Source organism: Hyphomonas sp. ske169 (assembly GCF_056850855.1).
Genome location: NZ_CP096146.1, coordinates 682,926 through 739,040, shown reverse-complemented (window position 1 = coordinate 739,040; position 56,115 = coordinate 682,926). Strand labels below are relative to the sequence as shown.

The 56,115-nt window shown below is 57.1% G+C and carries 56 protein-coding genes and 1 riboswitch (2 of these 57 running past the window's edge); of the genes, 15 read left to right on the top strand and 41 right to left on the bottom strand.

The window, feature by feature from the left end; all coding sequences use genetic code 11:
* Positions 1 to 653, top strand: partial view of an aminomethyl-transferring glycine dehydrogenase subunit GcvPB gene (gene gcvPB / locus MY069_RS03500; RefSeq protein WP_482795690.1) — the final stretch only. Its footprint begins 916 nt before the window's first position; only the last 653 of its 1,569 coding nucleotides appear in the window; its start codon lies off the left edge, out of view; the stop codon is at positions 651 to 653.
* Position 654: 1 nt separating this feature from the next.
* On the opposite strand, the gene MY069_RS03495 is transcribed toward gcvPB, so the two are convergent.
* Positions 655 to 1,815, bottom strand: a complete 1,161-nt coding sequence (locus MY069_RS03495) for an acyltransferase family protein (protein ID WP_482795689.1) — start codon at positions 1,813 to 1,815, stop codon at positions 655 to 657.
* A 192-nt stretch (positions 1,816 to 2,007) separates the two neighbouring features.
* Between MY069_RS03495 and MY069_RS03490 the strand changes: the two genes are divergently transcribed.
* Positions 2,008 to 2,358: a hypothetical protein gene (locus tag MY069_RS03490; RefSeq protein WP_482795688.1), complete on the top strand. Its 351-nt coding sequence runs from the start codon at positions 2,008 to 2,010 to the stop codon at positions 2,356 to 2,358.
* Positions 2,359 to 2,420: 62 nt separating this feature from the next.
* Here MY069_RS03490 and MY069_RS03485 read toward each other — a convergent pair whose 3' ends face one another.
* From MY069_RS03485 to MY069_RS03445, 9 genes are all read right to left on the bottom strand, one after another.
* Positions 2,421 to 2,972 (bottom strand): F0F1 ATP synthase subunit B family protein, encoded by a 552-nt coding sequence (locus MY069_RS03485; RefSeq protein WP_482795687.1) that lies wholly within the window; start codon positions 2,970 to 2,972, stop codon positions 2,421 to 2,423.
* Positions 2,973 to 2,977: 5 nt separating this feature from the next.
* Positions 2,978 to 3,517 carry a F0F1 ATP synthase subunit B family protein gene (locus MY069_RS03480; RefSeq protein ID WP_482795686.1) on the bottom strand — a complete coding sequence of 180 codons (540 nt, stop codon included), beginning with the start codon at positions 3,515 to 3,517 and terminating at the stop codon, positions 2,978 to 2,980.
* A 43-nt stretch (positions 3,518 to 3,560) separates the two neighbouring features.
* Positions 3,561 to 3,797, bottom strand: coding sequence for a F0F1 ATP synthase subunit C (locus MY069_RS03475; RefSeq protein WP_482795685.1), 237 nt, complete (start codon positions 3,795 to 3,797; stop codon positions 3,561 to 3,563).
* A gap of 112 nt (positions 3,798 to 3,909) precedes the next feature.
* Positions 3,910 to 4,698, bottom strand: coding sequence for a F0F1 ATP synthase subunit A (locus MY069_RS03470; protein WP_482795684.1), 789 nt, complete (start codon positions 4,696 to 4,698; stop codon positions 3,910 to 3,912).
* 8 nt (positions 4,699 to 4,706) lie between these two features.
* The gene (locus MY069_RS03465; RefSeq protein WP_482795683.1) at positions 4,707 to 5,054 is read right to left on the bottom strand and encodes an AtpZ/AtpI family protein; all 348 of its coding nucleotides are present in this window, start codon (positions 5,052 to 5,054) and stop codon (positions 4,707 to 4,709) included.
* An 18-nt stretch (positions 5,055 to 5,072) separates the two neighbouring features.
* A complete protein-coding gene (gene smc, locus MY069_RS03460; protein ID WP_482795682.1) occupies positions 5,073 to 8,534 on the bottom strand; it encodes a chromosome segregation protein SMC in 3,462 nt (1,153 codons plus the stop codon).
* Positions 8,535 to 8,552: 18 nt separating this feature from the next.
* Complete coding sequence (locus tag MY069_RS03455) at positions 8,553 to 9,239, bottom strand: thioredoxin domain-containing protein (RefSeq protein WP_482795681.1); 687 nt, start codon at positions 9,237 to 9,239, stop codon at positions 8,553 to 8,555.
* Positions 9,240 to 9,309: 70 nt separating this feature from the next.
* Positions 9,310 to 9,981, bottom strand: coding sequence for a thioredoxin domain-containing protein (locus tag MY069_RS03450; RefSeq protein ID WP_482795680.1), 672 nt, complete (start codon positions 9,979 to 9,981; stop codon positions 9,310 to 9,312).
* Between the two features lie 21 nt (positions 9,982 to 10,002).
* A complete protein-coding gene (locus MY069_RS03445) occupies positions 10,003 to 10,575 on the bottom strand; it encodes a DUF721 domain-containing protein (protein ID WP_482795679.1) in 573 nt (190 codons plus the stop codon).
* 25 nt (positions 10,576 to 10,600) lie between these two features.
* Here MY069_RS03445 and MY069_RS03440 point away from each other — a divergent pair, with 25 nt between their 5' ends.
* Positions 10,601 to 11,623, top strand: coding sequence for an A/G-specific adenine glycosylase (locus MY069_RS03440; protein ID WP_482795678.1), 1,023 nt, complete (start codon positions 10,601 to 10,603; stop codon positions 11,621 to 11,623).
* Between the two features lie 79 nt (positions 11,624 to 11,702).
* Positions 11,703 to 12,836, top strand: coding sequence for a PA0069 family radical SAM protein (locus MY069_RS03435; RefSeq protein ID WP_482795677.1), 1,134 nt, complete (start codon positions 11,703 to 11,705; stop codon positions 12,834 to 12,836).
* On the opposite strand, the gene MY069_RS03430 is transcribed toward MY069_RS03435, so the two are convergent.
* Positions 12,833 to 14,191 carry an MFS transporter gene (locus MY069_RS03430; protein ID WP_482795676.1) on the bottom strand — a complete coding sequence of 453 codons (1,359 nt, stop codon included), beginning with the start codon at positions 14,189 to 14,191 and terminating at the stop codon, positions 12,833 to 12,835. The genes MY069_RS03435 and MY069_RS03430 overlap by 4 nt on opposite strands.
* Before the next feature lie 237 nt (positions 14,192 to 14,428).
* On the opposite strand from MY069_RS03430, the gene MY069_RS03425 reads away from it, so the two are divergent.
* Both MY069_RS03425 and MY069_RS03420 read left to right on the top strand, forming a co-directional pair.
* Positions 14,429 to 15,517 (top strand): DNA methyltransferase, encoded by a 1,089-nt coding sequence (locus tag MY069_RS03425; RefSeq protein WP_482795675.1) that lies wholly within the window; start codon positions 14,429 to 14,431, stop codon positions 15,515 to 15,517.
* A gap of 91 nt (positions 15,518 to 15,608) precedes the next feature.
* Positions 15,609 to 17,582 carry a M3 family oligoendopeptidase gene (locus MY069_RS03420; protein ID WP_482795674.1) on the top strand — a complete coding sequence of 658 codons (1,974 nt, stop codon included), beginning with the start codon at positions 15,609 to 15,611 and terminating at the stop codon, positions 17,580 to 17,582.
* Positions 17,583 to 17,591: 9 nt separating this feature from the next.
* Here MY069_RS03420 and MY069_RS03415 read toward each other — a convergent pair whose 3' ends face one another.
* From MY069_RS03415 to phaC, 13 genes are all read right to left on the bottom strand, one after another.
* Positions 17,592 to 20,021: a TcfC E-set like domain-containing protein gene (locus MY069_RS03415; RefSeq protein WP_482795673.1), complete on the bottom strand. Its 2,430-nt coding sequence runs from the start codon at positions 20,019 to 20,021 to the stop codon at positions 17,592 to 17,594.
* Positions 20,022 to 20,033: 12 nt separating this feature from the next.
* Positions 20,034 to 20,564 carry a hypothetical protein gene (locus tag MY069_RS03410; RefSeq protein WP_482795672.1) on the bottom strand — a complete coding sequence of 177 codons (531 nt, stop codon included), beginning with the start codon at positions 20,562 to 20,564 and terminating at the stop codon, positions 20,034 to 20,036.
* A gap of 43 nt (positions 20,565 to 20,607) precedes the next feature.
* Positions 20,608 to 21,147 carry a hypothetical protein gene (locus MY069_RS03405; protein ID WP_482795671.1) on the bottom strand — a complete coding sequence of 180 codons (540 nt, stop codon included), beginning with the start codon at positions 21,145 to 21,147 and terminating at the stop codon, positions 20,608 to 20,610.
* A 47-nt stretch (positions 21,148 to 21,194) separates the two neighbouring features.
* On the bottom strand, positions 21,195 to 21,773 hold the full coding sequence (locus MY069_RS03400) for a hypothetical protein (RefSeq protein WP_482795670.1): 579 nt from the start codon (positions 21,771 to 21,773) through the stop codon (positions 21,195 to 21,197).
* Between the two features lie 47 nt (positions 21,774 to 21,820).
* Positions 21,821 to 22,432 carry a hypothetical protein gene (locus tag MY069_RS03395; protein WP_482795669.1) on the bottom strand — a complete coding sequence of 204 codons (612 nt, stop codon included), beginning with the start codon at positions 22,430 to 22,432 and terminating at the stop codon, positions 21,821 to 21,823.
* 47 nt (positions 22,433 to 22,479) lie between these two features.
* Positions 22,480 to 23,100 carry a hypothetical protein gene (locus tag MY069_RS03390; RefSeq protein ID WP_482795668.1) on the bottom strand — a complete coding sequence of 207 codons (621 nt, stop codon included), beginning with the start codon at positions 23,098 to 23,100 and terminating at the stop codon, positions 22,480 to 22,482.
* Between the two features lie 47 nt (positions 23,101 to 23,147).
* Complete coding sequence (locus MY069_RS03385; RefSeq protein ID WP_482795667.1) at positions 23,148 to 23,750, bottom strand: hypothetical protein; 603 nt, start codon at positions 23,748 to 23,750, stop codon at positions 23,148 to 23,150.
* Between the two features lie 57 nt (positions 23,751 to 23,807).
* Positions 23,808 to 24,338, bottom strand: coding sequence for a hypothetical protein (locus MY069_RS03380; RefSeq protein WP_482795666.1), 531 nt, complete (start codon positions 24,336 to 24,338; stop codon positions 23,808 to 23,810).
* A 51-nt stretch (positions 24,339 to 24,389) separates the two neighbouring features.
* Positions 24,390 to 24,938, bottom strand: coding sequence for a hypothetical protein (locus MY069_RS03375; RefSeq protein WP_482795665.1), 549 nt, complete (start codon positions 24,936 to 24,938; stop codon positions 24,390 to 24,392).
* Positions 24,939 to 24,996: 58 nt separating this feature from the next.
* Positions 24,997 to 25,623: a hypothetical protein gene (locus MY069_RS03370; RefSeq protein WP_482795664.1), complete on the bottom strand. Its 627-nt coding sequence runs from the start codon at positions 25,621 to 25,623 to the stop codon at positions 24,997 to 24,999.
* 52 nt (positions 25,624 to 25,675) lie between these two features.
* Entirely contained in the window at positions 25,676 to 26,212 is a 537-nt protein-coding gene (locus tag MY069_RS03365; RefSeq protein ID WP_482795663.1) for a hypothetical protein, read from the bottom strand.
* Positions 26,213 to 26,227: 15 nt separating this feature from the next.
* Positions 26,228 to 26,902 (bottom strand): hypothetical protein, encoded by a 675-nt coding sequence (locus tag MY069_RS03360; RefSeq protein WP_482795662.1) that lies wholly within the window; start codon positions 26,900 to 26,902, stop codon positions 26,228 to 26,230.
* A 234-nt stretch (positions 26,903 to 27,136) separates the two neighbouring features.
* Entirely contained in the window at positions 27,137 to 29,062 is a 1,926-nt protein-coding gene (phaC, locus tag MY069_RS03355; protein WP_482795661.1) for a class I poly(R)-hydroxyalkanoic acid synthase, read from the bottom strand.
* Between the two features lie 83 nt (positions 29,063 to 29,145).
* On the opposite strand from phaC, the gene MY069_RS03350 reads away from it, so the two are divergent.
* Genes MY069_RS03350 through recJ form a run of 6 tightly spaced genes read left to right on the top strand, consistent with a single transcriptional unit; the run spans position 29,146 to position 35,472 of the window.
* On the top strand, positions 29,146 to 29,550 hold the full coding sequence (locus MY069_RS03350; RefSeq protein ID WP_482795660.1) for a hypothetical protein: 405 nt from the start codon (positions 29,146 to 29,148) through the stop codon (positions 29,548 to 29,550).
* Positions 29,551 to 29,582: 32 nt separating this feature from the next.
* Positions 29,583 to 30,800 (top strand): LL-diaminopimelate aminotransferase, encoded by a 1,218-nt coding sequence (locus MY069_RS03345; RefSeq protein ID WP_482795659.1) that lies wholly within the window; start codon positions 29,583 to 29,585, stop codon positions 30,798 to 30,800.
* Positions 30,797 to 32,080 carry a homoserine dehydrogenase gene (locus MY069_RS03340; protein ID WP_482795658.1) on the top strand — a complete coding sequence of 428 codons (1,284 nt, stop codon included), beginning with the start codon at positions 30,797 to 30,799 and terminating at the stop codon, positions 32,078 to 32,080. Before MY069_RS03345 ends, MY069_RS03340 begins: the two co-directional genes overlap by 4 nt.
* Before the next feature lie 41 nt (positions 32,081 to 32,121).
* Entirely contained in the window at positions 32,122 to 33,075 is a 954-nt protein-coding gene (glpX, locus tag MY069_RS03335; RefSeq protein WP_482795657.1) for a class II fructose-bisphosphatase, read from the top strand.
* Positions 33,060 to 33,665 carry a COG3904 family protein gene (locus MY069_RS03330; RefSeq protein WP_482796746.1) on the top strand — a complete coding sequence of 202 codons (606 nt, stop codon included), beginning with the start codon at positions 33,060 to 33,062 and terminating at the stop codon, positions 33,663 to 33,665. Before glpX ends, MY069_RS03330 begins: the two co-directional genes overlap by 16 nt.
* Before the next feature lie 34 nt (positions 33,666 to 33,699).
* Positions 33,700 to 35,472, top strand: coding sequence for a single-stranded-DNA-specific exonuclease RecJ (gene recJ, locus MY069_RS03325; protein WP_482795656.1), 1,773 nt, complete (start codon positions 33,700 to 33,702; stop codon positions 35,470 to 35,472).
* Here the strand turns inward: recJ and MY069_RS03320 are convergent.
* Positions 35,469 to 36,392, bottom strand: coding sequence for a DUF2785 domain-containing protein (locus tag MY069_RS03320; protein WP_482795655.1), 924 nt, complete (start codon positions 36,390 to 36,392; stop codon positions 35,469 to 35,471). The genes recJ and MY069_RS03320 overlap by 4 nt on opposite strands.
* A 180-nt stretch (positions 36,393 to 36,572) precedes the next feature.
* On the opposite strand from MY069_RS03320, the gene glpK reads away from it, so the two are divergent.
* Positions 36,573 to 38,078 carry a glycerol kinase GlpK gene (glpK, locus tag MY069_RS03315; RefSeq protein ID WP_482795654.1) on the top strand — a complete coding sequence of 502 codons (1,506 nt, stop codon included), beginning with the start codon at positions 36,573 to 36,575 and terminating at the stop codon, positions 38,076 to 38,078.
* Between the two features lie 10 nt (positions 38,079 to 38,088).
* Positions 38,089 to 38,601 carry a bifunctional adenosylcobinamide kinase/adenosylcobinamide-phosphate guanylyltransferase gene (gene cobU / locus MY069_RS03310; RefSeq protein WP_482795653.1) on the top strand — a complete coding sequence of 171 codons (513 nt, stop codon included), beginning with the start codon at positions 38,089 to 38,091 and terminating at the stop codon, positions 38,599 to 38,601.
* Here cobU and cobD read toward each other — a convergent pair.
* The 12 genes from cobD to MY069_RS03250 form a co-directional block, all read right to left on the bottom strand.
* Entirely contained in the window at positions 38,585 to 39,583 is a 999-nt protein-coding gene (cobD, locus tag MY069_RS03305) for a threonine-phosphate decarboxylase CobD (protein WP_482795652.1), read from the bottom strand. The genes cobU and cobD overlap by 17 nt on opposite strands.
* Complete coding sequence (gene cbiB, locus MY069_RS03300; RefSeq protein WP_482795651.1) at positions 39,580 to 40,527, bottom strand: adenosylcobinamide-phosphate synthase CbiB; 948 nt, start codon at positions 40,525 to 40,527, stop codon at positions 39,580 to 39,582. The genes cobD and cbiB overlap by 4 nt, the downstream gene beginning before the upstream one ends.
* A 28-nt stretch (positions 40,528 to 40,555) precedes the next feature.
* Positions 40,556 to 41,317 carry an ABC transporter ATP-binding protein gene (locus tag MY069_RS03295; RefSeq protein ID WP_482795650.1) on the bottom strand — a complete coding sequence of 254 codons (762 nt, stop codon included), beginning with the start codon at positions 41,315 to 41,317 and terminating at the stop codon, positions 40,556 to 40,558.
* Positions 41,310 to 42,302 (bottom strand): FecCD family ABC transporter permease, encoded by a 993-nt coding sequence (locus MY069_RS03290; RefSeq protein WP_482795649.1) that lies wholly within the window; start codon positions 42,300 to 42,302, stop codon positions 41,310 to 41,312. The genes MY069_RS03295 and MY069_RS03290 overlap by 8 nt, the downstream gene beginning before the upstream one ends.
* Entirely contained in the window at positions 42,299 to 43,051 is a 753-nt protein-coding gene (locus MY069_RS03285) for an ABC transporter substrate-binding protein (protein ID WP_482795648.1), read from the bottom strand. Before MY069_RS03285 ends, MY069_RS03290 begins: the two co-directional genes overlap by 4 nt.
* A gap of 94 nt (positions 43,052 to 43,145) precedes the next feature.
* Complete coding sequence (locus MY069_RS03280) at positions 43,146 to 44,987, bottom strand: TonB-dependent receptor plug domain-containing protein (protein WP_482795647.1); 1,842 nt, start codon at positions 44,985 to 44,987, stop codon at positions 43,146 to 43,148.
* A gap of 157 nt (positions 44,988 to 45,144) precedes the next feature.
* Positions 45,145 to 45,334: riboswitch (cobalamin riboswitch) on the bottom strand.
* Positions 45,335 to 45,395: 61 nt separating this feature from the next.
* A complete protein-coding gene (gene cobC, locus MY069_RS03275; protein ID WP_482795646.1) occupies positions 45,396 to 45,911 on the bottom strand; it encodes an alpha-ribazole phosphatase in 516 nt (171 codons plus the stop codon).
* Positions 45,902 to 46,660 (bottom strand): adenosylcobinamide-GDP ribazoletransferase, encoded by a 759-nt coding sequence (gene cobS / locus MY069_RS03270; protein ID WP_482795645.1) that lies wholly within the window; start codon positions 46,658 to 46,660, stop codon positions 45,902 to 45,904. The genes cobC and cobS overlap by 10 nt, the downstream gene beginning before the upstream one ends.
* Positions 46,657 to 47,670, bottom strand: coding sequence for a nicotinate-nucleotide--dimethylbenzimidazole phosphoribosyltransferase (gene cobT, locus MY069_RS03265; protein ID WP_482795644.1), 1,014 nt, complete (start codon positions 47,668 to 47,670; stop codon positions 46,657 to 46,659). Before cobT ends, cobS begins: the two co-directional genes overlap by 4 nt.
* Positions 47,671 to 47,716: 46 nt before the next feature.
* On the bottom strand, positions 47,717 to 49,399 hold the full coding sequence (gene betA / locus MY069_RS03260; RefSeq protein ID WP_482795643.1) for a choline dehydrogenase: 1,683 nt from the start codon (positions 49,397 to 49,399) through the stop codon (positions 47,717 to 47,719).
* A complete protein-coding gene (locus tag MY069_RS03255) occupies positions 49,392 to 50,543 on the bottom strand; it encodes a BCCT family transporter (RefSeq protein ID WP_482795642.1) in 1,152 nt (383 codons plus the stop codon). Before MY069_RS03255 ends, betA begins: the two co-directional genes overlap by 8 nt.
* Positions 50,544 to 50,820: 277 nt before the next feature.
* Positions 50,821 to 51,633, bottom strand: coding sequence for a PhoH family protein (locus MY069_RS03250; protein ID WP_482795641.1), 813 nt, complete (start codon positions 51,631 to 51,633; stop codon positions 50,821 to 50,823).
* A 258-nt stretch (positions 51,634 to 51,891) separates the two neighbouring features.
* Here MY069_RS03250 and MY069_RS03245 point away from each other — a divergent pair, with 258 nt between their 5' ends.
* Positions 51,892 to 52,425: a gamma carbonic anhydrase family protein gene (locus MY069_RS03245; protein WP_482795640.1), complete on the top strand. Its 534-nt coding sequence runs from the start codon at positions 51,892 to 51,894 to the stop codon at positions 52,423 to 52,425.
* A gap of 15 nt (positions 52,426 to 52,440) precedes the next feature.
* Here MY069_RS03245 and MY069_RS03240 read toward each other — a convergent pair whose 3' ends face one another.
* The 4 genes from MY069_RS03240 to MY069_RS03225 form a co-directional block, all read right to left on the bottom strand.
* Positions 52,441 to 52,815, bottom strand: a complete 375-nt coding sequence (locus tag MY069_RS03240; RefSeq protein WP_482795639.1) for a septal ring lytic transglycosylase RlpA family protein — start codon at positions 52,813 to 52,815, stop codon at positions 52,441 to 52,443.
* Positions 52,816 to 52,963: 148 nt separating this feature from the next.
* The gene (locus tag MY069_RS03235; protein WP_482795638.1) at positions 52,964 to 54,949 is read right to left on the bottom strand and encodes a S9 family peptidase; all 1,986 of its coding nucleotides are present in this window, start codon (positions 54,947 to 54,949) and stop codon (positions 52,964 to 52,966) included.
* Positions 54,950 to 55,053: 104 nt separating this feature from the next.
* Positions 55,054 to 55,425, bottom strand: coding sequence for a YbaN family protein (locus tag MY069_RS03230; RefSeq protein WP_482795637.1), 372 nt, complete (start codon positions 55,423 to 55,425; stop codon positions 55,054 to 55,056).
* Positions 55,422 to 56,115, bottom strand: the 3' portion of a protein-coding gene (locus tag MY069_RS03225) for a BaiN/RdsA family NAD(P)/FAD-dependent oxidoreductase (RefSeq protein WP_482795636.1). The gene runs 494 nt beyond the window's last position; the window shows 694 of its 1,188 coding nt (coding positions 495-1,188); its start codon lies beyond the right edge, outside the window; its stop codon occupies positions 55,422 to 55,424. The genes MY069_RS03230 and MY069_RS03225 overlap by 4 nt, the downstream gene beginning before the upstream one ends.

Genomic DNA, 56,115 nt, shown 5'->3' with positions numbered 1-56,115 from the left:
GCGGCGGCCCGGGCTCTGGCCCGACTGTGCTCTCAGACGCGCTCGCGCCGTACGCACCGGTGCCCTATGTGGTCAAAGACGAAGACGGCCTCCATCTGGTCGAAGCGGCCGAAGGCGAGGCCTCAGAAGCGTTTGGCCGGATGGTCGCCTTCCATGGCCAAATGGGCATGTTTGTGCGGGCGCTGACTTATATGCTCAGCCACGGTGCGGACGGCCTGAAACAAGTCGCTGAAGACGCTGTGCTCAACGCCAACTATGTCCAAGCGCGCCTCAAGGGCGTGATGACTCCCGCCTTTGACGGTTATTGCATGCATGAGGCTCTGTTCTCAGACGCGTTCACCGCCGACGGCATTGAGACGATCGACATCGCCAAAGCGCTGATCGATGAGGGCTATCACCCGATGACCATGTATTTCCCACTCGTGGTGCACGGGGCGATGCTAATCGAACCGACAGAGACCGAAAGCAAGCAAGAGCTCGACCGGTTCTGTGATGCGCTGGCTGATGTTGCAAGGCGTGCGGCAGAAGGCGATGAGACCATGAAGGGCGCGCCGTATCTGGCCCCCATGAAACGGCTGGATGAAACGCAAGCGGCGCGGAAACCGGTGCTGAAATGGACCCCGCCCGCGCCCGAAGCGATCGCCGCGGAATAGTCTATTCGGCCGGGGCGTTCGCCGACTCGGCCGAGTAAGCTGCTGGTTTCGCGCGCCAGCGCCGGAAGTACCGGATCAGCGGACGTTCAAAATAATGATAGGCCAGCGCCGCGACGATAAAGGTCGCGGCAATCACAGTGATGAAATAGATCAGGGTCGCAAACAGGGTTTGCGGTTCGATGACGCCATATACAACGCGTCCAACCGCGCTGATGGTCAGGGTGTGGGAGAGATAGAGCGCATAGCTCCAATCGCCGACCCGAACCAAACGCTTCGACATGTAGCGGCTAAGCTTGCCTTGCACATCCAAGGCGACCAGGCCGTAGAGCAGGAGCGCGGCGGGTAGGCCAAAGATAATCACCCGACCCCACATCATCAGGCCATAGACAGGATCCTCAAGTCCAAACGGTGCCAGCAAGAGGCCGCCGGTAGCGTTGTCGACCAGGACAAATCCGATCAACAGGCCGACACAGCCCAAAATCGCGGTGGCGCGGGCATAATCCTTCCATCCGGCTTTGATCATGTATCCAACCAATGAGCCCATCACGAATTCCAGGGTTAGCGGGCTGAAGACGAGCTCGACCAAGTTGCGCCCAAACGCTGTGCCCAAACCTGCCATTGCGCCGATCAAGACGATCGCGCCCCACCCTAAAATGGCTCGCAGGCGCCAGCGGACGGGGACGCATAAAAGCAGGAGCGCAAACCCGACATAGAAATACATCTCGTGCACGAGCGTCCAGCCGACCCCGAGCACAGGGTGAGCGGGCTGCGGCCACAGGAATAGGGATTTGATCAGATGAACCGTGCCATCTAGCCCCTTTGGATCTAACCGGTCCGGATCCCATGGTACGCCTTTGAAATACAGTAAGAACAGCGCCATCGTGCCGGCAAACAGCCACCAGAGCGGATAAATCCGGGTCACGCGGGCAATCACAAAATCGCGTGCACTCGCTAGCCCGCGCGGCAAATCAGCAGCGACCCAAACCATGATAAAGCCTGAAATGACGAAAAACAGGTCGACGCCATAGGCGCCATTTTCGAACCATTGGGTCAGCGGGGCGGCTCTGCCTGCATGTCCCGCTTCAATCGCAAACAGATGGCACGCAAAGACAACCAAAGCGGCAATTGCGCGGAGCGCTTGAACCGAATCCAGTCTCATCATACCCGATCTTGTATCCGATCCAGGACGACCATCAATAAATATTACGGGTCGATGTGTGTTCTTCGGGAAACTTCGTGATGAAATTCACGACACTTCAACGGAATTTGAGTATGCAAACCGCCTCACTCTTGCCAGAGTCAGCGATCAGAAAAATCCCTTGGAACCGAAGGCATAAGGACCATATTATAACGCATGGCAGACGGATCATCCCCATTCGGTAAGGAGCGGCTCAAGCAAAACGCAGCGACCGCCCCGCTCGGCTTTGTCGGTTCGAGCGTCCGAACCCTGGTGCGTCAGGCCTTTGCGCTCTTGGGATTGGTCCTGATTGCTGTCGCGATACCGATTGCCTTTGTTACCCCGCTTCTGCCGATCGGCTTGCCGATCGCGATTCTTGGTGTGGTGCTTCTTGGACGGAACTCGCTCTGGGGCCGGCGCTGGATGGAAGGTGTTTTAGAACGACATCCCCGCGTCGAACGCTTCGCTCCTAATTGGCTGATGAAAGCCGTGTTTGCGCGCGAGAAACGATCTCACGACCAAAAATAAAGCCCGCTTCGTTGGAAGCAGGCTTCGTGATTGTTCAGATTTAGAACTTGAGCCGACAGGCCTTAATTGAGGCGTTTGTCGATTTCCCCGAGCGCATTGTCGAACAGGTCCGTTGCTTCGCCTGAGCCTGACAGGATCGAACGTGCGGCGTCTGTGGCGGCGTCTGCGGCGACCCGGCGAACTTCTGCAGCCGCATCGGCTTCAGCGCGTGCGATACGGGCTTCGGCTTGCGCTTCGCGGCGAGCGACTTTCGCTTTCAGATCTGCCTTGGCTTGTTTCATCATCGCATCGGCGTCAGCTTTGGCGCGTTTGATGATGTCATCGGCAGCGGCATCGGCTTCTTTGGCTTTTTTCTTAGCATCCGCCATCAGCTTCGACGCTTCTTCGCGCAGGGCGCGGGCTTCGTCGATTTGGTTTTGGATACCTTCTGCGCGCTCATCCAGCTTCGAGAAGATCAGCTTAAAGCCGCCCACACTGAACACGATGAACAAGAACACGACGAGGGCGGCAAAGGCTGTCGCCGTGGTTGGGTCAGCATACCACGCTACTTTGTCGTCGGCAGCGTAAGCAGCGGGGGCAAGCGCGAGGAAGGGGGTGAGGAGGGCGAACCGCATGAGCCTTATCCTTTTCCAAGCGCGGTTTTGACCGCTGAGGTGACGTCAGCCTTACCGGCTTTGCTGCCAAACTTGCCGATGACGCTTTGTGCAGCGTCGCTGGCAATTGATTCGACATTTTTCATCGCATCTGCACGTAAGGCAGAGATACGCGTTTCAGCTTCGGCCAGTTTCTTATCGACCTCAGCATCAACTTTCGCGGTTTCGGTCGCGATTTCTTTGTCGATCTTAGAGCGGGCTTTATCCGCTGTTTCACGGGCCTTGGCGTGTGCCTTGGCGATGGAGACTTCGACCGCTTTCTGCGCGTCGAGGGCCTCATCATTTAGCCGCGCGGCTTCATCCAAGTCGCTTGCAATCGAGCTTTCGCGTCGCTCAAGCGTATTGCCGATACTCGGTAGGATGAAGCGGGACAGGATGAAGTATAGGCTGCCGAACAGCACCACCAGAGAAAGAATCTGGGAAGGGAAGTGCCACGGGTCAAAAGGCGGGAATGCCGCTTTTTCAGCGCCTGCAGCAGCTTCTGCAGCGAGGATGATCGGATGCATAGCCTATACCGTCCTTATAAGTCTCGAAAACAAATGTTGTGGTTTAGACCACGAACAGAATGAGGATCGAGACGAGGAAGGCCAGAATGCCGAGCGCTTCTGAAAGCGCCATACCGATGAAGAGGTTACCGGTTTGCTGTGGAGCAGCAGATGGGTTGCGCATCGCGGCATCAAGGAATGAGCCGAAGATGTTACCCACACCAATCGCCGCACCGATCATGCCGAGTGTCGCCAGGCCAGCACCGACATATTTCAGACCGTCTGTGATGTTACCTTCCATGAGAATCTCCTTTGGGAAGTCCGTTTGTTCGATTTGCGCCCCGTGAAGCCTTTTCGTAAGGGCGCGTCAAGTTGAAACCGCACGGCTAAATAGCCGCAGTGAATAAGGTCCCTTAGTGCGACGGGTGAAGCGCATCGTTAAGGTAGACGCAGGTTAGGATCGCAAACACATAAGCTTGCAGACCTGCAACGAGAAATTCGAGAGCGTTCAGCGCCACACCCATGCCGAAGGCAAGCGGGGCGACCAGAAGGCCAATACCGCCTGCGGTAATGCCGGTTACGGCAAATCCAGCAAACAGTTTTAGCAGGATGTGACCAGCCAGCATGTTCGCGAAGAGACGCAGCGCCAGGGTCAGCGGGCGGGCAATGAATGAGATAATTTCAATCGGGATAAGGATCGTATAGATCACCGCTTTCCCGAGAATGTGCATATCGCCCAAGGATGGCGCGAACAGGCCGAAGAATTTCAGGCCGTTTTTCCACAGACCAAACACAATTACGATCGAGATCACCAACATAGCGAGCAATCCAGTGACCACTAGGTGGCTGGTTGTCGTAAACGCGTAAGGTGACATGCCAATCAGGTTGGCGAACAAGATGAAGAAGAAGAGCGTGAACACAAATGGGAAGAAGCGAAGGCCTTCTTCACCAGCCGTGCTGCGAATCATGTCGGCGACGAACCCGTAGCCAATCTCGCCCATGGATTGCAGACGGTTTGGAACGATTTTACCGCGCGACGCAGCATAGCCAAAAAAGGCGATACACAGCACCACGCCCATCAGCATAAAGCCTGCGGCATTGGTGAAGTAGAGATCGTATCCAAAAATCTGCGGCAGTTCGAACCATTTCTGGACTTCGAACTGCTTCATTGGATCGGCGGCGCCGTGGAAAAAGAGGTTCATAATCGCGTCTATTCTTCAGGTTTGGTGCCCGTTTTGTCGGCGCTCATGACCGGATTAGCGGCGTCAGTCAACTGTTTGTAGGCGCGAATAACACCCAGCACGCCTGCGGCGAGCCCAAACGTCATCATGATCAGAATGCCCCAGGGCGCGGTTCCGAAGACATGATCGATGCCGAGACCGATCATAATCCCAACAAATACGGCTGCTCCGAACTCTGCGCCGTATCGTAAAGCGAGGGCACCGGCTGAGACTCCAGCGGAGGCATCGGCTTGGCGCTGCTTTTTTTCGGTCTGCTCCTGCGCGCTTTTGGCGCGGGCAATGCGCGCCGCTAAATCGTCGTTTTCGGGCGTGGTCATGTTGAGTCGATTGCCTATCTATTCGGCCGCAACCAGCTCTTCTGCGGCGTCCAAATCCACTGATACCAGCTTAGAAACGCCTTTTTCGCGCATTGTCACGCCATACAGGCGGTCCATTCGGCTCATCGTCACCGGATTGTGGGTGATGACGATGAAGCGTGTGTCGGTGCGTTGCCGCATTTCATCAAGCATCCGGCAATAGCGATCGACGTTCGCATCATCGAGCGGCGCATCGACCTCATCGAGCACACAAATTGGCGATGGACGGGACAAGAAGACCGCAAAAATCAGCGCGGTCGCTGTCAGCGCTTGCTCGCCGCCAGACATCAGCGACAGTGTCCCAAGGCGCTTGCCGGGGGGCTGCGCAAAGATCTCGAGGCCAGCGGCGAGCGGGTCGTCCGCGTCAACAAGACGCAGCTCTGCTTCGCCGCCTCGGAACAGGGTGGTGAACAGCGTTTTGAAATGCTCATTCACCTGATCAAAGGCGCCAAGTAGGCGGCTACGGCCTTCATCATTCAGAGCAGCCACGCCTTCACGGAGTTTCGCAATCGCGGCGGTCAGATCGGCTTTTTCTTCGGCTTGCGAGCCGAGACGGGATGAAATCTCTTCGACTTCGGCCTCAGCTTCCATATTCACGCCGCCAAGATTCTCGCGATCACGGCGCAGGAAGTCGAGCTGACGCTCCGCTTCTTTCACATCGATCGCGTCCATTTCTTCTTCATCCATGCCGGCTTTGGCGATGGTTAGAAGCCCTTCAGGGGCGCGTTGGAACTGGCTTTGGGCGATCTCAGACGCTTCAGCCAAGCGTTCTGTCGCGTTTTCGAGTTTGGCATTGGCGATGGCGAGGGTTTCGCGGGCGCTCATTGCGAGATTGTTCGTAGACCGCGCAGCTTCTTCGACGGCGCGAATCTCGGACTCGCGCTGCGCCAATGTATCGGCTGCGGTTTGGCGTTCGGTTTCGAGTGTTTCGACCCGTGCTGCCAGCGTATCGAGTTGTGTCTGCAATGCCTCTGGGCGCGCTTTTGCAGCTGCGGCCTCGCTTGCGGCCTCGCTGCGGCGGGTCAGCAGGGCTTGGACGCGCGCGGCGGAGGTTTCCAGACGGCCCGCCCAACGTTCGACGTCTTTTTCAAGCGCTTCACGGCGTGCCATGGCTTGCTGGCGGTTGCGGGTGAGGTCGGTCAGACGGCCGCGGCATTCAGTTTCCCGTTCGCGCGCCACTGTCAGTTGATCCCGCGCCTTGGTGACCGCTTCCTGGAGCTGGATCAGAACTTCCGTATTTTCTGGTTTCGCTGCAGTGCGATAGGCTTCGGCGGCGATTGAGAGATCAGACTCGACGCGGGCCAAGTTCTCCTTCGCCGAGTCAGCTTGCAGGCTGGCCCGATCCGACTGCTGCTTCGCGCTGGCATGGGTCCGGCGGGCATTGTCGAGGCGTTGTGAAGCGTCTTGGACGCTTCGGCGGAGCTGTTTCAGGTCTTCTTCCGCGCCAATGCGGGCGCCGCGCGCCTCAGCATGAGCGGCTTGCAGGTCAGACACCGATTGGCGCTGCGGGCCAAGCGCGGCTTGCGCTTCTTCCAGCCGGGTCTGTTGCTCAAGTCGTTCCGCGGCTGCGACCGGCGCAGCTGGCGTGCGTGTGAAGCCGTCCCAGCGCCATAGATGACCATCTAGGGTCACTAAACGCTGGCCGGGTTTTAGCTCCTCTGCCAGCTCCAAGCCTTCAGAGCGCGAAACGACACCACATTGTGAGAGGCGTGCGGCGAGCTCGCCGGGCGCTTCGACAAAATCAGTTAGCGGTTTCGCATATCCCGGCAGAGCTTGGGTTTTGACGGCACTGCCGCCCCAATAGATTGAGGCGGATCGGTCGGTTGGCGCTTGCAAATCATCGCCCAGAGCGGCGGCAACGGCTTTTTCATAGCCATCGCGGGTGCGCATCTGCTCGACGACAGGTGGGCTTTCTGTGCGCTCTGCCTTCCGCAGCAGCCGGGTCAGACCGGCAATCTCTGTTTCAAGTGTCCGCAGAGCGTCTTGAGCCTCATCAGCCGGCGATTTCGCAGCGAGTTCGGCTTCTTGCCTGTCGAGAACGGTCTGTTCGGCCGCTTCGAGCGTGTCTTGCGCGGCTTTCAATGCGGTTTCAGCCTCGGCTTCTGCCAGCCGGGCGGTTTCGAGCTCTGAAGTGAGCGTATCGCTGGCCGGCAAAGCTGCAACAGCGGCGCGAAGGTGCTCCACCTCTTGCTCTAGGCTTTCAACGCGGCGGCGGTGGGCGACGGCATTGGCTTCTAAGGCCTGGATTTCCGCACGCTTTTGCGAAAGCGCGTCGGTTTTGCTGTCGGCTTCGGCCTGCGCCAATTCGAGCGACTGCTTGGCTTCGGTGAGGGCGCGTTCGGCCTCAATTTCTTTTTCTTTATTGGTCGTATCGCTAGCCACAGGCAGGGCGGCGAGCGAGTCTTTGGCATCGGCGAGTGTTCGCTCTGCTTCTTCGCGTTGCGCCTGTTCGCGCTGAATGTCTTCCGCCAGACGCGCGGCCTCACGCTCGAGTCCCGCCAGCATGTCGGCAGCATTTTTGCGCTCGGTTTCGATGCGAGCGAGTTCGATTTTGGCTTGGCCAAGCTTCCCAGACGCCGTGGCCTCTGCCATGCGGAGCGGCCCGATGCCATTACTGGCTTCCAGGCGTTTGGTTTCAGCGACAGCCGCTTCGCGGGTGAGGCGCTCGACTTCGGTTTTGGCGCGAGCGAGCGAGACCGCAGCGGTCTCTTGGTCTTCTTTCGCAGTGAACCATTTCAAATGTGCGAGATAGGCTTCAAGCGCTGAAATCTTGGCGCTGAGTTCTTTATACTTACGGGCTTTGCGGGCCTGGCGTTTCAGACTCTCTAGTTGACGTTCAACTTCCGCGGACACTTCTGTCAGGCGCTCAAGATTGGTCTCGGCGCCGCGCAGTTTTAGCTCTGCCTCATGGCGGCGGGTGTTGAGGCCCGAAATACCGGCAGCTTCTTCAAGGATGCGGCGGCGGTTTTGCGGTTTGGAGCCGATCAGTTCACTGATTTGGCCTTGGCGCACCAAAGACGGCGAGTTCGCGCCAGTGGAGGCATCCGCAAACAAAAGTTTGATGTCTTTGCCGCGAACCGTTCGGCCATTGAGCTTATAACTCGATCCAGCTCCGCGTTTCAGGCGACGCATCACTTCGAGCGTGTCTGAGGCGTTAAACTCCGGCGGCGCCGTGCGGGCACTATTGTCGAGCACCAGCGTGACTTCGGCGAGTTCACGGGCCGGTCGGCCAGCAGCGCCTGAGAAGATCAGGTCATCCATCTCGCCGCCGCGCATGGCTTTGGCTGAATTGGCGCCCATCGCCCAGCGCATGGCTTCGAGCAGATTGGATTTGCCGCACCCATTCGGCCCGACAATGCCGGTCAGGCCGGGACGGATCGGAACCGATTCGGGGTCAACGAAGGATTTGAAGCCTGCAATGCGGAGTTCTTTTAACTGCATTCAGCCCCCATTCCCTTCCTATTCGCTCGCAGGCTCGCCAAGCGCGGCATCAAGCGCTGCGGTGAAAGTCACGGGTGAGACACGGACATTGCCGTCCATCTCTGCGCCATTCAGGTAGAAGGTGGGTGTTGCATCGACGCCTTTGGCGCGGGCCGCGGCGATCGACGCTCGGATCGCATCGCGATTGGATTGATCATCAAGGCAAGCTTGGAACGCGTCGTCCCCTTCAATCCCGTGATTGACCCCAACTTGCTTCAGCGCTTCGACCACCGGACCGCCTTGGCGCGCCAAGGTCAGGATCGCGTCCTGACGCATGAATAACTCGTCGAGAATGTCGTAATATTGGCTGTCATCGGTGCAGCGCGCGAGCGCAAACCCAGCCACGGCGATATTCGCTGGCGCGGTTGGAAACTCGCGGAAGACCAGTTTGACTTTGCCTGTATCGACATAGTCGGCTTTCACGGTCGGCATGATCCGCATGTGGAAATCGAGACAGGCCGGGCAGGTCCAACTGGCATATTCAACCAGTGTCACAGGTGCATCAGGATCGCCAAAGACAATGTCTTGCAGAACAACGCCTTCGCCCTGATTGCTGCCAGTATCTGATGATCCAGAATCGTCATTGCTTGCGCCACCACAAGCCGCGAGGGCCAGGGCGCTAAGGGCAAATACAGTGCCGCGACGGGTGAATCTGAGCATGCTCATAACCTTTCCTTAACAGTCTGAGTCGGATTGGTTGCCAAGAAGTTAACAGCGCGCCCGCTGTCAAGAGCGCTTACTCTGCTGGGGCTTCGGCCCCGAGCTTTTCGTCGAGCAGCGCTTTCATGCCGTCGGCAGTGCGCCAGTCATAGCCTTGCAGTTTCTCACCGTTCAAGAACACAGTTGGGGTCGAGTTCACGCCCTGGCTGTCGCCTTTCATGACCGATTCACTGATCGCATAGGTGACGTCTTTATTGCTCAAACAGTCGGTGAAACCGTCCCCTTCGATGCCGTAGGAGGTGGCGAGGGCCCGCAAAGCGCCTTCAATGTCTCCACCAGACCGCGCGAGGTTGAGGATATTGGTTTGCGCCAAGAAGAGATCATCAATCGCCTCATAATAACGATCTTCCCCAGCGCAGCGGGCGAGCAGAAACCCGGCGACGGAGATGTTTGCAGGCGGGGTTGGGTATTCCCGAAACACAAATTTCACTTTCCCAGTTTCGACATAATCGGCCTTCAGCATCGGGATGACATCATTGTGGAATTGCAAACAGGCTGGGCAGGTCCAGCTGGCATATTCAACAATCGTAATCGGTGCGTCAGCATCGCCCAGCGTGATATCGGTTAGGGCGAGTTCGCTTGTCCCAGACGTCCCCTCCTGGGCATTGCTTGAATCTGCGGCACCGCAAGCTGTCAGCGCGATAATAGAGAAAGCGGCAACGGCAGCACGGCGGGTGAATTGGATCATAGGGGACGACCTTTCAGGCAGTTAGAAGGGGAGCGACGAAGGCGATTCGGGCTCTTGTGGTTCAGGTTCAGCGGTTAGCACGGCTTCGCCAAGCGCAACAATTGCAGCCCGCAGCTTATCGTCTTCAATTGATTGTGCGCTTGAAAGCAGTGCTTCTTTTTGCTCGGGCGTGAGGGGGATGGGTTTCGACAAGGCGTGTTTGGGCGCGGTTCCGATATGGCCTTGCAGGATCTTGATCGCTGTAATGTCGCCGCCAGCCGCGACCGACACCCTTTGCCGAATAATCTCGCTCTGATGCTGCACCAAACCTGCGGCCGCGGGAACAACCATTAAAGTGAGGCGTCGGCCACCTTTTGCTGGGGTTAGTTTTTCGGGGCGGCACAGACGGGCGAGTTGCTCGCCGACAATATCTTTCCAGTTCACTTTTAGACGGCTGAGAGTCGCGGCTTTCTTGGGCAGCTTCTTACGCGCCAGTCGCATCGCCGCCGTGCCAATCGTGTTCGGACCAGGATGCACCGGTTTCGCCTTCGCATAACGAAGTTTGACGCGGGCGCGGGCTTCCTCCAGAGGATCGAGGCTTGAACGTTTGACCATTCGCGCCACTCTGCCTGTCATGAACATGGATGAAAAGTTACACTTTGCAGACCTTTCGGACCGGCTGCTCGATTGGTATGCGGGCGCGGCCCGTGATCTGCCTTGGCGGATTGGGCCAATAAAGCGCGCGCGCGGGGTGAAACCGGATCCCTATCGGGTGTGGCTCGCCGAGATCATGTTGCAGCAAACAACGGTCCCGCACGCGACGCGATATTATCTTGCGTTCACCAAACGCTGGCCAACGGTTGAGGATCTCGCTGCTGCGAAAGACGAAGACGTGATGGCCGCTTGGGCGGGGCTTGGCTATTATGCCCGAGCTCGAAATCTGCTTAAATGCGCGCGCGAGGTGACCGCCCTTGGTGCTTGGCCAGATACCGTCAGTGCGCTCGGGAAATTGCCCGGGATTGGACCATGTACGGCCGGCGCGGTGGCGGCGCTGGCCTTTGGCCGACAAGCTGCGGCGGTCGATGGCAATGTCGATCGTGTGTTCGCGCGCTTGATGGCGATGAAGGGCGAGTGGAAGCTCGAAAAAGCCCGGCTCAAATCAGTCGTTGAGAGCTTGGTGCCGGCGGACCGGCCGGCCGAGTTTGCTGAAGCGCTAATGGATCTCGGAGCAACGATCTGCACGCCTAAATCGCCCAATTGTCTGCTTTGCCCTTTGCGGCAGATGTGCGCTGCGACGGCTGAGGGCGATCCTGACCGCTATCCGATCAAACCAAAGAAGACGCCAAAGCCAACCCGGTTGGGGCATGTCTATGTCCTGTTTGGCAAAGACCAATCCGTGATGACAGAACGACGTGTCGATAAAGGCCTGCTTGGCGGCATGCTCGGCCTGCCGACCTCGCACTGGGCGGGTGAGTTAGCGCCCCCAAAATTCCCCTCAGAGGCGAATTGGCAAGAGATTGGCGAGGTCCGCCACGTCTTCACCCACTTCGCGCTGACTTTAACGGTTTGGCGCGCCGAAGCAGCGGAACAATTCACGCCAGTATCCTCCGCAGCCGACGGCTTGCCGAGTGTGTTTTCGAAAGCGCTGAAGCTGGCGCTCTAGAGCGTTGGACTTCGGATCAGGTTGTGGATAAGGCTCATTAGTTCTTGTTTTGTTCCGTTTCTTGTGCTCCACAAGACACATGCGAACGGATCAAAAACTGACGACAAAAGGCCGGGTGGGACGAGCCGCGGTGGCGGAGGTGCGCGAGCGCTTTCACCATCGCGGCCGCGGTGCGGTTTCGAACCAGACCGGGCGGTTTGAACCTGAAACACGTGAGGCTTTGGATGATGGTTGGGGCACAATCGAAGAAGAGGCGCCGCGTTTAAAGACGACGCTGACCAAAGAAACCCCGCGCACGATTATCACTTTCAATAAGTCGCCGGACATCCATTTCGATCGCTCGATCAATCCGTATCGCGGATGTGAGCATGGCTGCGTCTATTGTTTTGCCCGGCCGACCCATGCCTATCATGGGCTATCGGCGGGCTTAGATTTTGAAAGCAAGCTTTTCTACAAACCGGACGGACCGGATTTGCTGTTAAAAGAGCTGTCCCGCCCGGGCTATGTGCCGCGCCCGATTGCGCTTGGGGTCAACACAGATGCCTATCAGCCGGTCGAACGCGAGCAGAAATTAACCCGCCGATTTTTGCAAATCCTAAGCGACCATAATCATCCTGTGTCTCTGCTTACCAAGTCAGCCCTGATCCAACGGGATCTCGATCTCATTGCCCCAATGGCCGAGCGTCAGCTCTGCCGTGTGGGCGTGTCGATCACCACGCTAGATTCAAAACTCGCGCGCGCGATGGAGCCGCGAGCAGCCGCGCCGCGCAAACGATACCAAACCGTGCAGGCGCTTAGCGATGCGGGTGTGCCGGTCACTGTCATGGCGGCGCCAATTATTCCAACGCTGAACGAGCCGGAGCTCGAGAAATTGCTCGAAACAGCGAAAGCGCATGGCGCGATTGGGGCGGGCTATGTGCTGCTGCGTCTTCCGCATGAGCTGAAAGACATTTTCCATGAATGGCTGGTCCAGCATTATCCAGACCGTGCGGCGCGCGTGATCAATTTGCTGCGCGAAATGCGCGGCGGAAAGGATTATGACGCCGATTGGTTCGCGCGTGGAACGGGGCAGGGCGCGCATGCGAAACTCATCGCTCAAAGGTTCGTCCGCACGGTGCGGCGTCTGGGTCTCGCGCCCCAGCGCACGCCGCTGCGGACGGATCTTTTCAGGCCGCCAATTTTAAAAGGAGGTCAGTACCGGATGGATATTTAAGGTTCGCCCGCGGTTTGCGCGGCGAGCTGGTCCGCATTTGCTTTTTGTTCTGCGCGTGTCAGGCGGTAATTGCGTAAGATGAGCGCGGCGAGGGTATAGGAGACGACCGGCACTCCGACAAAAACGAGCATCAAGCCGCGCACCACTTCTGGACTATTTTCGCCAGAAGGATCGAACCCGACCCATGCGCCCAGCAGGATGTATGGGATGCCAATCGCGAAGCTCGCGCCGGTTTTGTAGGAGCCCGACATCAGCGAATAATACATGCCGGACCGGTTCTCTCCGGTTTTTACTTGCTCGGCTTCAATAATATCGGCGACCATCGAGCGAGCAAGGATGAAAGGCGTGCCGTAACCGAGACCAGAGACAATCGCGGCGATCAAGAGCGGGATCGCGCCGCCGCCCATCGCGCTGAGCGGGAGATAGACCATATAAGTGACAATCGACCAGATCGCCGTCGCTATGAAAATCAGATGTTTCTCAGTGCGCTTTGAGAGGGCGATCCAAACCGGCATGGCTGCGAACCCGGCGATAAAGAATGCCATCAAGATGACTGGTGCGAGCGCAGTGACGCCAAACCCCCATTGCGCGGCAAACAGGAATGTGCCGCCGGTGCCAGCAATCGCAATCCCGACCAATACTTCGACCATTAAGATGCGCACCATATTCGGGTTTTTGAAAGCGACTTTGATGGCGTCCCAACTGAACTCCATTTTTTGCGCGTCTTTAGCGGGCGGCGGGTCGGGTACGAATAAGACGGCAAGAGCGACTGTAGTCGGCAGCACAATCATCAGAATTACGCCCATGACCATGACCTGGCCGCGCCGGTCGATTCCGTAATTGATGGCCAATAATGTTGGCACGATAAGCAAGGTTAAAAGCGTGATCGTTGAGATAATCTCGCGCCACATGAACAGCCGCGAACGCTCATCATAAACGGTCGTGATCATCGGCACCCAGGACTGATGCGGGGTTTGCAGCATTGTGTAGCCAAGCCAAAGCACGATCAGCCATATCACCAAATAGGCGGGCGAAACGGTCTCCCCCATCGGCATGAACATGAAAAACCCGCCCAGCATCAGAACCGGAACGCTAGCCACCAGCCAATGTTTGATCCGACCGCGTTTGGTCGGGCGAGTATCGACGAGCCATCCCATGACCGGGTCTGTGCCGAGATCCCAGAACCTCAGAATCATGAAGACCAAGCCGACCATCGTCGTGCCAAGCCCCAATTGTTCCGCATACATTGGCGCAACGAAGACGGCCATGGGCAGTCCGATTGCTGATAGAGGCATCCCAACACTGGCGAAAGCAAGCACCCGCGGCAGCGGAAGACGATCAGACTTAGCACGCATGATTCGAAGATGACGCATGCGTCACGAAAGGCAAGAGATATCGCAGCTGACGTCGCGCGCAGTCTTGGGTGAAGGCAAAATATCCACAGACTTGTCCACAGCCCTGAATCCGTGCAGTTTCGCATTCGAAATGAATTCTTGCGGGGGCGTTTCGGCGCTTAACGAATCAGCAACCCGAACCGGTTGATTTGGGATGCTTCTGATTCGCAACTGATTCGACGATGGGAAGCACGGGGCATGGAGCTCAACAAAAACACAATTATAGAAGGCGAGTGCGTCGACGTTCTGTCGCGCCTGCCAGACAATTCAGTCGACCTGGTATTCGCTGACCCGCCTTACAATTTGCAGCTTGGCGGCGGTTTGACCCGGCCTGACCAATCTGTCGTCGATGGCGTCACCGACGCTTGGGACCAGTTTGATAGTTTCGATGCTTATGATCTGTTCACTCATCAATGGCTTGCTGAGTGTCGCCGCGTTTTAAAAGATGACGGCGCAATCTGGGTGATCGGATCTTATCACAATATTTTCCGGGTCGGGACGGTGCTTCAGGATGCCGGTTTCTGGATTCAGAATGATGTCATCTGGCGCAAATCAAACCCAATGCCGAACTTTAAAGGCACGCGGTTCCAAAATGCGCATGAGACGATGATTTGGGCTGGCAAGTCGGAGAAGTCGAAAGTCACGTTTAATTATGACGCACTGAAGACCTTCAATGAAGACAAGCAAATGCGTTCAGATTGGCTGATTCCGATTTGCGCCGGCGGCGAGCGGTTGAAGGGCGATGATGGCAAGAAAGCGCATCCAACCCAAAAGCCAGAAGCGCTGCTGCAGAGAATCCTGCTCGCCACATCTAAACCTGGCGACGTGGTCGTAGATCCATTTTCCGGCACCGGCACAACGGCCGCGGTCGCCAAGAAACTTGGTCGCGCCTATGTCGGGATCGAACAGGACCCGGCCTATGTGCGCCTGGCTCGGGCGCGCCTGAAAGCGATCACCCCCATCGAAGGCGACATGCTTGAGATTGAGAAGGGCAAGAAATCCTTGCCGCGCGTACCGTTTGGCGCACTGATCGAGAATGGCTGGCTGAAACCCGGCGACCGACTCTGGTCGCCAAAGAAACGCTTCAATGCGCGTATTCGCATCGATGGCAGTTTGACCACTGGCGAAGCCTCGGGTTCGATCCACCGGGTCGGCGCTTTCGTTCAACAGGCACCCGCCTGCAATGGGTGGACCTATTGGCATTATGAAGAAGCCAAGAGCGGCGAGCTTGCGCCGATCGATCTTTTGCGCCGCCGATATCGCCATGAAATGGGACTTGTGAACTAGGCTGAGTGCCTTGGATTCTATTTTAGGTCTTTCCGTTTACCGATAAGAATGCTGTTATGAGGCGATCCACGATTTAAGGAGCGTCTCCCAGATGAAACAGCAATTACTTTCCTGTGCCGCCCTCGCGCTTGCGCTTGTTGGGCCTGTCGCCATTGCCGATCCGATGCCGGGCCCGATGTGGGATGATCATGCTGATTCTGGCGCAGAATCCGAGCGCGAGCCGGTGGAATGGGATTTGACGCGCCTGTATGCTGATGTCGAAGCTTGGGATGCCGCCCGGCTCAGTGTTCTAGAACGTCTCGGCCCAATTGAAGCCATGGCGGAAACGTTTGAGCCGAGTGCTGCGTCGATTGCCGACCTGTCAGAGCAGACATCTGACATCGCCCGCGAAGCGTTACGGGTTTCTTCTTACGCCTTCATGGATTCCGACACGGATTTGCGTGACGGCGATAAGCTCGCCCGCCGCGGACAGGCGCAAGCCATGTTCGCTGCCTATGGCGAAGCGACGGCTTGGATTAGCCCGATGGTTCAGGCGCAAGGCGAAAAGCGCGTGGAGACCTGGATCGCAGAAGAGCCGCGCCTCGCCGAACACGCATTTGGGCTGCGGGAGACTTTGCGGTCGGCGCCGCATACGCTGTCTCCTGAAGGGGAGAGCCTGATGGCCGCGGCGAGCGTTGCCCTTGGCGGCGCGCAGCGAATTTATACCCAGCTAAAGAATTCAGACATTCCATGGCCGACCATCACCTTGAGCACCGGCGAGGAGCTCCGCCTTGATGCTGCAGGCTATGTGAAAGGCCGGGCCGCGGAAAACCGCGAAGACCGTATTGCTGTTTTCAACGCCTATTTCGAGACCTATCAGCAATTTGAAAGCTCCCTCGGCGAAGCCCTGGGTAGCCATGTTCAGCGTCAGGTCTTCAATGCCTCACAACGCAATTATGGCTCTGCGCTCGAAGCCGCTTTAGCGGACGATAATATTCCGCGCGAAGTCTATGACACCTTGCTGAGTGAAGTGAACGCAGCGCTGCCAACCCTGCATCGCTATTTCGAATTGCGCGCGCGCATTCTCGGGATCGAGGAGTTTGCGTTCCACGATATCTATCCAAACTTGGTGGAAACGGACCAAGTCTTTGATCTTGAAAAATCAGCGCAAATTGCCGCCGCAGCGTCGGAGCCATTTGGCCAAGACTATGTGCAGAGTCTTTGCCTCGCCATGACAGGCGGTTGGAGCCATGCCTATCCAAGCCAAGGCAAGCGCAGCGGCGCTTATATGTCGGGCAGCGTTTACGACGTTGGGCCTTATGTATTGCTCAACCACCAGGACACATATGACAGCGCGTCGACGTTCATCCATGAATGGGGTCATGCGATGCACACCATTCTGGCGAATGAGGCTCAGCCATTTGAAACCGCGCGTTACTCGATCTTCATCGCTGAAACGGCCGCGATCACCAAAGAAGTGCTCGCGCAAGAAAAGATGTTGGAGATTGCCGCGACGGATGAAGAGCGTCTCTTCTTCTTAGGCTACGCGCTAGAGCAGATGCGCGGGACCTATTTCCGCCAGACCCAATTTGCCGAGTTCGAAGCCGCCATTCACGCCGCCGTTGAGGATGGAGAAAGCCTCACCGGCCAGCGCATGACCGAGATCTATACAGACATTTTCAATCGCTATTATGGCGTTGAAGAGGGCGTGACGCTTGTGCCTGAGAGCTACAATCTCGAATGGGCTTATATCCCGCATTTCTTCTATGATTTCTATGTCTATCAATATTCAACCTCGCTCGCAGCGGCGGTGTATTATGCCGACAAGATCCGCGAGGGGGATGAAGAGACGACTGAGGCGTATCTCAAAATGTTAGAGGCTGGCGGATCGGGGCATCCCTATGACTTAAAGCTTGCCACCGGACTCGATATGGCAAGCCCAGCCCCGTATCAGGCCGTCGAAGCGCGGATGAACCGGATCATGGATGAGATTGAAGAGATCTTAGACCGACGCGAGTCGGGTCGGCACGGGCCGGCTTGGGTGAAGCCGCCGCTCAGCAATCCATGTGCGGCGGGCGATAGCTAACCGGTTCGTCTAAGAGCAGGTCAGCGTACCGGCATCGAAATAGGCATCTGATGGATCAGAGTTTTCGGGGATCACCACCTCGCAGCTTTGATCCACTGTAATCCGTACACGGATTTGATCGCCTGGGCTGGCATCAATCTGGAAATAGCCGCCTTCGTCAGTGGTGCCGATCGTCTTGTCTTCATATTCGAGGAAGGCTTCTTGCAGCGGCGCGCCCGCTTCATCGACAAGCTGAGCATAGATGATGGTGATCGGCCGCACTTCGCGGGCAAGTTGAACCACATTGCCAGGATAAGCCACGAGCCGATCTGTGTACGGATCATATTCAATATTGCGGGTCCGCTCGGGCTGAATGCCGACATCATAGATCGAGAATCCATCCAGCGGCAGGAAGGCATGTCCGCCACTCTGCGCGACGGTTCGGGTTTGCCGATCGACTTGCACCGCAACCGGATTTCCGGGCGGCCCATCTACGTGCATTTGCACACCCGCTTCGCGCCGCGTCGACGCCCAAGAAACGCCATGCCCGCCAAACACCAGTCCGGACCGAATATCGAACAGCGCCGTGTTTTGGTTTTGATAATTGTGACGACCATTTAGCCGTGCTTCCAGCCAAGGGGACGAATAATCGAGCCCCGCGCGGGTTCCGAGTTTGTCATCAAAGCGGACGCCGCCGAACACCGATGCGCGTGTGACGCTTGAACGGGTCAACTCAGCGCGAATATCTGCGTCGGCGACAGTGATATCGTCCATTTCGCCGGTCGCCGTGTTTTCGGTCATCGTCGTGTCATAACGCGCATTGAGATATATACGCGGGGCGATCTTGTTTGGTCGGTTAAACGTCTTTGCCAGTCTTACGCCGAAATAACTGGTCTCGCGGTCAGAGCCCCATTCCTGGCGCAGCTGCATATTGAGCCGCCATTGCCGCTGGTTTAGGAGCGTGTAGTCAAGCGATGGGCCGGCAAACCAACTGTCCTGACCTGTAGAGCCTTTGCGATAAAAGCCGCGCATACCGAAACGCCACCGACGGCCAGACCGGTTCGCTGATAGGCTGGCTTGCTCAAAATTATTCGCAAACGGGCTATAAGCTTCGCTTTCCCTTGGCGGCGGCTCGGTTCCGAGTTCGAGCTTGCGGTAAGTGCCATTAAACGACCAATCGCCAAGCCGCGCATTGCCATTGAGCGAATAACCATAGGTGCCATCATCTGCGGCGAGCAGGCTGAGCGTTCCGCTTAACAGGTTTGATTGCGCGGTGGTGCTGAGTTCAGCGAAACGCACATCATCGGTCGCCGTGGCATCAAGTTTTAGAGACATGTTCGCGCCGATCCGTTGGTGACGTCCAATCGAGATGACTGGCGTTTCCCCTGTTGCGATAAAATTGTCGCGGGCCCCAAATGGGATCGCTTGTCCAAGCTCGACATACCATTGCGGCGCTTCGCTCGGCGGCAGGCGGCTACTGGTGGAGAAATAGCGCGTTTCCCGGCGGACCCGTCCGCCTTCATCGATGATCAGATCAATATTGTACGATCCTGACGGCATGCGGCTGGTATCGAGCTGGGTTTGGCCTGGCTCAATCTGTTGGACATCTATCGTGTCGCCATCGCGCTGGATCTCGATGGTCGCGCTCTGAGCGACTGAAATTTCGAGCGGGGACGCGCCGAGGCGATTTTTGTCCATCCGCGTTTCCAGGGTTGAGCCCCATCGCAGCCCTAGCAATTGGCGCGAGCGGTAAAGATTGCCGCCAAATTGTGCTGTCTGAATCCCGGCCGACCAAACGGATGTCTCGCCCGTATGGGTTAGGCTGAGTGCTTGCAGGCGGCTTTGCGAATTAGAATTGGTGAACAGTTCGGTCCGAACCGCATTGCGGCCATGGCCAGCAATCGCGCTGAAGTTCTGAGTGCCGATGAAATCATGAGTGTCAAAGCTGTACGCGGTGCGCGTATCGAATGAGGTGATCAGGCCTGGCGCCGTCGTCGGTGGCGGCAAATAGCGGGCCCGAGGGTCGCGATTATACGTGTACAGATCATTGATGAACAGCTCGACTTGCAATTTCACCGGATCGAAGATTAGCGAGACATCATCTGGGTAAATATAGTCGCACGGATTCGGCGGGCTGGGCGCAGTGCAGGCATAATTTTGATTGGTCGGCTGGGGCCCCTTCAACGCCCAAGCCACGCGTTCGGTGTCGCGCAAGCCGGGCAGCAAGTTTGCCAGGCCTTCGGGATCATCAAATGTGATTGTCTCGGCATTAAAGCGCGCTGGCGTACCCGCAACGGTGCGGCCATTATAGACGACATCGATGATGGTGAACTCGTCTTCCTCAGCCACGTCAAATCTGGGCGGCGCGCTAATCTGCACCCCCTCAGCGGCCGCACCCAAAGACAGGGCGGTGCAAAACGCAGTAAATGTCGTGCACCGTCCCCACGATGCTGAAATCATAAGTGGCCTTTATTAGTCCGGTCTTACGGTGAACATAATGGTGGCCGTGGCGGTTTGCGTCGTGGTGGTTAAAGGATCGCCGTCAAGTTCGAGATCGAACGTCGCGGACGTGCCGCCGGTGGCGCAGTTTTCATCCGCGTATGAGGGGGTGGATCCCGAGACCGGCGCAGCACTACCCGCCGTATCTGAAATCGTTTCGGTGAGGAACAAGGCTGAATTTGCGTTGTCCGTATAGGTGTATTTGTAGGAATAGTTGGTCACGGTATCGGTCAGCACTGCAGCGTCAACGTCGATCGAATAGGTGCCTGTTTGGTCCATATAAACACAGATATCCATCGTCTTGGCGCTCGGAATGTCTTCTGCGAGCTTGTAGTCAATGAGATAGTGTTCAAAGCCAGAGACTTTGATGTTTGCGTTTTTCGTCACGACCAAGTTTACATTTAGTCGGCCTTCTGATCTGCCGGCTAACGTGCCTTGAATGGCGGCTTGGGCACTCAGGTTGATGATCAGGACGGAAGTGGCAAGAGAGATGAGGCGTTTCATTCTTAGAGCCTTTCTAACAAAAACTGCTTGGGATTTTGGAGGCTTAGTCAGGGGCGACCGCGATGATTATTTCGGCGGTTGCGCCGCTGGTCTCGATCGTTGGAACGGAGTCAAAGGCAACTGTAAATTTCGTTCTGTCGTCCGGATTCGGACAGCCAACAGTTGTGGAATATGTTTGGCGATTCTCTTCGACTGAAGTCCGTCCGTTCGGATGAAGGCTATGGTATATATTTCTCCCGACTCGTTGATCCTTCGCTGACTCCAATGTGTAAATGTAGTGAAAGTGGTTGGTTCCGTCGGAGAGGGGGTGCGCCGTTATGATAAACGAAAAGGGTGTGTTGTCTTGGTTTGTGTAAACACAGAGATCGATGGACTTACTTAAATCAGCATCGGCACCGACGTTGAAATCGAAATCGAAGTCTTCCAGTCCCGTAACTTGGATAAGCGTCGTCGCGGGCACGACATCTACGGTGTAAGTGATCGTGGCTTGCGCTTTTGGACCGAACGGTGTGCTGAATTCTTGGGCGATGGCCAGGCTAGGAGAGCTGGCGGTTAAGGCAAGGGTGGCAATGAGGCGGATCATATTGTGGTTCCTAAAGATTGGGGCTGCGTTTCATTGGTTTCGGGCTCTCAATCCGGGCTAACCGTCAGCGTTATCGTGGCAACGTATTGGCCAAGCTGTTTGAGGGAGTCGACCGGATGCTCTATCCGCATCCCAATGCGTCCGAGGCTACCGGAACGGTTACAAGGCGTTGGACCGGAACTCAGATTGAGAATTGAACCGCTTGACGGCTGGTCAACCAGCGTCCTGCCAGTCCCCTGGCCAGTTACAACGGGGCCCGCACGTCTATAAAAGCTTATGTGATAAGGTTCTGTCATTGTCGCGCTTTCGAGGGGTGTTGCGCTCCAGTCTAGTGTGTAGGGTCCCGCTTCAGCCATTTCCACGCAAAGGCCAGCAAACTGTCCACTATCATTGATGGGGAAATCGAGTGCTCCTAGGCCTCGGTCGTGTACGAAGTGGCCAAGTTCAACGGTCTGCGTCAAGTTATGTAGGCTCCGAATTGCGATCCGATTTTCGTTGCTAATCTTGACATTGAAATTGAGCGTGCCGGTGGAGCTGGAGCCGAGTGTGCCGTCGGATTGGGCGACGGCGACCGGGCTCGCGAGCGGTGCGGCGAGCAAGGCGAGAGTGGTGAGGAAAGTTTTCATATTTGGCTCCTTAAGCATGCCGAGATGGCGCGCGCGAACAGCGCGGCTCATTGGGGTTTGACGGTGAAGGTGACGGTGGAGACGAAGGTGCCGGCTGTTTGGAAGGTCCGCTGCCGGGTGCTTCCGAGATCGTATTGGAGGTCCAGGACGCCTTCCTGGTCAAAGGATGTACATTTAGTGCCGTGTCCGCCGGTCTTCGCTTCCACGTCGGGAACGGTTCCCGACTGCGGCGTTACAGTTTCAGATTGGTTCAAAAGGACGATCGGTGTTCCATTCCCAACGAGCCCGGTGGTATTTTTCTCAATCCTTAGCTCAACAGGGATTATCTTTGTATCATCTGATACGTCCGTCATGGGTGTGAACGCCCAGTCGAGGGAGACCTTTGTATCGGGCAGATCCGCCGTAATACAAGGTCGGGCTCTTACACCTGTGCCACTATTGAGCTGATTTCGTTGGGGCTCAGCCACTACGCCAGTTTCAACGGTCTGCACCATGTCTGTGAACCCAAAGATCCGGATACGATTGGCGTCGCTAATATTGACATTGAAATTGAGGGTGCCGGTAGAGCTGTTGCCAAGAATGCCGTCGGATTGCGCCAGGGCACCCGGACTCACAGGCGGTGCGGCGAGTAAGGCGAACGTGGTGAGGAGGGTTTTCATTATTGGCTCCTTAAGCATGCCGAGACAGCCGGCGCGAACGGCGCAGTTCATTGGGGTTTGACGGTGAAGGTGATGGTGGAGACGTAGGTGCCGGCGCCTGCAGCGGCTATGGCGTTTTGGGAGTAGCCATAATAAAAGCCAAGTCGCCCTTTATCGTCTGTCCGGCATTTTACCCCATGCCCGCCTGTTTTCGCTTCGATTCCAGATACGGTTCCACTCCGTGGGCTCGTCGTTGAATCGAAATCGATTATAGTTATTCCGCCCGTTCCAGGAGCTCCTGTTACATCTTTCGACATGTGAAACGGTGTCGCAATGATCTTGGTATTATCCGTTTGGCTCGTCAGTGGCGTAAACGCCCAGTCAAGGGAAACCATTGTTCCGGGCAGGTCCGCCGTAATGCAGGGCCTGGCAGAAACGCCATCACCAGGAGTACCGGGGGTTCTAAGGCTTGAGTTTCCTCTGAATTCCATTCGTTGTTGTCCCGCTTCAATGGTCTGGGTTAGGTTTCCAAACCCGAAGATCTGGACGCGATTGGCGTCGCTAATATTGACATTGAAATTGAGGGTGCCGGTAGAGCTGTTGCCAAGAATGCCGTCGGATTGGGCGAGTGCGACGGGGCTCACGAGCGGTGCGGTGAGCACGGCGAGAGCGGTCAGGGTGGTTTTCATATTTGGCTCCTTAAGCATGCCGACAAGGCCCGCGCGAACCGCGCGGCTTATTGGGGTCGAACGGTGATGGTGATGGTGGAGACATAGGTACCAGCTTTGCTCGGGCGACGGCCGCTATCAGAGTTTCCACGACGATAGTAGAATTCCAAAACGCCAGATGAGTTGTTTTGAGTGCACGCCGAGCCGTGCGCTCCGGACCAGGTCTCCACGTCCAGCACTGTTCCGCTCTGGGGCTGTCTTGAGTCAGACTCCTCGACTCTAACAATCCGAACGCCGTCGTCGATTTCGAAGGCGGCGTTCTTGTAGAGTTCAAAGATAAATGGGACGACGTTCGTCGCGTCCGCTGTATCGGCCAATGGGGTTAAGGCCCAATCGAGCGCGACTTTCGTGTCAGGCAGATCCGCTGCGATACAAGGGAGGCCACCGGTTTCACCTTGGTAAATAAAAGCTGGCAACTGTTCTCCAGCTTCGATGGTCTGCACCATGTTCGTGAAACCATAGATCTGTAAGCGATTGCCCTCGGTGACGTTGAGACTGAAGTCGAGTGCGGCGGTCGAGCTTTCGCCCAATCGGCCGTCGAGTTGCGCGTGAGCGACATTGCTCGCCAAAGGCATGGCAAATAAAGCCAGCGCGGTCAGGATATGTTTCATATTTTGCTCCTGGATAAGCGATTGCTTGAAGGTGTCCCCAGGGCGTTTGGCGGTGGTCTAACCCGGTGTCACAGTGATCATGATCTCGGCTGTGGCGCCATTCGCAGTTGTGGCCACTGTTGGGTCTTGAGCGAGCACCAAGCTGAACTCTGCCGAATAGCTATTTGCGATACAGTCCACCGTGTTGCTGGGAAGAAATCCAGATAAGCTTTTGGTCTCTTCAGTGTTGCTTATCGTTGATTCCAAAGGAACCAGGTTCGGGTTGTGCAGGTCAGAATAGGTATACGTATATGGATAAGTGTTGACGCTGTCCGTGAGCGGTGCCGCTTTGATTGAGACACTGTAAGGCACACTCTGGTCTAGATAGACGCACAGATTGATACTTTTTACATCTGGAGCGCCATCGTGAACACTGAAATCGAGATCGACATTTTCCAAGCCCGAAATCTTGATATTCGGACTATTGGTGACGGTATAGGTGATCAAAAAATCGCCCTCGGACGATGTGCCGAGGGTGCCATCATTCGCGGCGAGGGCGGGGCCAGTCAGCATAAGAGCGGCGGTTAGGGCCGGGATGAAGTGTTTCATAACAAATCTCTTTCTTGAAAAAGGGGTAAGGGGCGGATACGCCGCCGCGGCTTAGTCTGGCATGACGATCAGTTCGACCATGGCTTTGGCGAACCCGTCGACGCCGCCGGTGGTGGCGGTGGGGGTGCCATCCATACTCACGGTGAGCCGCGCGGGCGTATCGCCATTTCGGCACATCGAAGAATTCGACGCGTTAAATCCGCCGACCGTCTGATCGAAGGCCTGGGTGATCCCCGTTGCGCCGACGGTTCGCGTGTCATCTGATGTGTCGGTAAAGGAGATCGAGTAAGGATAGGTATTGGTCCCATCAGACAGCGGCGGAGCTTTCATTTGGACCTGATAGGTTTCCGACGCATTTGAGATATAGACGCAGACATCCTTGGTCTGGGTTTGCGCGAGATCGCCGCCAAAATTATGCTCAAAATCCAGATCTTCGAGTCCGGTGATCTGGACCATGGTCGCCGGTTCGGTGACGGTCAGTGTGTAAGTCGCGCCAGCGGTGGACGAAATCGAGCTGAGCTCGCCATTATTGCTCACTTGCGCGGACGCGAGCATGGGACACGCCATGATCACGGCTAGAGCGGAAAGAGGTTTCAACATGATAGACTCCTTGGGTTCAAAAAAAGACACAGGAAAAGGGATGCGCCAAAGGCGCGGCTCATTCGGGTTTGACGGTGAAGGTGACGGTGGAGACGTAGGTGCCGGGCGTGTTGATCGTTTGCCCAAAGCTGTGCCCGATGGTAAAACTTAGCTTTCCTGCTGAATCAGAACTAAGCCCACATGTGTCCCTGAGGTTTGGACTGAGCGTGCTCGCCTGTCTTGCCGGGAACCCCGCATACGATCCACTTTGTGGCAATGTGTTGTCTGAATAAAACGGTGTGATTGCTTCAACTGTCCGGCCAACGCCTTGAACAGCGAAAAAATTAAATGGAACAATATTGGATCCATCCGCGAGAGGGGTAATGCTCCAGTCAAGGGTTACCGTGGTGTTCGGCAGGTCCGCGGTGATGCACGGATGTGGAATCGCGGCACCGGGAACGCCAGTGCCGACAGTGGAACCGAGAGGGCCGTTCCCTCGAGTTTGTAATTCTGTCTTTTCGGCTTCTACGGTCTGCACGATGTCGCCGAAACCAAAGATCTGTATCCGATTGGCGTCGCTGATCTTGACGTTGAAATTGAGGGTTCCGGTGGAGCTCTTACCAAGAATGCCGTCGGATTGGGCAAAGGCCACGGGGCTCGCGAGCGGCGCGGCGGGCAAGGCGAGCGTGGCAAGGATGGTTTTCATTTTTGGCTCCTGGCTAAGCGGTTGCTTAAAGGTGTCCCCAGGTGGGTTGGTGTTAGTCCGGCGTGACGGTGAGCCTGACATTGGCGGTAGCGCCACTTGTTGCAGCGCGCTGTTTCAAATCTGCTGGAAATCCGACACTCACGCGGGCCGTGTTTGAGCCATCGGTACAATCGAGCACCGAAGACGCGGAGAAGCCGCTAAGCGAGCCATTATAAGGCACGGTGTCGATTGTGCCGCTGGCCAAAACCAAGTTTGGATCATTGATGTCCGTATAATCGATCGAGTATGGATAGGTTTCAGACTGATCGGTCAGCAGAGGTGCCGACAGGGTCACCGTGTACGTGGTGTCCGTGGTGATACAGACGCAAACATCCTGGCTCTGGTCGCGCGGTAGATCGCCGCCTTTGTTGAAATCAAAAACAAAGCTCTCCAGGCCGGAGATTTTGATTCGCGTACTAGACAGGGGAACATCCATGCCAAGAGGCATCGAGTCGGATGCCAGGGCACCAAATCGGTTATCGGCTTGCGCAACCGCTGGCAGCGAGATGAGTGCCGAACCAAGCGTCAGAGCGAAAAGTAGGTGCTGCATGGACTGCTCCTAAGCTTAAAACTCCACGGTGCGCTCGGCACCCATGTCGCGGGTTTTGAAGGAGACCGGGCCCTCGCCAGGCAGGTCTGTGGTCCACTCCATGCCAGGCCACAGGCGTTTGCCGGTGACCCGCTGACAATCATCCGGCGCGGCGCATTGCTGACCTTCAAACAGGACAACATTTGAATTGCCCGTATTGGTGACCGTCAGGGTTTGGCCGTCCCGGTCGCCTACAAGGTCTGTGGTCGGCGCATTGGGTCTCGCAAAAACCAGGGCCTTAAAGGCGAGCAGCGTCACCGCGACGGAGCGATCGGTTTCAATATCGCCTATCGTCGGTTCGATATTCACCCGCCAGGCTTTGTCGCTTTCAATATCCTCATCGAGCAAAATCACGCGGATCACGCGTTCTTCGCCCGGCTTCAAGGCAATGCGGCGCGGCGCGACCAAGAGGCCAACCTCTTGCGGGTCGGCGCTGGTGAAATACTCTTCTGGATGCGCGCCGGGTTCGGTGATCCGTGCGGCCGAGATTTCCAAATATTGAATTCTCGAACTCGTATTCCCAATCCGGATGTCTTTGCGCTTGTCCTCTGTGCCTTGAAAGGACAGGATCGCTGGGTTGGCGGTCAATTGCGCCGCGGCGGGTAGCACGAAGGCTACGGCGCCAAATAAAAGTGCCAATAATCTGGTCAAAATCTATACCCCTCACAGTATTCGAAGCTCAGCGACTTGTCGGCCATGACTTCGGTGATCCGTCTCACAGTGATTTTGAATCTAAAGTGGGGGAGTGACTACAACTAGAGATTGAAAAGGTGAAGATTGAGACGCTGGGGAAATGAATATTTCAGATGTAATGGTTAACCGCGCCGGTTCGACACAGTTTGCGCGGTTAAATCAGTGTTTCTTTGTGATTCGCGGGCGCGTGGACTAGCTGCGTGGACGCCATCCGGCGGGCATGCGGAAGTTTGGTTTTTTCTTCGCCATCGGCACGCCAGGGGTTGGCAATGAGCCATCCGAATAGGGGCCTTCAGGCTTGGCGCCAGCGGCGATGTCTTTCAGCTTCAGCGCAGCGTATTGGCCAGGCGCTGAGCCGAGACCATGATCTTTCGGCGCGACCGCTTTGACCTTGTCGCCAGAGAGCGGGCGGAGCCATTCCCACCAGCTCGGCCACCATGAGCCTGGCAGCTCGTCCGCATCCGACAACCAGCGGCCCGGATTTTCCGGCAGATCCGTGTTCACCCAGTGCTGGTATTTCTCGGCGCTCGGCGGATTGATCACCCCGGCAATATGGCCTGAACCGGCCAGTGTGAACTGAACTTTGCCGCCAAAGTTCTGGGCGCCTTGATAGATCGAATGCCAAGGGCAGATATGGTCCGACCGGCTGGCCTGGATGAAGACCGGGATCTTGATATCGCCCATATTGACCGGGTCGCCAAAGACTTCGAACTTGCCGCGGCTGAGCGCGTTTTGATTGTAGAATTGGGTCAGATAGGTCTTGTGCGTAGGGCCCGGAATATTGGTCTGATCGGCGTTCCAATAGAGCAAGTCGAACGGCCGCGGCTGCTTGCCCATCATGTAATTGTCGACGACATAGCGCCAGACAAGATCGGCGGGGCGCAGCCAGTTAAACGTCTCGCCCATCATCTCGCCCGGCATAATGCCATTATGCTCTTCGATGACTTTATCGACTTGCTGCAAGCCTTCTTCGCCGGTGAAAATTTTCAGCTCGCCGGCCAAGTCGAAATCGGACTGGGAGGCAAAATAGGTGGCCGAAGCAATGCGTTTGTCGCCGGTCTGGCCCATATGCGCGAGCGCCGAGCTGAGCAGTGTTCCGCCAATGCAATAGCCAACTGTGTTGAGCTTCTTTGACCCGGACTCTTTGGTGACGGCATCGACGGCGGCGAGGATGCCGTGCTCGACATAATCGTCCCACGTATAGTCCTTGGTCTCGTCATCGGCTGAGCGCCAGGAGACGACAAACGTATTCACGCGTTTTGACAGCAACCATCGGATCATCGAGTTCTCGGGCTGTAGGTCGAGAATATAGAATTTATTGATCCAAGGCGGGAAGATCAGCATGGGTCGCTCGCGCATCTTCTTGCGAGTTGGATTATAGTGGATGATCTCAATCAGCTTGTTCCGGAAGACGACTTTGCCCTTGGCCGTTGCGACATTCTTGCCGATCTCATAAGCCTCTTCATCGGTCTGCGAGATAGCGAGCCGACCATCGCCGCGCTGCAAATCATTGCGGGCATTGCGTAGGCCTTCAAGCACGCTCTCGCCTTTTGTCTCGATCATCGCGCGCAAGGCCGCCGGGTTGGTGGCCAGCATATTGGTCGGCGCCATCGCATCGACGAATTGGCTCATATAGAAGCGGGCCTTGAGCTTGGTGTCGTCGTCCAATTCATCGGAGACGGTATCGATCAAGCCTTGCAGCCATTCGGCGTTGAGCATCCAGGCGCGGCGCATGAAGCTAAAGGCTGGGTTGGCCTCCCATTCCGGATCGGCGAAGCGGCGATCTTTCGGCATCGGTGTGTTGGAGGCCATGGCTTGGAACAGGTTCATCCAGCCCTGGAACAGCGTCATCATCGCGTGTCCGGATTTTTCAGGATTGCGCGCGAGGGCAGCGCCGATCTGCATTTGTGCGTCGATACCGCCAAACGGATCGGCTTGTCCGGGGGCAGGGGGCTGCAGATCAACAGCGCCAAGCGAGTCGACCAGCATGCCTTGCGCTTCTTGAACCGCCTGCATGAGATTGGTCGCCATTTCTTGCAATGACTCAGAATTTGCCTCTGAAAAGGCATTTGGAAGCGTGCTCGCCCCAAAATCATCAAAGTTTCTACTTTTGGTCATCAGACCGACACTCGCTATTCTATGCGAACCTATATAAGACTAAACAGCTTTGGGAATTATGAGTCCAGCGAGGGAAATTGTTTATGCGCATGGGGATTTTCGTAACGTTTGCCTTTTTGGCGGGCTGTGCAAGCTCGATCGAGAAGGTGCAATCGCTGCGCTCGCAAGCTCCCGATTGGTATGAAGCGCGGAAAGTTGAGTTCCGTGGCGAGGGCTATCCGAGTCTGACAGAGATCCCAGAACCGGCGAAACGAAAGAGCACGATTTTACGCTTACGGCTCTCAGGAGCCGAGACTTTGGAAGCGCTGAATATGTTCTATACCGACCCGCGCGCCGAACCGGCAACTGAGACACCGGAGGAGATGCGGGCGTGGGCGCTAGAGGTAAAACGAGCGGTCGAGGGGCAGCTTCCTGCCCCCGATTTTCTGACCGACGAAGAGGTTGAGGCCATCAAGGCACGGTTCAATGTGCCCCGGGCTCGGCTCTAATTTCAAAGACTTTTTTTATGGAGACCCGCGCCATGAGCGGAGAGTTTCACAAGATTAGGCGCTTGCCGCCTTACGTATTCGAACAGGTTAATCGCCGTAAAGCGGAGCTACGCGCGCAAGGCGCTGACATTATTGATCTCGGCATGGGCAACCCGGATATGCCAGCCCCGCCGCATGTGATTGCCAAATTGGCAGAAACTGCGGCCAAGCCAAATGTGCATGGCTATTCTGCCTCTCGCGGAATTCCGGGTCTGCGACGCGCCTTGGTGGATTATTATGATCGCCGGTTCGGCGTGAAGCTAGATAAGAACCGAGAAGTGGTTGTCACGCTCGGCTCGAAAGAGGGCTTTGCCAATCTCGCGCAAGCGATCACCGCGCCTGGCGATGTCATTCTCGCACCAGATCCATCTTATCCGCTGCACCATTTCGGCTTCATCATGGCGGGCGCTTCGATCCGTGCCATTCCTGCGCCGACGCCGGAGGCCTATCTGTCAGGGATCAGCAAAGCGATCCGCTATTCGGTGCCGCCGCCCACCGCAATGGTGCTGTGTTATCCGTCCAATCCGACCGCCGATGTGTGTGATTTGGAATTCTATAAAGACGCGGTTGCACTGGCGAAGAAGCACGACCTCTATATCCTTTCAGACCTCGCTTATAATGAGATCTATTTCGAGGAGCCGACCCCTTCCATCCTGCAAGTGAATGGCGCCAAAGACATTGCGGTCGAAACCACGACGATGTCGAAAACCTATTCCATGGCCGGTTGGCGGATTGGGTTTGCGGCGGGGAATGAGCGTCTGATCGGGGCGCTTGCGCGGGTTAAATCCTATCTTGATTATGGCGCTTTCACGCCGATCCAAGTCGCGGCCTGCGCGGCGCTCGATGGCCCGCAAGACTGTGTCGACGAGTTTCGCGCCACCTACAAATCGCGCCGGGATGTTCTGGTTGAAAGCTTTGCTCGGGCGGGATGGGATGTTCCAACCCCTGAAGCCTCAATGTTTGCTTGGGCCGAGATCCCGCCTCAATGCGGCGACATGCGAAGCTTGGAGTTCGCGCTCAAACTGATGAATGAGGCCGAGGTTGCGGTTGCCCCAGGTGCCGGGTTTGGGGAGCATGGTGACCGACATGTGCGCATCGCTTTGGTGGAAAACGAGCAGCGCATCCGCCAAGCTGCACGAAACATCAAACGGTTCCTTGCCAAACTCGAAGCGGGGGGGCAAAGCGAGCCCCTGCAAAGGACAGGATCTTGAAAACAGTCAAATTAGGAATTGCAGGGCTCGGCCATGTCGGCTGCGGTCTGATCGAATTGGTCGAACGCCAAGCAGAGTTGCGCTTGCCCGGAAAAGTCGAGATTGTGGGCGTATCCGCGCGCAGCAAAAGCCGCAACCGCCCCGTCGATATTTCTGGCTATCGCTGGTTTGATGACGCTGCGACCTTGGCTGAAGACCCAGAGGTCGATGTCTTTGTAGAATTGATGGGGGGTTCTGACGGGCCTGCCAAGTTCGCCGTCGAGGAAGCGATCAAAGCTGGCAAACACGTCGTCACCGCGAATAAGGCACTGATCGCCATGCATGGCCAAGCGCTCGAGACGCTCGCCCAAGCCAATGATGTTGATTTGATGTTTGAAGCCGCAGTCGCGGGCGGTGTTCCTGTCGTGCGTGTGCTGCGCGACTCGCTCAGCGGTGTCGCCATTCAGCGGGTCTCCGGCATCCTCAATGGCACCTGCAACTATTTGACGACGCAAATGCTCGAAACGGGCCGGTCCTATGATGACGTGCTGGAAGAAGCGCAGCGTCTCGGCTATGCCGAAGCTGATCCTTATCTCGACGTGTCGGGTATGGACGCTGCGCATAAAGCCGCCATCCTTGCCTCAATCGCGTTCACCGCTGATCTCGACTTCGAAAAAGTCTCTGTCACGGGCGTGGATACGGTTGAGCTGATCGATTTGAATCTGGCCGATCGTCTCGGTCTGCGGATTAAACTCATCGCCGAAGGTATCCTGACTGATGAAGGCGTTGTCTGCCGCGTGGCGCCGCTCGCGATGCCGGTGGATCACCCCTTGGCGCGGGTCAATGGCGCGCTGAACACGGTTCGGGTTGAAGGCGATCCGCTCGGGGCCGTCACGCTGACCGGACCGGGCGCAGGACCAGGACCAACCGCCAGCGCGGTCATGGGCGATATCTCGAAACTGTTCACCCCGACCGCGCGAAGCCCATTCGGTCGTGCCGCCCACCACGAAAGCAAAAGTTTCGTTGCAGCAGAGCAAGCCGAGCGTTCGGCATTTTTCTTGCGTGTAAAGCTCGCCGATCGGCCAGGCGCGCTTGCGAGTCTGACCGAGGCTCTCGCGGCGCATAACGTGTCTGTGGACAAGCTGTTGCAAGAATCTGCTGATGACAGCGATGTCTCGCCCGTTGCCATTGTCACACACATGTGTTCTCGCGGGGACATAGAAGCTGCAAGCGCTCAAGTCTCTGAATTAGAGGCGAGCGTCGGCGCGCCGCAAGTCATTGCAATCGATGCGGTGACATAAAGTTAGAAGCCAAGTCAGGAGTGACTTGGGGGAGAGAAAAAATGAGTGAGAGCGTTCTGATCCCGCACCTGGCGGATGCGATGGTTCGCGTAACTGAGAAAGCTGCGATTGCAGCGGAAGCCTTGGCTGGACGCGGCGATGAGAAAGCCGCTGACGCCGCCGCTGTCGATGCGATGCGAACGGCGTTCAATGCCGTGGATTTCCAAGGCCGGGTTGTGATTGGTGAAGGCGAACGCGACGAAGCGCCAATGCTCTATATTGGCGAAGAAGTTGGGACCGGAAACGGTCCTGCGATCGATATCGCGCTCGACCCGCTGGAGGGCACAACTCTCACCGCGAAAGCCATGTCGAATGCCCTCGCTGTATTGGCCATCGCGCCACGCGGCGGCCTGCTTTTCGCGCCTGATACTTATATGGACAAGATCGCGATTGGTCCTGGCTATGAAGATGGCATTATCGACCTCGATGCGAGCCCGGCGGAAAACATTACGGCGATGGCAAAAGCCAAAGGCGTCGACGTCTCGGCCATGACAGCTTGTGTGCTCGATCGTCCGCGTCACGCAGAGATTATCGAAAGCCTGCGCGGCGTTGGCGCCCGTGTGCATCTGATTTCTGATGGCGACGTTGCAGGCGTCATCAACACGACCAATCCCGCCACAGGCATCGATCTATATGTTGGCTCAGGCGGCGCCCCAGAAGGTGTGCTCGCAGCGGCCGCACTGAAATGTGTCGGCGGCCAAATGCAAGGCCGCTTGGTGTTCCGCAATGATGATGAACGCCGCCGCGCGGATCGCACAGGGATCACCGACTATGACAAGAAATACGATCTGCACGAGCTTGCTTCAGGCGAAACCGTGTTCTGCGCCACGGGCGTGACCAAAGGCGGTCTTGTCGATGGTGTGGTGCGCAAGAACGGCCAAATCGAGACGGATACGCTGGTGATGAGCAGCGCCGACGGCATGGTCCGCAAGATCAAGAGTTGGCACCGGGCTTAAACATGCTCCGCATCGCGGCATGCCTCTCATTGCTGGCGCTCTCTGCGTGCGCCAGCGGCGAGTACAATAGCGATATCACGGACACTTATGTTGAGGGCGACCGGCTCTATGTTTCCGGAACCCTCAATGCGCTGACTTATGATGAAATCGCGGATCATTTGGAAGCTTCTCCAGGTCTAAAGACGATTGTGCTGGTCGATATTGATGGCTCAATTGATGATGAGATCAATCTCGAAACTGGACGTCTGATCCATGAAGCGGGTGTCGACACATATGTTCCGGAAAATGGGCGGATCGAGTCGGGCGCTGTCGATTTATTTTGCGCGGGCCGCAACCGGATCGCTGAGCGAGGCGCATTGATCGGGGTCCATTCCTGGGCCGATGAAGAGGGCGCCGAGGGCAGTGCGCTGCCGCGGTCTGATCAAGAGCACCGCATGTATATCGACTATTTCAACCAAGTCGGCTGCCCGGTCTCATTCTACTGGTTCACGCTCGAGGCAGCGCCTGCGGACGGCATGCATTACATGACGGCGGACGAGTTGCGAAAATATGACGTGGCGACGGAAATCCGCGAGGCTGAACAGCCCTAGTTTCCGCCAATGCCGAGTCGTGATTGAACACGGCATGTCCTCTCATGATCTCAATGTCACCCAATCCCATGGCGGCCGGTATTGGACGCTTCGTGAAACCGATGAAGCGGCGGTGCGAGCGCTGACGCCGCATTTGGGCGGGGATGACTTGCTGGCACGCTTATTGGCGCCGCGGGGGATTGATCCTGAGAAAATTGAGACCTTCTTGAACCCCACGCTGCGGGCTCTGTTTCCAGACCCGGCCAGCTTTCAGGATATGATGAAAGCGGCCGAGTTGACTCTAGACGCCATCCTCGACGGCAAATCAGTCACCGTGTTCGCCGATTATGATGTCGATGGCGGGACCAGTTCGGCGATTCTGGCGCGATACTTTCGGGCCTGGGGCCGGGAGATCGGGCTTTATGTTCCTGACCGCCTGACCGAAGGTTATGGACCGAGCCCGGAAGCGTTCCGGCACCTCAAAGACCAGGGCGCAGATTTGGTCATCACGGTCGATTGCGGGGCGGCCGCCACCGCGGCGCTTGAGGAAGCCGTAAAGATCGATCTGCCCGTAATCGTCATTGATCACCATTTAATGGGCAAGGAGCCGCCAGCCTGCGCCGCTTTGGTCAATCCGAACCGCGCTGATGATACGAGCGGTCAAGGCCACCTCGCTGCGGCGGGCGTAGTTTATGTGTTCGTCGCGGCACTCAACAAAATTGCCCGCGAGCGCGGGATCGCGCCGGAGGGCGGCTTGCCGGACATCTTGCATTGGCTCGACCTTTGCGCGCTCGGCACGCTTTGCGATATGTCGCCATTACGCGACGCCAATCGCGCCTTTGTGAAACAAGGTTTGAAGATTTTGGAGCGCGGTCAAAACCCTGGACTGCGCGCGCTGGCCGATATTGCCGGCATTGGAAAGATTGAGACCGTTTATCACGCCACTTTCGTGCTTGGGCCGCGGCTTAATGCGGGCGGGCGTGTGGGCGATCCATGGCTCGCGGCGAAGCTGCTGGCGACCGATGATCGGGCGGAGGCGATTGCATTGGCTGAGCGCCTCCACGCCCATAATGACGAACGCAAAGCGGTCGAGAGCGCGATCCTGGAGCAAGCCACAGTCGACGCGCAAAAGCAGATCGACGCAAACCCCGAGACCGGCATTTTGATCGCTGCCGGAGAGGGCTGGCATCCTGGTGTGATCGGGATTGTTGCGGGGCGACTCAAAGACCGGTTTCATTTGCCCAGCATCGTGATCGGTTGGGGACAAGGTCTCGGCCCTGTTGCCAAAGGCTCGGCGCGATCTGTGCCAGGGGTCAATATTGGCGACGCCATCTCTGCGGCAGCGAAGGCGGGCGTGATCATTTCAGGTGGTGGTCACGCAATGGCTGGCGGGCTCAGCCTAGAGCCAGAGCAATTGCCCAATCTGCAAGCCTGGATGCAGGAACATATGGCGGAGTTCAAAACAGAACGCGCAGCGGCCAAAGAGCTGGTGGTCGATGCGGTCTTGGCGCCGACGCAAGTGACGACGGAAACCTATGACAAAATCCAATCCATCGGTCCGTTCGGTCAAGGCGCGCCTGAACCCATTTTTGGGCTCACCGATGTCGAGATCACCCACACACGACCGATCGGCGAAAACCATCTCAAACTCACCGTTGAGTCCGCCAATGCGCGGATCGAAGCTTTGGTTTGGCGATGCCTCGGCACGCCTTTGGGGGACGCCCTGTTACAGCGCGGCCGTGTCCACTTGGCTGGCCGGTTGAAAGATAATGAATGGAATGGGCGGCGGACGGCTCAATTTGAAGTCATCGATGCGGCTGCAGTCTAAGGCAAGGCCTTGAGCATATTCAGTGCTTCGTCGGCGATTGGCTTTAAATTCTCATTCGAGCTGAGGCTGGCATTTATGTAGAGCACTTGCGCGAACGATTTCAGATTATGCAGGCGCGCCAAGTCGATTTCTGACTGGAATGCATCACCCCATTCCGCGAGTGGCGCGGGTTCGCTTAGCTCTGCAAACCACGCTGTCCAGTCTTCAGCTTCGAAGGCATTTCGGCTCGCCATAAACAAGATTGGACGGGCAAGTCGTTCCGGCTCGCCATAGGTGAAGGCATGGCCTGAGCGAGCTGTAATTTGAGCTGCGATCGCGTCTCGTAACGCTCTCAAAGAAGCTTCGTCCGTGTTCGGATTAAGCGCAAGTTGCAGCGCAATGTCAGCGCCATGCGCCACACCGTGGCGCCAGCCTTCGGTGTCTGAATAAGCTCGAAAATCAGTGACATTTGTCAGATAGACCGCAGACTGATTGGCGATATCAGCGCGCTCTTCTTCGCTTAAGAAGGCTTCGACCCGATCGGTGCGAACGAGCTCAGACAGAGCGAGCGCCGAGAATGGCGCGAGGAAACCCGGTTCAGCAGTGTCATTCAAATTGTGGAGCATTTCCGAAATCAAAGCCAGGCGCGCTTGTTCCGAGACGGCGCCTGAACGTAAGGCCGTCATCAGACCTTCATAGCCAATTTTGTCGCGGAAAAACGGATCCGGACTGCCAAGGCAGCTCGCGAATTCTTCCGCAGCAGCGTCGCTTTGTTGGTCGGCGAACTTGTTCGCTCTTATAGCTTCAAGCGCTTCGCGGTCATTGTCGGTGAATGCACACGACGAAAGCTCTAGCTGGGCTTCAGAATGCGCCGGTGCAGGTGTGCTCGCGCAAGCCGTTAAGGTGATGGAAAGCGCGACGATCAGAGAGAGTGATTTCATTTGGCGACTATTCCATCGTCGAGCGCGGGCGTCGAGAGCGCTGCACTGATCCATTTGGCTCGCAAACGCAGAAAAATTATTCTAAATCGGACACCTGCACGCTGCTCTTTAGCAGATGATTGTCTTGGCGGCGCTAACCGGGTTACAGCGAAACAAGCGTGAAAATGCGTTGGAGGAAACATGTCAGAGCCGGATCTTATTCTCGTCATTGATGAAGGCACGACCTCGACGCGGGCGATCGTCTTTGACCGTAACTTTGCGCCGGTCTCGCAAGCGCAGGAAGAAGTTGATCTGACCTATCCGGCCGATGGCTGGGTTGAGCAGGATGGCGCCGAGATCTGGACCAAAACGCTCGCAGTGTGCCGACAAGCGATCGAAGCAGCTGGCGGCGCCGATCGCATCGCTGGGATTGGCATTACTAATCAGCGCGAAACCACACTGGTTTGGAACCGCGAAACCGGTGCGCCCATAGCCCCAGCGATTATCTGGCAAGACCGCCGGACCGCGTCGATCTGCGATGTCCTCAAAGACCGTGGATTAGAAGCTCAGGTTCAGGCCGAAACCGGGCTCCTCATCGACCCTTATTTTTCCGGCACGAAAATTTCGTGGCTGCTCAATAATGTCGATGGTGCGCGGGCAGAGGCATCGGCCGGGAAGCTCGCGTTTGGCACAGTGGACACTTTCCTGATCTGGAACCTGACGAAAGGCCGGGTTCACGCGACCGATGTCACCAATGCTTCGCGCACCTTGCTTTACCCGCTCAATCTCGATCCCGAAGCAAATTGGTCACCGGCCATGATGGACATTCTGGATGTTCCGGCGAGCCTCTTGCCAGAGGTGAAACCGAGCGGCGCGATTTTTGGCGAAACTGATCCTGAACTGTTTGGCCGTCCGATCCCAATACTCTCGGCGATTGGCGATCAGCAAGCCGCGCTCGTCGGCCAGGCCTGCTTAGCGCCCGGAACGGCAAAGATCACCTATGGAACCGGCGCCTTCTTAGTCGCAAATACCGGCCATGAGGTTCCAAAGTCCGCCAATCGATTGCTTGGCACATTGGGTTACGCGATTGAAAATGATGGCGAAGCCTATGCGCTTGAAGGCGCGATTTTCAATGCAGGGACCGTGGTACAATGGTTGCGCGATGATCTTGGCTTGATCTCCGATGCCGCCGAGAGTGAGGCGCGGGCGGCTGCGCTTTCTGACAATGCTGGGGTGTATTTGGTGCCAGCCTTTACTGGGCTTGGGGCACCGCATTGGGACGCCGCCGCCCGCGGCACGATCGCTGGCCTCACGCGCGCTGCTACGGCCGATCATATTGTGCGCGCCGGTTTAGAGGCTGCAGCCTATCAAACGTCTGACTTGCTAGAGGCATTTGCGGCGGACGGCGCAGATGTCGAGCTGCTGCGTGTCGATGGCGGCATGGCGGCGAATGATTGGCTGATGCAATTCATCGCCGATATTTGCGCGCGCCCGGTGGAGCGTCCGGACTTTATGGAAATGACCGCCCTCGGTGCTGCGGCTTTGGCGGGCATACAATTGGGGTGGACCAGCGCTGAAGCGTGGGCCAAGCGCCGTCCAGCCGGTCGCCGGTTTGAGCCGCGCATGCCGCGCGAAGATCGAGACCACCTCATAGACGGATGGCGGAAAGCATTGGGGCAAACGCTCACCCATTCTGGAGAGGCTTAGATCAAGCGCGATGTTTGAAACTCGGCTTATATTAGGGGGCGCCCGTTCTGGGAAAAGCGCGCGCGCTTTGCGCCTCGCCGAAGAGCGGGCGTCGACCCGCGTGTTCATCGCCACTGCTGAAGCACTTGATGACGAAATGTCGGAGCGTATTCGCCGTCACCAAGAAGAACGCGGCAAAGGTTGGACGACGATCGAAGCACCTTTGGATCTGATCGGCGCGATCGGGGCAGCTGCGTCTCAGGGCGAGGTTTGCGTGATCGATTGTTTGACGCTCTGGCTTTCCAACCTGATGCACCATGGGCGCGATGTGGGGCACGAGACGATCCGGCTTTGCGATCACTTAAGAACCGCACCCACGCCCATCATCCTCGTTTCGAATGAAGTTGGTTTGGGACTGGTCCCAGAAACGCCGCTTGGGCGCGCGTTTCGAGACGCGCAGGGGCGGCTGAACCAGCATGTGGCGGAGGTTTGCTCAAATGTTGAGTTCGTCGCAGCTGGTTTGCCGATCAGTCTAAAAGGCTGAGCGCCTCGCGCAGGCGATGCTCAGCGGCTTCGGTCGCGGGAAGGCCAATCCGCAAGTGCTGGTCCGAATAGTCAAAACGCCGAACATAGATCCCTTGGCGCGCCAATGTCTTCCACGCCGCGTGGGCGTTTTCTAGCTGCACGAATTTGAAGAGATCGGTTCCGCCTATTGAAGGGACGCCAGCAATTTCGAGCAGCACCTCCAATCTTTCCGAAGCTGCTTTGAGTCCGGCGCGGGTTTGGGCTTGCCATTCTACATCCCGATACGCGCGGGCGCCGATCGCGAGCGCTGGTCCTGAGACGGGCCAGGCTCCGAGCCGGGTCATGAGCTCTGTCCGGATGGGAGTAGGGGCAATCATTGCGCCGAGGCGGAGCCCGGGCAGGCCATAGAACTTTCCGAAAGACCGCAACACGATAAGCCCCTCAGCGCCGCCTGCTGCGGCCATACTCAATTCTGGTGTGAGGTCGCCAAAGGCTTCATCAATGATCAACCATCCCTTGCGCGCAGCGAGGGCCCCAAGTGCTGTCTCAAGCGCTTCGCGCGTATAAGTCCGCCCATCTGGATTGTTGGGGTTGCAGACGACGACCGCATCCACCTCACCCGCGAGACTGAGCGGGTCAGCGCTCGCAATAACCGTCGCGCCTGCTTGGCGCCAAACAGCCTCATGATCGCCATAGGATGGAGCATAGAGCGCGACTGATTTTGGCTGAATAAGCGTCGGCAAGAGACGGATCAAAAGCTCGCTGCCGGGGGCAAGACAGAGCGTATCCGGCGGCGCACCGATCGCGGCCGCCATCGCGGTTTGGCAGGCTTGGTAGGCAGACCGAGACGGCAGGCTGGTAAGACTTTCGGCTGGGACATCGGTCTTTGGATAAGGCCATGGATTGATGCCAGTAGAGAGATCGAGCCATGGTTCTGGCGCTTCGGGGAATTGCGTGCGCATCGCGTCTATGGCGCCACCGTGGTGGAGGTCGTCACTCATCCCGCAAACCCCCATGCGATCACGCCAAGGCACACGCCGCCGAGTAGGAGCGTCCGCCGGTAAAGCAAGAGCCCTGCTTGCAAATCTGCGCTGGCCGGGTCGCGGGCTGGCGCATTTAACCAAGGCTCATCGGATTTATGCGTGCCATAGATGCGCGGCCCAGACAGGCGGACGGCGAGGGCGCCCGCCATTGCGGCTTCGGGCCATCCGGCATTGGGGGAGCGATGCTTGCCGGCATCGCGCCACATCGTCTTCGCGGCCCCGAGTTTCAAACTTGCGGCAGCGATCAAAAGCCCTGTCAGTCGCGCCGGAATAAAATTGACGACATCGTCGAGCCGGGCCGCGAACCCGCCAAAGGCGCTGTATCGGTCATTGCGATGTCCGATCATGGAATCGAGCGTATTGATCGCTTTATAGGCGGCAAGCCCAGGTAATCCTAAGAGCGCGCCCCAAAAAAGCGGCGCGACGATGCCGTCAGATGTGTTCTCTGCCAGGGTCTCAAGTGCCGCTCGCGCAATCCCAGCTTCATCGAGCTGGCTCGGGTCGCGGCCGACGATCCGCGAGACAGCTTCTCTTGCTTTATCAAGGTCGCCCGCAAGCAACGGCCGCGAAACCGATGCCACATGCGCATACAGGCTGCGCGATGCCAGTAGACTGGATGCCAGGAGCGCTTGGACCGCAATGCCCCAAGACGAGGCGGGAAGCGTGCCTGAGATCAGCCAAAAAGCACTCGCGAAGACGGCAATCGAGATGAGGCATGTCAAAATCCCGGCCAGGTAGCGAATGGCGTGCGGCCAGCTGGGCCTGTTCAGCACTCGCTCCAAGGCAGTTATCAAGGCGCCAAGCCAGACGACAGGATGACGGATTTTTTTGTAGAGCCAGTTCGGCCAACCAAAAACCCCCTCAAATGCCCAAGCCAACAGCATGATCAGGGGCGCGCTCATGAACAGGGCGATCTCTGATCCGAAGGCGTCATACGGGGCCTTTTAGGGTGACGTCTAAGCCATCGATCTCCGCGCGCACGCCATAAATGGCTTCCAGGCGGTCGCCGGTCAGCGTTTCCGCAGGTGCGCCATCGGCGAGGATCTGACCATCTTTCATCCAAATCAGGCGAGATGCGTAACGGCTGGCCAGCGCGATGTCGTGCAGTACGACCAGGGCGCCACCGCCTCGCTCAACATAGGCGGCAATCATATCGAGGATGCGAAATTGATGCCTCGGATCGAGCGCTGCGATCGGCTCATCCGCGATCAATAAGGGGGCTTCGGCGGCAAAGGCTCGGGCGCAATGCATGCGCGCCAGCTCGCCGCCGGAAAGCGTGTCGGAATTACGATCAGCGAGGTGATCTAAATCGCAGGCGGTCAGCGCACGCGCGACGGCTTCCGCATCTTCGCCTTTGAGACGCCCCAAGCTCGCGCCATGGCTAAATCGGCCCAGCGCCACGACATCTCGCACCTTGTTTGGCCAGGCGAGAGGGCGGCTTTGCGGTAAGTAAGCAAGACCGCGCGCCCGCGCGATTGGGTTGAGCTGGGCGGTGTCTTGTCCGTCGAGTGTAGCGCTGCCCCCATCGGCTTTGACCAGGCCCAAACTGGCGCGGAGAAGGCTGGTTTTACCGGCGCCGTTTGGGCCGAGCATGGCAACAAATTCTCCGGGCTTCAGCCGAAAACTCGCACGCTCCACCAGCACCGTTTCTTTGGCTTTGATGGTGAGATTATTGACAGCAAGCTCAGTCATAAGTGGCCCGCCTTTGCATCGCGATCCAGATAAATACTGGCGCGCCAATCAAGGCCGCGACGACCCCGAGCTTGAGCTCATTGCTGGTCGGGATCAGTCGTACACAAATGTCTGCGATCACTAAGATGAGACCTGCAAGTAGCGCGGATGGGATCAGCGAGCGGGCAGGGTCATGCCCGACAAGAGGGCGCACCAAATGCGGCGCAACAATCCCAACAAAGCCGATCGCGCCGGCCAAGGCCACAGATGCACCGGTGGCGAGGCCCGCGCCAAACACTGTGAGGATGCGTTGATGCTTCAAGTTTAACCCGACCCCGCTCGCGGCTTCCTCGCCCAATGTTAGCGCGGAAAGGCCGCGCCCGCTGGCCAGCAGAATGCCGCTGCCGAGCGCCATAAAAGGGAGCGCCAGCATGATCTCGTCAAAGCTGCGATTTGCGACCGAGCCCAGCATCCAATTGATCATATCCGACAGCGAGAACGGGTTCGGCGCGAGATTCATGAGCAAGCTCATCGCCGCGCCTGCAAAGCTTGAAAGCCCAACCCCGATTAAGATCAGCGTCACCACAGACCGGGTTTGGATGGCGGCGAAGACTAAGATGGTTGTCGCGGCGAGCGCCCCAAGGATGGCGGCTAAGGGCAAGATCCATGGGTTTAGGGCGACCAAGCCATAATAAAGCGAGAAAGTCGCCGCCAGCGAAGCTGTCGCCGACACGCCGAGCACGCCGGGTTCTGCCAATGGGTTGCGCAATAAACCTTGGAGCGCCGCGCCGCTCAGCCCCAATGTGGCGCCAACCAGAAAGGCGGCCAAGGCGCGCGGCAGCCGGATCGACCATACGACGAGCCGGTCCCCGGCATCTGCGCCACCAAAAAGCGCCGCAAGAACGCGATCTAAGGGGAGGGGGGTGGAGCCAAGCAGGCAGGCACAGAGTATCGCGAGCGCACTGAGCCCGAACAGACCTGGAGTGAGCCAGCGCTGCGGGGTCATTGGTCTGCTCCGTCGGCCAAGGCTTCAACAGCTTCCATAATGTACCAAGCCCCACACGCGAGCCAGGCGCCTTCGAGTGCAACCATATCGGCATCGCTGAGCTCGCGCTTAGCGACGGGATGGCGCGAGGCGCTCCAGCTGCTGGGGTGATTGGTACGCGTCTCGAAATAGGCGGCGGCGACAAGTTCTGGCCGCTCATAGGCCAAGCGTTCCAATGGTAAGCTGTGCCAACCCGCCTTCTTGGCAAAATTTGTCAGCCCAGCCGCAAGGATCGCTTGATGGATTAGGGAGTCGCCGCCGGAAGTGACCCCGGCAGGTGTCATGTATAGCGTTGCCTCGCCGCTTGTGCGTTGTTGGAGGCGATTAAGGCGATCCATGTACGCGTCTACCAAGGCTTCGCCGCGTTCGCTTTGGTGCAATCCATCCGCCACGGCGCGAGTAATGTTTGGGATGGCGTTCATATCCTCGCCATGAATGGACGAAGCCCATCCGACTTGCAGAACAGGGATGCCTGCTTTCTCAAAAAACGCCGCCGCATTTGGGCCGCCGCCATACGACCGGACGACAAGATCGGGCTTTAAAATCAAGACATCTTCAGCGACGGGCCGCACAGTTGGGACACCGGCAGCGGCCGCTCGCATAAAGGAAAAGTCGCGCACTGCGTCTGGCGACACCGCGAGGACCTGTTCAGGATCTGCGAGTTTGAGGACATATTGATCGGCGCAAAAATCCAGGCTGACGATTCGCATCGGGCGCTCGGGAGAAGGGGAACTCACCGGGCGAGGCTTGCCGCAGGCGGCAAGTGTTACAACCAAGATGAGAACCGTCAGCCTGAACATCCTATCAGTACCTTAAACGGATACCGATAGAACCCGATAGATCCGGCGTGCCATAGCCGAGAATCTGCTGATATTCTTCATCGAAGAGGTTCTCGATCCGGCCGAAGACTTCCACGGTCTCACTGAGATCGTAACTGCCGGTGAGGTCGACCCGAGTCCAATCGTCGACTTTCGTCGTCGCCGAGTTGCGCTCAACATCATTATAACGGACCAAGACGGCGCCAGAGAAGGGCCCTTCCGGATCGAACGAGACGGTCACGTCACCTGAATGCTCTGGCAAGCGCGTTAACTCAGCGCCATCGCCGTCTTGCGCGTCGATATAGGCATAGTCCGCCGAGACGGTGAGCCAGTCGGTGAGCCGGAAAGCGCCATAAAGTTCGATGCCTTTCGACTCGACGAATTCGGTGTTTGAATACCCGCCCGCCGCGAAAGAAAAGTCGATTTGGTTTTCGATCTCTTGATCGAAATAGGTGATGCCCGCTTCGGCCCGGCCATCGGATGAACGCCAATCAAGACCGACATCAAACGCTTCGGAGGATTCGGGCTGTAGATCGGCATTTGGCCCAGTCGCGCCGCAACAGAAGAAAGTGGTTTGGAAAATGGTCGGGGCCTTAAAGCCTTGTCCCCAGCTGGCGCGCAGTGTGAGCGTTTCGGTGGGGTTATAAGCGGCCGCGACGCGTCCTGTGGTTTCCGTGCCAAACCGCTCATGATCATCGATGCGGACGCCGCCGGTCAGCGTCACCTCGCGGCTTGGTTTGAACTCATACAGCGCGAACAGGCCGTCGAGGGTCGTCTCGTCGTCTCTTGAGGTGACGTCCTCGCGCTCGGCGCCAAAAGCAAACGTGTTCTGTTCATTGATTTTGAGCGTGCCCTGATAGCGATAGAGCATGCGATCGCCATCGGCATTGAAGCTCGACGCGCCATTGGTGAAATTCTCTCGTGTGATTTCGGAATATCCGACCAAGAGGAGGTTTTCGAGCCGGCCGCCAAAGAGCGAGCCGGTCAGCGAAACATTTGCCGAGAGCTCATCGGTTTCGCTGACTTGATCGCCATCCGCCACACTGCCTTGAGCTTGGCCCGAAAAGACATCGAACTCAGACTCCGCTTCCGTCCATAAAATATCACCGGACAGGCGGGCGTCTCCTCCGAGATTTAGGCCGCCCTTGGCCGACAAGGTCAGCGCGTCATATCCATCGTCTTCGGGATTGCCATTATTCTCGTCGGCTTTTGAAATGCCGTCGGAGCTGGTGCCGACAATGGCCAGGCGGAAGTCGCCGCTATCATTGCCGTTCTCGATCGAAGCGCCGCCGCGCAGCGTGTTAAACGAGCCGAACTCACCAAAGGCACTGCCGTTCAGGCCGTCCTCTGGGGTTTTGGTAATGATCGAGACCACCCCGCCAATCGCGTCGGTTCCCCAAAGGGTGGATTGCGGGCCCTTCAGCACTTCGATGCGCTCAATATTCTCTGTGTCGAGCCGGGCGAAGTTAAATCCGCCGCCCGGCGTGGTTGGGTCATTGACTTGAACGCCGTCGATCAGAACTAAGGTTTGCTCGCTCGACGCGCCGCGGATGCGCACGCTGGCCAAGCCGCCAAACGCGCCATTTGAATTGATCGTCACGCCGGGGGCAGAGGCGATGGCATCAAGCGCAAAGTCGAAACCAAGTTCTTCAATCTCATCAGCGGTGATGATGGTGACGGAAGAGCCGATCTCGGTTTCGGTTTGGCCCAGCCTTGAGCCTTCAATCGTGACGGTATCTAGAACGGTCTGATCTGCGGTCTCTTGGGCCGAGACGGTCGATAAGAGCGAGAGTGAAACAGCGCTAAGCAGCGCGGTTTTGTATAACATGGGGAACCCCCCTCCGCGCCATGCCGCTCGAAAACTGGCGCACACTAAACGACATATCGGCCTCACAGTTGGTCTGCGCGAGCGGCCAAGCCATTACTCTGTCGTTTCAAAGGAGAGGTGCGAAACCTTCCCGACCGCTGAGACTCTTCCCGGCCTCCGGACGAACGACGCGATGGCAGGTCTCCTGGCTCACCGATCTGCGCTTTTGGCCGCCTTCCCAAGATCAAGTCTCTCAGTGGCATTGTGGCCATCAGCTCCTGGCTGACAGTTGCGGGTACAGCGCCGGATTTAAACCGGCTTCCCTCTTAGCCGCCGACTAAGGCAGCACCATCTGCGCGCTGATTGCTATAAGGGTGTGGACTTGTCAATTGATACAATCGCGGCGGTCACAGTGGGTTCGGGGGCGGATTAAGGCAGGGTGACCATTCCGCCAAACTCGATTTGGGTAGCGTAGCTATCTGCGGTTGCGTCCGTCGCACGAGCGGCCTTGATGACGCCTGCATGGCTCACGACCAGAATTGGGCTGGAATGCGTTTTGAGGTCTCGTAAACACGTTTGAACGCGCGCGGCCAACATTGCGACACTCTCGCCGCCATGTGGGCGGGCATGCATGAAATCGCCAGCCCAAAGATCGAGCTCTGGGCGGGGGATGTCAGACCAGGATCTGCCTTCCCAGCTGCCGAAATCCATTTCGATGATGCGAGGCTCAAGCGTGACGGAGAGCGCTCTGTCTTGGGCGATCCTCTCCGCCAAAGTCCGGCATCTGATGAGCGGGCTTGCGATGATCGTGGATATGTCAGGCAGGGCCTCGAGCACGGACTGTGCTTCGGCCTCGAATGTGTCGGCGAGTGGCAGGTCTAATTGACCATAGCAGGTGCCAGGGGGGACTTGCGGCGTGGTGTGGCGCAGCAGGATCAGAGCCATGCCAGAAGCCCGAGATAGAAGCCGATCTCACTTATCTGCTGCACCGCGCCAAGAGTGTCGCCAGTATAACCGCCGAGCTTGCGCTCAAAGAACAGGCGCAAAATGACGTGTCCCAATGCAAGGCCAACCAAGGCGTAGAGCAGCGCGATGATCGGTGCGACGCCTGACCAGCCCGCAATGATCAATACGCCGGTTATCAGCGCGATCAGTAATCCGGCAGGAGACAAACCATCGGCGACCGGCTTGCCAGTCCCATGCGCGCGGACATAACGGCTCGTCGATATCACCAGCACGCTTGAAAGGCGCGACAGGCCATGACCGGCGACCAAGGCGGTCATCACCAGAGCAGAGGGCAGGGCAGCCAAAGCCGCCGCTTTCAGAGCAAGAACAATGATCAATGCTAGCGTCCCATAAGTGCCGAGGCGGGAGTCCTTCATGATCTCGAGTGCGCGCTCGGCGGTGTGCCCGCCGCCAATGCCATCAAACGTATCGGCGAGGCCGTCTTCATGGAAGGCGCCCGTGAGCAAGAGGCCCGCCCCGACCGAGATGATGACAGCGATCAATTGCGGGAACAGAATACTCGCGCCGTAAAAAACCAGAGCGCAAAACCCGCCAATCAACACGCCAACCAAAGGATAATAGCGCGCAGACGCTGCCATCCGCTCTGGCGTGAACAGGGTGCCGGTGGGGATGGGGAGCCGCGTCAAAAACTGAACGGCCAGCAAAAAAGAGGCGACCTCGTGCTTCATGCCGGACCGCTCACACCGGCGTCGTCAAAGCTCGCCATTTCGCGCAGCATTGCGGCAGCAGCTTTGACGAGCGGAAAAGCGAGCAGCCCACCCGTGCCTTCACCGAGCCGCAGATCAAGCTGCAGCAGTGGGTCGGCGTCTAAGGCATCAAGCAATCGAATGTGCCCCGCCTCAGCCGATTGGTGCGCGAACACCATCGCCGCCCGGCATTCGGGGGAAAGATGGGTTGCACTCAAAGCGGCTGCGGTTGCGATATAGCCGTCGACCATGACGATTTTACCAGAGGTGGCCGCGCCAATCATTGCACCCGCCATCATCGCAATTTCAAATCCGCCATATTCGTTCAGCGCATCTTTTACGGGCAGGGTCGAAGGCGTGCGCGCCGCAGCTTGTTCGAGCAAGGCGGCTTTGCGCTTTAGGCCCACATCATCAAGGCCCGTGCCGCGCCCTGTCAGGGCTGTTGCTGAACAATCGAGCAGTTTCGCGCTGACCAGCGAAGCCGCCGACGTGTTGCCGATCCCCATCTCGCCACAACAAAACACATCGGCCTCGCTCGCTTTGGCCAAATCGCGTCCGGCCTCTAAGGCGGTTTCGAGTTGCGCCGCCGTCATCGCGGGGGCCTCGATCGAATTTGCTGTGCCGCTGCCTTGGCGCCGATCGATCAGCCGCTCATCCTCGACGGACGGGCCGATGATTCCGGCATCGACCACGTGCACATTAGCGCCCACTGAACGCGCAAACACGTTTGCAGCCGCGCCGCCGCCTAGAAAGTTCAGGACCATTTGTCTGGTCACTGCTTGCGGGAAAGCCGACACGCCAGCGGCGGCGATGCCGTGATCGGCTGCGAAGATATACAAATCGCAGGTCTCAACGCGCGGAGTGAGGCTTGTTTGAATGCGCGCAATCTGCGCCGCGAGGGCCTCGATCTTGCCGAGCGAGCCAACGGGCTTTGTCTTTAGATTTATGGCCGCGTTTAAGCGGGTTTCAAAACCGTCTGAGTGGGTGGTCATGCCCCGGGCCAATAACAGCGCGGCTCAATTTGGCAAGCTGAAGCCGTTAAGTCGAAACCGGGTTCAGTCTTTGTTGCGTCTCCCAGTTCGGATCAATCCAAGACGGTACAGACAGAGGTGCGAGCGGCGCTTTTCCAAGAATGGTATCAGCGGCTTTTTCGGCCGCCATGATGGTTGGCGCATTGATATTGCCATAAGGAACCGTCGGGAAAATCGAGGCATCGACCACCCGAACGCCGTCCAGGCCGCGCACCCGGCATTCGGTGTCGACGACGGTGTTTGGATCTTCGATCGCGCCCATGCGCGCGGTTCCGCACGGATGATAGGCGCTTTCGAGATTCTCGCGCACCCACGTATCGATTTCATCATCAGTTGAGATGTCCAATCCCGGCTGGAGCTCCTCGCCTCGAAACGCGTCCATGGCAGGCTGGTCGATAATCTCGCGGGTCAGACGTATGCATTGGCGCCATGCGGCGACATCATCTTCATGCTGGAGATAGTTGAAAAGAATGCTGGGGTCGGCAGCGGGATCAGCTGAAGTGATTTCCACGCGTCCCCGGCTTTTAGGTTTGTTTGGACCGACATGAACTTGGAACCCATGCCCTTTGATTGACGGCGTGCCGTCATAGCGCATCGCAGCCGGCAGGAAGTGGTATTGAATGTCCGGTGATTTCAGCCCGGCGCGTGATCGGATAAAGGCGCAGGACTCAAAGTGATTGGTCGCGCCGAGGCCGGACTTACAGAAGAACCAGCGCGCGCCGATGAAGAATTTGCTGATCAGGTTGAGCTTGCTGTTGAGGCTAACAGGCTGTTTGCAGTGGAATTGGAAATAGACTTCGAGATGATCTTGAAGGTTCTGGCCGACCCCGGGCAAATCATGTGTCTGCGCGATCCCAAGCCGAGACAGCAAGCCTGAAGCGCCAATCCCTGAGCGCTGCAAAATCATCGGTGAGGCAATAGACCCGGCGGACAGGATCACTTCTTTGCCAGCCTTGAACTCAACGGGTTTGCCTTTTTGAGTGGCAGAAATTCCCGTCACGCGTTTGCCATCCATGATCAGTTTGTCGACCAGAACATGCTTCAGCGTCGTTAGGTTGGAGCGGCGCTGCGCCGGGCGGAGATAGGCCCGCGAGGTTGAGGCTCGCACGCCGCCATCCACGGTCATATGCATCTGCCCAAAGCCTTCGCCGCGATAGCCATTATAGTCGTCAGTGTGCGGATACCCGGCCTCAATCCCCGCATCGATAAAGGCCTGATAGAGCGGGTTTCCAGCCATATTATTGCCGCCGCTGACGCCCAACGGACCGGTGCCGCCGCGATACTCATCTTCGCCACCTTGCCAGCTCTCAGCGCGTTTGAAATAGGGCAAGCAGTCCGCATAGCCCCAGCCTTTGGCCCCGAGCGTTTCCCATTCGGCAAAGTCGCAAGCATGCCCGCGAACATAGACCATGCCATTGATCGAAGAGGTGCCGCCAAGCCCTTTCCCGCGCGGGCAGGTGATGCGCCGATTGTCGACATAAGGCTCAGGATCTGAATGGTAGCCCCAATTATACGTCTTCGACGCCATCGGGTAAGACAAAGCCGTCGGCATAGCGATCAGGATGTTGCGATCGCTGCCCCCCGCTTCGAGTAAGAGGACAGAATGTTTGCCGCTCTCTGACAAGCGATTGGCGAGCACACACCCCGCTGAGCCGGCGCCAACGATAATGTAATCAAAAATCTTATCCATGGCGCGTCGCTTCTGGTTCACTTGGTCTGATCAAACTCTCGCGCCTGATAAAGGTGAGCGTGTAGATGGCGCAATAGATGCCGATCACAACCAGGCCAATCCACTCAATCTTGAGCGGCGTGAACTGGTATAAAAGGATCAAGCCAAATAAGAGCGCCCAATGCAGCATGACATAGACTGGGCCGGTCAACCGCGTCACTGTTAAGCCAAGGTTTTCGGAATAGAGCCGTGTCAAAGAATCTAGCGAATTGACGACAAAGATGATGCCGACAATGACCATGCAGGCCTGTAAAGCGCCTGCCAGCTCAATCGCTTGGGTGTGATAGATATAGAGAACTGAAAACCACAACGCGATCGGGATGGAAGGAATGACCAGGAGCGCCGCCATCAATTGATAGGTCCGCAGCCCGCCAACGAAGCGGGCCACGAATTGCCCGATCATGATGCTCCAGGCGAACCACCAGAACAGATAGAACGCATGATAGTCTGTGACCGGGCTGGTGAATTTGGGCAGGTTGGTGAAATAGCCGCTAATGTTCGACGCGCTTCGCATCAAGCCGCCCAGGCCCGCGCCGCTGCTGATCCAAAACAAAGCGATCAAGCCCAAGAACAGCAGAGAAGAGCCAAGCCCGAGCCACTTCACATAGCGGATATCGGTGCTCGACAGCACGGCGGTGAGCACAACCGCTGCGACCAATCCGTATCTGAAGGGCTCTGAGATTCCTTCAATATAAGTCGGCAAATAGCTGAGAAATAAATACCCGGTAAAGGCGCACGTTGCGATGATCACGGCGCTATTGATGAGTTTGACCCAGCCAATCTCAAACAGTTTTAGTTTCGGCTCGACGACGCAAAAATAGAAGGTGGTGAGGAAATAAAATCCCCACACCAAAAAGCCCCAGAATCCAAACTCGATCGCCAGGGCGTTGGTGAACCCATACGCCGCTTCGCTCTCATAGACTGGGAATTCGGTCAGCGGGAACATGATCAGCCCGACATCCAACCCGGAGGTGAATAGAATGGCCATAAAAGCCATAAGCGGCAGCGGATCTGAGCCCTCTAGTTTGCGATTGCGAAACCAAATCACCAGGACCAGCGAAGTGGCTAGCGTCACCAGAATGGCGATAGATAGGACCGTATTCATTGCATTTTTATCCCATCACCCAATCCGCGCCTGATGTTTAGACCGCATCGCTGACCCGAACACCAGAGCGCAACGGCATGTTTGGGGGAAGCCCCGCCCTTTATCCTTCGACTTCGCTCAGGATGAGGGCGTTTTTTGGGAGGGGGAGGACTGTCAAAACCGTCACCGCCAACCCCAGCGCAGGCTGGGGTCCAGGGACAGAACTTTGCCTCGATCTCTTACGTTCGCATTGTGGACGATGGATACCTGCCTGCGCAGGTATCAGCGGGTTTCTTGCCTATAAGACGTCCAACATCTCGGCGACCAGCGGATGTCGGACAACATCTTGTCCTTGCAGGCGAATGACAGAGGCGCCGGCGAGTTTTTCCAATCGCTCCGCGGCTTTGCCCAAGCCAGAAAGCTCTGGCAGCAAATCGCTTTGTGCCGGATCGCCGGTGACGACCATTGTGGAGTGCCAGCCTAGGCGGGTCAGGAGCATTTTGATCTGTGTATAGGTACAGTTCTGCGCTTCATCGATGACCACGAAGGCATTGTTCAGGGTGCGTCCGCGCATAAAGCCGATTGGGGCGATCTCGATCAGGCCCTCGGCCATCATATGTTTGAGCTGTTGCGGGCTGAGCCGGTCAGACAAAGCGTCATAGAGCGGGCGCAGATAGGGCGCGAGCTTGTCTTCCATGGCGCCAGGTAAGAAGCCGATTTGCTCACCCGCTTCGACGGCGGGGCGAGAGAGAATAATCCGCGCGACTTTGCCTTTTTGCAGCGCTTCGACCGCTTTGCAGATGGCCAGATAGGTCTTACCGGTTCCGGCTGGGCCGAGCGCGCAGACGAGCGATTTGTCTTCCAGCGCGTCGAGTAAGCGGGCTTGGTTTTCAGAGCGCGGCTTGACCGTTTTCTGATAGCGCTGATTGCGCGAGCCATGGGCTGGGGCTTGCGTCCGTTTGGGCCCGTCGGCATCGTCTGGATGCCATTTATCTCCGCCGCCTGGGATCGCATATAGCTGGGTTTCGCGGGCAGCTCCGTTCTCGAAAAAGTTCGACGCGTCGAAGGCGGCTTGTGCTTTCTGGCGTTTCGTAGCTGCGCGTTTACCCATGAGGATCTCCTTTTAAGGCTGAATTTTGGGCAGAAAAAAACCGCCAAGCCAAAGGCAGAGCGGTCGGTGAAACAGAGGGGAGAAGCAGGGCGTCCGAACCGGAACCAAAGTCCCTTGTCGGTGGTGGTGTTTGCAAGGACGGTCTGTGGACCATCGGCAATCTGCCTCCCGAATCTCTATCTTGAATTACACACTAAGAGGGTTAACCGATTGTGACAGAGACAATCCGCACGCGAAATAAAATAATTGGAGACTGATATGGCATTGTACGATTTTGACGGGGTGAGCCCAAAAATCCCGCAATCGGGAAATTACTGGGTCGCGGAGAACGCGACCGTGCTTGGCAATGTGATTCTCGAAGAGAATGCTTCGGTCTGGTTCAATGCGGTGCTCAGGGGCGACAATGACCCGATCACCATCGGAGAGAACTCAAATGTTCAAGATGGCAGCGTGCTCCATACTGATATTGGATGCCCGCTGGTGATTGGGAAAGATGTCACGATTGGCCATATGGTGATGCTGCACGGCTGCACGATCGGCGACGAATCGCTGATTGGGATCGGCGCGACCGTGCTCAATCGCGCGCAAATCGGCAAAAATTGCATCATCGGGGCGCATGCTCTGATCCCGGAAGGCAAAATCATTCCGGACAATTCGCTGGTTATGGGCGCGCCAGGCAAAGTCGTGAAAGAGCTTAGCGAAGCCCAAGTCATGCTGATAAAAGGCTCAGCGCAAGTCTATGTCGATAATTGGAAACGGTTCAAATCCGGTTTGAAACGCATTGATGGCTAGTCGCAGGGCCTGCGTTTAATTCACTGCATAAAGGCAGACTTGGGCGACGCCATCTGTGATCAAATCGACTTTCTCAGCGGCGGCGCGCGAGAGATCGATGATGCGGCCGTCAATGAACGGACCGCGATCATTAACGGTGACCGTGACTTCACCCCGCCCCTCGCGGACGACGCGGACTTTAGTTCCGAATGGCAGCGTGCGGTGCGCAGCGGTGAGCTTTGATGGGACATAAGGTTCGCCGCTCGCGGTTGGGTTTCCGGCGAGGCTGTCGGCATAGTACGAGGCCCCAGCACAGGCCAGCGCGTCGGATGGTTTGGGGTTAGAGCCAGCATCTTGATGGCTGCAGCCAACCAGCAGTCCAACGGCGATTAAAGCGGCGTGAAGTCTCATGATGACCCTCTCATTGCGGTCTTGAAGACGTCCCCCAATTCACTCTGGTGATTAAAACAGGCTGAGGCAAGCGCATTGCATCGCAACGAATACTAAAAAGCCCACGCTAAATAGCGCGGGCTTTTTCACGGTGTTTGGTCGAAAGCGCTTATTCTATCTCGCCTTGGAATAGCTTCTCCAGGAACATGGTTTCGGCTTCGCGCTGAAAATCTCGGTTCGATTTCTTGCGGAACCCGTGACCTTCATCCTTGGCCAGTAGATACCAAGCTGTACCTTCATTCGCGCGGACAGCGGCGAGGATTTGCTCGGCTTCTGAGGCTGGCACGCGCGGATCGTTCAGGCCCTGAATGATGAACAGAGGCTTGGTGATTTGATCGGCATTGCGCAGCGGTGAAATCTCGTCGAAAAAGGCCGCGATTTCAGGATCGCGCTCGTCTCCATACTCGGCGCGGCGAAGGTCTCGGCGGTAGCCTTTTGTATTGGTCAGGAAGGTTTTGAAGTCTGAGATCCCGACAATGTTGATGCCGCCTGCAAGACGGTCCGCATAATCGATCATCGATGCGAGCACCATATAGCCGCCATAAGACCCCCCGAAGACGACGATGCGATCTGTATCGAGGTCGGGTTGAGTATCGATCCAATCTAAGAGGGCCCCTATGTCTTCAACGGATTTCTTGCGGTTCAGACCATTGTCGAGCGAAACATAAGTTTTGCCATAGCCTGAAGAGCCGCGAACATTTGGCACCACGACCGCGGCGCCAAGTTCATTCACCCAATATTGGTAGGTGGACGAGAAAGACGGGCGCGCTTGCCCCTCAGGTCCGCCATGGATTGAAATAATCACCGGATGCGGCCCGTCGCCTTCGGGACGGTAAACAAATGCAGGGATCTGCATATCGTCTGCGTTTGGATAGGTGAATATTTCAGGCGTTGCGAAGCCGCTTGTGTCCATGCCGCCCACTTCGGCTTGGGTCCAACGAGTTAGCGCGCCGGTTTTTATATTGGCGGACCAGGCATCGGCGGGGCTGGTTGCCGCAGAAAAAGTGAACCCAATTTGCTCACCGTCGGGATGGAAGGTGACGCCGCCGACCAAACCGACTGGCAATGCCGGGCCATCGCTCACGGTGCCGGTTGTCAGGTCGAGGAGTTTGATCGTGCCCAAGCCCCCTTCATTTAGAGTGAAGGCGACAGTGGTTTCGTCTGGTGAGATATCATATCCTGCCACGTCCCAATTGATCTCAGACGTGTAGTTTGTCTCCTCGCCAGTTTCTGGATTGATCCGGACCAGGTTTTTGAAGTCTGAATCTTTATCTGTTGAGCTGAGCAGGGTGCCATCAGACAACAATAAGGCGCCATTATAGGCAACATCATCATCCGGATTGATTTCGGTTGCGTCGCCTGTTGCGGCGTCGATCACGAAGAGCTGGCTTTTGGTGATGGAAATGTAGCGCTGGATGAGCAACTTGTCCCCTGAGGGTGACCAATCGACCGCGAATACGGCGCCTTCGCCTTCAAACAGAACTTTTCGAGACGCTGGGTCGGCCGGGTTGCCGATCATAATGTCATAATCCGGATCGCCATCGGTTGCGCGATACCAAGCGCCTTTGGTGCCATCATCTGTCCAGGTGAACGAGCCGTTTCGAGTGCCGGGTTCGGTGAAGGCCATCGTCTGGCTGGCTGCCATGTCATAGAGGTAGCCTTGGTAGAATTCATCTCCACCCGTGTCTTTTGAAAAAACAAACTGGGTTCCGTTCGGCGACGCATTGGCGCCCCCAATGGGCTCATTGTAGAATGTTAGCTGACGGCGGGCACCAAGCGGTTGAGAGACAGTGTGGATTTGGCTGACCTCGCCAAAACGCGTTGAGATCAGAATTCCATCTTGGGTCCAATCTTGGAAACCGTGCCCACGGACATTCTGGTATTGGCGTAGGCGCTCTTTCACGCCCGCGGGGATCTCTGGAATCCCCTCCATGACCAGCTGGCCGACTTCTACGCGTTCGGATTTCGCAGCATCCTGTGCTTCAACGATCGTCGATGACATCTCGGGTGCCGCTTCATCTGCAGCGACGGAGACGCACCCCGCCACAGAGAGCATGAGCGCCGAACTTCCCAGTACAAGCCATTTTCCAGTCATCTAATGAAATCCTTTACAAGCCGGAGATTAAGCGGAGTGTTTATAGTCTCAGTGTCCCAGTACGTTAACCATGCTGGAAATCAGTTTCAACTGAAACGATTGGATTATTTAGTCTCTGATTGGGGTTCCCGGCGGGTTGCGACGAACAAAATGCCGATGGCGATTGTGCTGATCAAAACACTGAGACCGATCCAAGAGCCGCGCAGCAACCATCCGCTGAGTAAACAGGCGAGCAGCATGCCGCCAATGGCTGCGTACTTTCCTTTGCGAGAGATTTCACCGCGTTCGACGAAGTCTTTGACGATTGGGCCGACGCCTGGGCGGGTATAAATCCAGTCGCGGATTTTCGGGTGCGATTCCGCTAAACAGAACACGGCGGCGATCCAGAAAATCGTCGTCGGCCACAGCGGCAAGACCAAGCCCACCGCGCCGATGCCGAGGAACACAAACCCGCAAGCCACCCAAAGCCACCTCATGCGACCTCCGCCGCGGCGGCGGCACTGGCCCATGCCCATTGGAAATTATAGCCGCCCAACCAGCCGGTGACGTCGACACACTCGCCAATAAAGAACAGGCCGGGCTGAATTTTGCTTTCCATGGTGCGGGAAGATAGGGCGTCGGTGGCAACTCCGCCAGCCGTGACTTCCGCCGTGCGCCAGCCTTCGGTGCCTGCAGGCTTTAAGCGCCATGATTTGAGGCGTTGAGCGAGATGGTCGATCTGACGGTTGGATAAGCTCGCCAGCTTCATTCCAGGATCGAGCTCAGCCTCACCGGCAAAATAGGTGGCAAATCGCGTCGGCAGATTCTCGGCGAGCAGTTGCGAGACGGGCTGTTTGGGAGCTGCGGTCTTGGCCTCCTGCAACCAGTCCAGCGCCGACTGACCCGGCAGAAGATCGAAACAGAGCGACTCTTTTTCGTGCCAGTAGGACGAGACTTGAAGCACGGAAGGCCCGGAGAGGCCGCGATGGGTGAGCAGCATGTTCTCAACAAAGCTCGGCCCCGTTTCCGCTTTCGCTTCTACTGGGATCGCAACGCCTGATAAGCTGGAAAATGAGTCCTTATAGGCATCTGTAAACGTCATCGGCACCAAGGCCGGGCGCGGTTCTACAATCTCGTGCCCGAACTGTTTTGCCAGCTCATATGCGAACCCAGTTGCGCCGATTTTT

Excerpts from the sequence above, each read along its gene's own strand:
- MY069_RS03410 (WP_482795672.1), bottom strand. The coding sequence starts at position 20,564 with ATGAAACGCCTCATCTCTCTTGCCACTTCCGTCCTGATCATCAACCTG.
- glpK (WP_482795654.1), top strand. The coding sequence starts at position 36,573 with ATGTCAGAGCCGGATCTTATTCTCGTCATTGATGAAGGCACGACCTCG.
- MY069_RS03420 (WP_482795674.1), top strand. The coding sequence starts at position 15,609 with ATGAAACAGCAATTACTTTCCTGTGCCGCCCTCGCGCTTGCGCTTGTT.
- MY069_RS03440 (WP_482795678.1), top strand. The coding sequence starts at position 10,601 with ATGGATGAAAAGTTACACTTTGCAGACCTTTCGGACCGGCTGCTCGAT.
- MY069_RS03345 (WP_482795659.1), top strand. The coding sequence starts at position 29,583 with ATGAGCGGAGAGTTTCACAAGATTAGGCGCTTGCCGCCTTACGTATTC.
- MY069_RS03295 (WP_482795650.1), bottom strand. The coding sequence starts at position 41,317 with ATGACTGAGCTTGCTGTCAATAATCTCACCATCAAAGCCAAAGAAACG.
- recJ (WP_482795656.1), top strand. The coding sequence starts at position 33,700 with ATGTCCTCTCATGATCTCAATGTCACCCAATCCCATGGCGGCCGGTAT.
- cobT (WP_482795644.1), bottom strand. The coding sequence starts at position 47,670 with ATGACCACCCACTCAGACGGTTTTGAAACCCGCTTAAACGCGGCCATA.
- MY069_RS03350 (WP_482795660.1), top strand. The coding sequence starts at position 29,146 with ATGCGCATGGGGATTTTCGTAACGTTTGCCTTTTTGGCGGGCTGTGCA.
- MY069_RS03425 (WP_482795675.1), top strand. The coding sequence starts at position 14,429 with ATGGAGCTCAACAAAAACACAATTATAGAAGGCGAGTGCGTCGACGTT.
- cobU (WP_482795653.1), top strand. The coding sequence starts at position 38,089 with ATGTTTGAAACTCGGCTTATATTAGGGGGCGCCCGTTCTGGGAAAAGC.
- MY069_RS03450 (WP_482795680.1), bottom strand. The coding sequence starts at position 9,981 with ATGATCCAATTCACCCGCCGTGCTGCCGTTGCCGCTTTCTCTATTATC.
- cobC (WP_482795646.1), bottom strand. The coding sequence starts at position 45,911 with ATGGCTCTGATCCTGCTGCGCCACACCACGCCGCAAGTCCCCCCTGGC.
- smc (WP_482795682.1), bottom strand. The coding sequence starts at position 8,534 with ATGCAGTTAAAAGAACTCCGCATTGCAGGCTTCAAATCCTTCGTTGAC.
- cbiB (WP_482795651.1), bottom strand. The coding sequence starts at position 40,527 with ATGAGCGCGCCCCTGATCATGCTGTTGGCTTGGGCATTTGAGGGGGTT.
- MY069_RS03365 (WP_482795663.1), bottom strand. The coding sequence starts at position 26,212 with ATGCAGCACCTACTTTTCGCTCTGACGCTTGGTTCGGCACTCATCTCG.
- MY069_RS03400 (WP_482795670.1), bottom strand. The coding sequence starts at position 21,773 with ATGAAAACTTTCCTCACCACTCTCGCCTTGCTCGCCGCACCGCTCGCG.
- MY069_RS03465 (WP_482795683.1), bottom strand. The coding sequence starts at position 5,054 with ATGACCACGCCCGAAAACGACGATTTAGCGGCGCGCATTGCCCGCGCC.
- MY069_RS03430 (WP_482795676.1), bottom strand. The coding sequence starts at position 14,191 with ATGCGTGCTAAGTCTGATCGTCTTCCGCTGCCGCGGGTGCTTGCTTTC.
- MY069_RS03405 (WP_482795671.1), bottom strand. The coding sequence starts at position 21,147 with ATGATCCGCCTCATTGCCACCCTTGCCTTAACCGCCAGCTCTCCTAGC.
- MY069_RS03375 (WP_482795665.1), bottom strand. The coding sequence starts at position 24,938 with ATGTTGAAACCTCTTTCCGCTCTAGCCGTGATCATGGCGTGTCCCATG.
- betA (WP_482795643.1), bottom strand. The coding sequence starts at position 49,399 with ATGGATAAGATTTTTGATTACATTATCGTTGGCGCCGGCTCAGCGGGG.
- cobS (WP_482795645.1), bottom strand. The coding sequence starts at position 46,660 with ATGAAGCACGAGGTCGCCTCTTTTTTGCTGGCCGTTCAGTTTTTGACG.
- MY069_RS03230 (WP_482795637.1), bottom strand. The coding sequence starts at position 55,425 with ATGAGGTGGCTTTGGGTGGCTTGCGGGTTTGTGTTCCTCGGCATCGGC.
- cobD (WP_482795652.1), bottom strand. The coding sequence starts at position 39,583 with ATGAGTGACGACCTCCACCACGGTGGCGCCATAGACGCGATGCGCACG.
- MY069_RS03480 (WP_482795686.1), bottom strand. The coding sequence starts at position 3,517 with ATGCATCCGATCATCCTCGCTGCAGAAGCTGCTGCAGGCGCTGAAAAA.
- MY069_RS03240 (WP_482795639.1), bottom strand. The coding sequence starts at position 52,815 with ATGAGACTTCACGCCGCTTTAATCGCCGTTGGACTGCTGGTTGGCTGC.
- MY069_RS03485 (WP_482795687.1), bottom strand. The coding sequence starts at position 2,972 with ATGCGGTTCGCCCTCCTCACCCCCTTCCTCGCGCTTGCCCCCGCTGCT.
- MY069_RS03470 (WP_482795684.1), bottom strand. The coding sequence starts at position 4,698 with ATGAACCTCTTTTTCCACGGCGCCGCCGATCCAATGAAGCAGTTCGAA.
- MY069_RS03385 (WP_482795667.1), bottom strand. The coding sequence starts at position 23,750 with ATGAAACATATCCTGACCGCGCTGGCTTTATTTGCCATGCCTTTGGCG.
- MY069_RS03395 (WP_482795669.1), bottom strand. The coding sequence starts at position 22,432 with ATGAAAACCCTCCTCACCACGTTCGCCTTACTCGCCGCACCGCCTGTG.
- MY069_RS03490 (WP_482795688.1), top strand. The coding sequence starts at position 2,008 with ATGGCAGACGGATCATCCCCATTCGGTAAGGAGCGGCTCAAGCAAAAC.
- MY069_RS03285 (WP_482795648.1), bottom strand. The coding sequence starts at position 43,051 with ATGCGAATCGTCAGCCTGGATTTTTGCGCCGATCAATATGTCCTCAAA.
- MY069_RS03250 (WP_482795641.1), bottom strand. The coding sequence starts at position 51,633 with ATGGGTAAACGCGCAGCTACGAAACGCCAGAAAGCACAAGCCGCCTTC.
- MY069_RS03290 (WP_482795649.1), bottom strand. The coding sequence starts at position 42,302 with ATGACCCCGCAGCGCTGGCTCACTCCAGGTCTGTTCGGGCTCAGTGCG.
- MY069_RS03390 (WP_482795668.1), bottom strand. The coding sequence starts at position 23,100 with ATGAAAACCACCCTGACCGCTCTCGCCGTGCTCACCGCACCGCTCGTG.
- glpX (WP_482795657.1), top strand. The coding sequence starts at position 32,122 with ATGAGTGAGAGCGTTCTGATCCCGCACCTGGCGGATGCGATGGTTCGC.
- MY069_RS03475 (WP_482795685.1), bottom strand. The coding sequence starts at position 3,797 with ATGGAAGGTAACATCACAGACGGTCTGAAATATGTCGGTGCTGGCCTG.
- MY069_RS03380 (WP_482795666.1), bottom strand. The coding sequence starts at position 24,338 with ATGAAACACTTCATCCCGGCCCTAACCGCCGCTCTTATGCTGACTGGC.
- MY069_RS03455 (WP_482795681.1), bottom strand. The coding sequence starts at position 9,239 with ATGAGCATGCTCAGATTCACCCGTCGCGGCACTGTATTTGCCCTTAGC.
- MY069_RS03280 (WP_482795647.1), bottom strand. The coding sequence starts at position 44,987 with ATGTTATACAAAACCGCGCTGCTTAGCGCTGTTTCACTCTCGCTCTTA.
- MY069_RS03245 (WP_482795640.1), top strand. The coding sequence starts at position 51,892 with ATGGCATTGTACGATTTTGACGGGGTGAGCCCAAAAATCCCGCAATCG.
- phaC (WP_482795661.1), bottom strand. The coding sequence starts at position 29,062 with ATGACCAAAAGTAGAAACTTTGATGATTTTGGGGCGAGCACGCTTCCA.
- MY069_RS03255 (WP_482795642.1), bottom strand. The coding sequence starts at position 50,543 with ATGAATACGGTCCTATCTATCGCCATTCTGGTGACGCTAGCCACTTCG.
- MY069_RS03445 (WP_482795679.1), bottom strand. The coding sequence starts at position 10,575 with ATGGTCAAACGTTCAAGCCTCGATCCTCTGGAGGAAGCCCGCGCCCGC.
- MY069_RS03235 (WP_482795638.1), bottom strand. The coding sequence starts at position 54,949 with ATGACTGGAAAATGGCTTGTACTGGGAAGTTCGGCGCTCATGCTCTCT.
- MY069_RS03320 (WP_482795655.1), bottom strand. The coding sequence starts at position 36,392 with ATGAAATCACTCTCTCTGATCGTCGCGCTTTCCATCACCTTAACGGCT.
- MY069_RS03495 (WP_482795689.1), bottom strand. The coding sequence starts at position 1,815 with ATGATGAGACTGGATTCGGTTCAAGCGCTCCGCGCAATTGCCGCTTTG.
- MY069_RS03370 (WP_482795664.1), bottom strand. The coding sequence starts at position 25,623 with ATGAAAACCATCCTTGCCACGCTCGCCTTGCCCGCCGCGCCGCTCGCG.
- MY069_RS03435 (WP_482795677.1), top strand. The coding sequence starts at position 11,703 with ATGCGAACGGATCAAAAACTGACGACAAAAGGCCGGGTGGGACGAGCC.
- MY069_RS03415 (WP_482795673.1), bottom strand. The coding sequence starts at position 20,021 with ATGATTTCAGCATCGTGGGGACGGTGCACGACATTTACTGCGTTTTGC.